Source organism: Acinetobacter sp. ANC_7634 (assembly GCF_056779875.1).
This window is the reverse complement of record NZ_JBWYIT010000012.1, coordinates 1-57,671: the sequence shown is the minus strand read 5'-3', so window position 1 is coordinate 57,671 and position 57,671 is coordinate 1. Positions and strand designations below refer to the sequence as shown.

The following is a 57,671-nucleotide window of genomic DNA, read 5'->3' as shown; positions in this document are numbered from 1 at the left end:
TTTTACGGTTTACTTTTTGAGACCAGTCTTGTGGACGAGCAGCAAAAGTTTTACCACCGCCAACCCAGATTGGGCTACGAATAGAACCAGCACGAGCGCGACCAGTACCTTTTTGACGGAATGGTTTTTTACCACCGCCAGAAACGTCTGCACGTGATTTCTGAGCTTTTGAACCTTGACGACCACCAGCTAAATAAGCCGTAACAACTTGGTGTACAAGAGCTTCATTGAATTCACGACCGAACGCAACTTCTGATAATTCAACAGCAGAGCCGGAAACAGTATTTAAATTCACGTTATTTCCCCTCAAGCCTTGATAGTAGGACGAACAGTTACGTCACCACCGGTAGCACCAGGAACCGCGCCTTTAACTACAAGAACTGAACGCTCTGTATCGATAGCAACGATTTCAAGACCCTGTGTAGTTACGCGCTCAGCACCTAAATGGCCAGCCATTTTTTTGCCTTTGAATACGCGACCAGGAGTCTGGTTTTGACCTGTAGAACCTAGAACACGGTGAGAAACAGAGTTACCGTGAGTAGCGTCTTGAGTACGGAAGTTCCAACGCTTAACACCACCTTGGAAACCTTTACCTTTAGACTGACCAGTTACGTCAACGATTTGACCCACTGTGAACAAATCTACACCGATAGTTCCGCCAACTTCACGACCTTCAAGATCAGCTTCTGTAACACGGAACTCTTGAACTAAACGACCAGCAGCAACACCCGCTTTAGCGAAGTGACCTTTCTGAGCATTAGTAACGCGAGATTCGCGACGTTCACCAGTAGTGATTTGAATCGCTTGATAACCATCAGTTTCAAGCGTTTTGATTTGAGTGATGCGGTTAGGATCAACCTCAATCACTGTAACAGGTACAGAAACACCAGCATCTGTAAAGATACGTGTCATACCGCACTTGCGACCGACTAAACCAATAGCCATGTGCATAAACCTCTAAAAAAGCGGCTTAATTAACTTAGAGTGTTAATTAACCGAAAGCCTTAACCCAATGCGATCTGAACGTCTACACCAGCTGCAAGATCTAATTTCATCAATGCATCTACAGTTTTGTCTGTAGGTTGAACGATGTCGATCAAACGCTTGTAAGTGCGGATTTCATACTGATCACGCGCGTCTTTGTTAACGTGCGGTGAAGTTAGAACGTTAAAACGCTCGATGCGAGTTGGCATCGGGATTGGACCACAAACTTGTGCGCCAGTACGTTTTGCTGTTTCTACGATCTCTTGAGAAGATTGATCAATTAAACGGTGATCAAAAGACTTCAAACGGATACGGATTCTCTGGTTAGACATACCAGTAAACTCCAAGCCAAATATATAAAGAATCACCCATGACGCATCTCCCCCTGTCCGAAAACAAGGCAAGTGTCAGAGGCAGTGAAAATCACTAAGGTCGTGATCGATGCCACGACTGTAACGATCTAAACAACAATCAACGTTGTTTAGCCCTTAATATCAAAGGGTCGCCCATTATAACGATTGTTTAACTGTTAAGCAAACCTATTTATCATTTTTTCTCAATTTACGGTTAAGCGTTGGCGGCTTTCTTTTGTACACCCTGCCCGAACCCCAATACATAATTAATTGCATCGATCAGCAATTCATTCCCTTTTTGGAACCTCGTTTTTTTTGTTTGTTTTAAGGTATCTAAAGATTGTACATAAGCGCCGGAAAATACCTTCTCATGCTCTTCATTCTCAATATACATTTGTAAAACTTTCGGCGTTATTTCTGGATGAAACTGAAAACCCAGCACATTCTTTCCAATTTGGTACATTTGATTTGCACACACATTATTTTCAGCCAATCTGACGCCTCCTTTAGGAATCTCAAAAGTCTCACTGTGCCATTGCATTATTTCCAATTCTTTAGGTATTTCAAAGTAATCTGATAAACCATGTTGAGTTCTGAAGACTTTAGTCCAACCTAACTCTTGTTGTTCATTTAAACGTACACTTGCTCCCAAAGCATTGGCTATAAGCTGACCTCCGAGACACAAACCAATTGCAGGCTTGCCTAGTGATAAATATCGACGGATCCATCTTTTTTCTATTTTTAGCCATGGATAATTTGCCTCATCATTTACACTCATTGCTCCACCCATGATGATTAGTAAATCAATATCTTCAATTGCTGGTAACGCCTCGATTTCTAATGCCATCTCAACAGGTAATGCAAAAAACTCCGTAGCACTAATTTGAGCTCCAATTGATTTTAAATATTCATAACAACTTCCGAACCCTTCACCAGCAATATGCTGAAAGTAATGCACTTTTAATGGCTTCATTTTCCAACCCGAACTTTTCTTATATTGCACTAGCAGTTGCAAAAATGAAGCCAACCTATAGGTTGTTAAATAATTTTACACAAAGCACAGCTATGCAGTTTTTTAGTAGTATGTTTTGTTAGTTATAAAATGACGGTTTATACAGGTAAATTGTGAAAATAAATACGCAAACTCAACTCATACATAGCCCTAGAAAAGCACCTCAACTTTTAAATAGTATTCAACCCCCTATTTATCGTGCATCAACGATCATTTTTGAAAATACCGATGCTCTTTTCAATCGCCATTGGACCGATGCTTATGACTATAGTTACGGAACGCATGGCACCCCCACTACGTTTACGCTAGGCGACAATATTGCACAATTAGAAGGCGGAGAATACTGCCTCCTTGCACCAAGCGGACTCTCTGCAATCAACTTGGTGAATTCTTGTTTTTTAGCACATGGTGATGAAGTTTGGGTCGCGGACAATATTTACGGTCCAAATATGGAGCATTTGCGAAACCTAGAATCACGTTATGGTATTGCCGTTAAGGTCTATAACCCAATTGATGTTGAGAGCTTTAAACCAAGTGGTAAAGCTAAGTTAATTTGGTTAGAAGCTGCAGGATCTGTAACACTCGAATTTCCAGATTTAACGAATCTGGTCAAAAAAGCTCAAACGCATAAGATCCTTACCGCACTTGATAATACTTGGGGAGCGGGTCTAGCTTTTAATGCTTTTGATTTTGGTACAGAACACTTAGCAGTCGATATCACCGTCCATGCACTCACCAAATATCCAAGCGGTGGTGGTGACATTCTCATGGGGAGTGTCGTTACAAAAACCAAGGATTTATACCACAAGCTATTTCGTATGCATGCAATTCAAGGGATTTCAATATCAGGCGATGATACTGCACAGATTCAGCGCAGCCTATCTTCAATGGAACTCCGTTATACGCACCAATCTAAATCAGCGCTAACTTTATTGAGCTGGCTTCAAAAGCAAAATGAGTTTGCACAAGTGTTACACCCTGCCAATCCAAAATCTGCAGGTCATACTTTTTGGAAGGAAGTTTGCATATCAGAATTAAGTGCAGGTTTAATCAGTGTAATTTTTGATAAAAAATATAATCTTCAAGATATACGCCATTTTTGTGATGCTCTCCACCTGTTTAAATTAGGTTTTAGCTGGGGTGGCCCAGTGAGTTTAGTAATGCTCTATCAAATTGATCAAATGCGTGAGCTTGCACATCCACATTTACAAGAAGGAATATTGGTTCGTTTTTGTATAGGACTGGAACATCCTCACGATTTGATAGAAGATATTCAACAAGCACTCAAAATAATGCAACAACAAAAGATCGAATAAAAAGGAATAATTATGGGCACACCAATTGTCATCGCAAAAAAAACCTCAGATACATCCCAAGAGATTGTTTTACATTCGCAACTGGCAAACCGACATGGCTTGATTGCCGGCGCAACAGGAACAGGCAAAACAGTCACTTTAAAGGTCTTGGCAGAGAGCTTTTCTCGTATTGGTGTGCCGGTATTTTTAGCCGATGCAAAAGGTGATGTCTCTAGCCTTGCCAAAGCAGGTGAAAATAATTCAAAATTTGATGAACGCATCAAGAGCCTCAATATTGAATCAATCCCATTTAGCGCATCACCTGTGGTTTTTTGGGATTTATTTGGCGAACAAGGTCATCCGATTCGGACTACAGTATCAGAAATTGGTCCATTGCTTTTAGCCCGAATGCTGAATTTGAATGACACCCAAGAAGGTGTGCTTTCTGCGATTTTCCGCATCGCGGATGATCAAGGTTTATTACTGATCGACTTTAAAGACCTCAAGGCGATGATCACTTATGTGACTGAGCATGCAGCTGACTTTAAAGCAGAATACGGCAATCTTTCTCCTGCCAGCTTGGGTGCAATCCAACGTAATTTGCTAGCACTGGCCGATCAAGGCGGTGATCAATTTTTTGGTGAGCCTGCATTAGACCTCATGGATTTTATCCAAACCGATGCACAAGGACACGGCAATATTAATTTGCTCGCTGCCGACAAATTAATGAACACACCAAAGCTTTATGCGACTTTCTTACTGTGGATGCTTTCCGAACTGTTTGAACAATTACCTGAAGTCGGTGATATGGATAAACCGAAATTGGTATTTTTCTTCGATGAAGCTCATTTACTGTTTGACAATGCCAGCCCTGCTTTGCAAGAAAAGATCGAACAAGTGGTACGCTTAATCCGCTCTAAGGGAGTAGGTATTTATTTTGTAACCCAAAATCCGCTCGATTTACCTGAAAGTGTTTTAGGACAACTGGGCAACCGTGTTCAACATGCACTTCGTGCCTTCACACCAAAAGATCAAAAAGCAGTAAAAACTGCAGCTGATACTTTTAGACCCAATCCTGCATTCAAAGTACAGGATGCCATTACGGAGTTGGCAGTTGGTGAAGCGCTAATTAGCTGTCTAGATGAGAAAGGCACGCCACAAATGGTTGAACGCGGCTGGGTCATGCCCCCATATTCATCTTTCACACCTATCACGCTTGAAGAGCGCAAGACGCTCATGACAAACAGTGTGGTTGCAGGTGTTTATGAGCAAGTACTTGATCGAGAAAGTGCTTTTGAAATACTGCAAAACAAAGTCGTTCAGCGTCAACAACAAGCCGAACAAGAAGCGTTAGCAAAACAACAAGCTAAGGAACAAGAGGCCTACGCGAAGCAAATTGCTAAAGAGCAAGAAGCTTTCGCAAAACAGCAAGCCAAAGAACAAGAACGCCTTGCCCGTGAACAACTAAAAGAAGCAGAACGTGCAGCCAAACAACGCGAAAAACTCACCCAAGATATTGTCGGTACGTTTGCTAAAAGTGCTGCACGAAGCCTCGGCGGAAGTACTGGGCAAAAAATCGTACGCGGTCTACTGGGCTCATTATTTGGAAAAAAATAGCCCTCCCTTTACTCATCATTTTTAACTTCATTATGGGATATTTTAATATCCCATAATTATTTTAAGGTTTTCTATGCAAGTCATATTGCAGCTCGACCCTAAAAGATGTATTTTAAATATATCTTTTAATAAAGCCAAAGTTGAAGCTCATGACGCCACAACATATTGAACTTGTAAAAGCGACTGTTCCCGTTCTGCGTGAGAATGGTGTTGCCCTTACGACCTATTTCTATAATCGCATGCTGAACAACAACCCCGAGTTAAAAAATACATTTAACATGGATCATCAAAGTACTGGTCGTCAGCCACGTGCTTTAGCTGCTGCTGTTTTGGCATATGCTGAAAATATTGAAAATCCTACAGTTTTGGCAAAAGCGATTGAGCGAATTACCACTAAACACGTAAGTTTAGACATTCAAGCGGATCAATACTCGATTGTGGGTGAAAACCTTCTGCATTCAATCAGCGAAGTATTAGATGTGCCAATGGACTCTGATCTGATTGCTGCTTGGAAAGCCGCGTATATGCAATTGGCAGACATTTTAATTGGTGTTGAAAAATCAAAATATGAAGCTTTGACTGCACAAAATGGCGGTTGGGCTGGCTGGCGTGAATTTAAAATTACAGCGATTGAAGCTGAAGCTAACACCAAAACCTTCAGTTTAGCTGCCAAAGACGGTCACACCATTGCGACGGCTGAAGCAGGTGAATATATTTCGGTGCGAGTCCAAGTACCGGGGCAAGAGATGCGCCAACCACAACAATTTAGCTTTGATGCTGCACAAGCTGACCAGTATCAAATCACAGTAAAAGCAGTAGATAAAGCAACTGAATATTCTGTGGCAAATATCTTATTAAACCACTATCAAGTAGGTGATGTGGTTGAGGTATCTGCACCACTAAAAAATTAATTCATCTAAATCTTTAACCGAAATAAGATTTTAAGAGATCATTGAAAGCTCCGTTCACAGGGCTTTCAATGTTAAGATGGAAATAAGCTATCTTTTATGATGATCTATGCAACTGAATAAATTTACCGACTATGCGCTGCGTATATTGATGTATGTCGCACAACCTCGCGACTTGCCTTATACCATTGCAGAACTGGCAAACCAATTGCAGGTCTCAGAAAACCATGCCATGAAAATCGTTCACTTTATGGCAAAACAAAATTGGCTAATGACCAGTCGAGGCAAAGGTGGCGGTATACGTCTAGCCCCTCAAACTCTGAATATCTCATTAGGGACTTTAGTGAGAACACTTCAAGGCGATCAGCAAATTGTAGAGTGTCATAACCCGCCATGCGTATTAAGAAGTGACTGTGGCTTGAAAGGCATTTTAGATCATGCAGTCCAACAGTTTTATCAGCATTTAGATCAATTTAAACTGAAGGATGTTATACCCACCTCAGGTATAAAATTCAATTCAGATTCACCCATTCCTTTCATTCAAGTTACACCATAGATTGACTCAATTCGATTGAGTATTCGCTTGCATGCGCGACTTCCTTTATAATAGCTGATTGTAAATTGAGTTATTGAAGTTGAGCTATGCATCACAGCAGAGGAAAGTCGAAAAACAGTAAGGCGTCAAATGCCCCAAAGCAAAAGATCAGCTATGAGAAAAAAGCCGATCCAGCGATTACTGAATATTCGGTTCAAGCGCTCAACTGGTTGCGCAAAGCCGAATTCTTAATGAGTGCACCAAAACTGAATTTATGTGTCGATGACACAGGTTATGAGATTGCTTTTGCAGGTCGTTCGAATGCTGGTAAATCGAGTGCGATTAATGCATTAACCAATCAAAAACAACTTGCACGTGCGTCTAAAAAACCTGGTCGCACACAAATGATTAACTTTTTTAGCATGGGCAATGCCGAACAAAGATTAGTTGACCTTCCTGGATATGGCTATGCTGCTGTACCTGAAAGCATGAAAATCGTTTGGCAAAAAGAGCTTGAAAACTACCTCATTCATCGTGAAAGTTTACAAGGGCTTGTATTGTTAATGGACATACGACACCCTTTACAACATTTCGATGTCATGATGTTAGAATGGGCTTATTCACGTAAATTATTTGTCCATGTTTTATTAACAAAATCAGATAAGTTAAATCGTGGTCCAGCTTCCAAAGCATTGCAAGAAGTCAAAGCTCAATTAAAGAAAATGAAGCTTAACTTCTCTATCCAATTGTTCTCATCCCTCAATAAGCAAGGTCTTGAAGAACTCGCAAGCGTTATTGCTGGTCGTTTAAATTTTACGCTTGAACAACCTAACGGATTTGATCTAAGTGCAATTCCTGAAGTAAGTGAATCAGACATCGATGAAGATTTTGATCATGATATTCAACAAGATGATGAATCACCAAGCGAAACAACCGAACTAGAATCCAACAAAGCCGAATAGTATCTACCCTACTGAATGGTTAAATCATTACATTCACTAATTGATACATCAATGTCCTCAAATGCTAAGGTTATTTGAGGGCATTTTTTTATACTGAAAAATGATAATCACAACAAAAATTCAGGAAAGTGTGATGAAATTATTGTCTCGATTAAGAAATAGTAAGATTGGATCTTCTATTGAGTATCACATCAAACCTCGTAAAGTTAAATTTGAGTGGGCGGATACACCAGTAGATTGGGTTCCAAATCAGCCTTTCGTTAGTTATTTTATCAATGAAATTAACAATATCTTACCAGCAGGCGAATTTTGGTTTTGTCGTCTGTACAACAAAGTATTACCCAAAATTACTGATGAAAAACTTGCAGAAGATGTGAAAGCTTTTATTCGCCAAGAAGCGATGCACGCTCAAGCACATAATTCAGCAAATAAAGAATATCTCAGCGCACGTCATATCGATATTCAACGTAACCTCGATATCATGGACTTTCTTTTTGGAAAACTTTTAGCGGATAAACCTTTAGGTCTAAACGTCCCAAAAGCCTTAGATCATCAGTGGGATTTATTTAGATTAGGTATTATTGCTACTGTTGAACATATGACTTGTGTCCTCGGCAAATATGCCTTGTACAACAAAAAATGGGGAGAATTGGGTGCTGATGCCAATATGCTCGATCTCGTAAAATGGCATGGTGCTGAGGAAATTGAACACCGTACCGTTGCATTTGACTTATATCGTCATCTTGGCGGTGGTTATATTTCTCGCTATTATCAAAGTGTAGTTGTGATTGCTGCTGTATTAGGTTTATGGGTTGATGGTGCTGCTCATATTATGGGTCAAGACCCTCGCTTTAAATCAATTAAACCAGCTGTTTACAAACCTTGGATTTGGCGTGAATGGGCACGAATTGCCCAAAAAGACAATGGTTTACTTCCTCACCCATTCTGGCTTGTTTCTCAACAACTCGGCTATTTAATGCCTTGGTATGACCCTGTTCATGAAGCAAAAACTGAAGATGCGATCAACTATCTAAATCATTCACCAGCAGCGGAACGTGCAGCACTGAAAGTTGCATAATGTATTCAATAAAAAAGCAGGGTGATCCCTGCTTTTTTTATATCTGATCTAATCTTTTAAGCTGTATTTTTTTCAATAGGTTCATGATCAGGATTCGTGTAACGATCTACAACAACACTAATCATCATATCCCCCTGCACATTCACCACTGTTCTAACGGTATCTAACAAACGGTCAATCGGCAATAATATCGCGATTGCTTCTGCCGGGAGTCCAACTGATTGTAAAACCATAATCATGGTAACCATACCTGCGCTAGGTATACCTGGTGCCCCTAAAGATGCAATCATTGCTGTCGCACACACAATCAATTGTTGTCCTAACGTTAAGTCAAGCCCCATTAAATTCGCAATAAACAGCGCCGCCGCAGCCTCATATAATGCCGTCCCATCCATATTCAACTGTGTCCCGAGAGGGATCACAAATCCTGCAGTCTGGGGTCTTACTCCTAAATTTTCCTGAGCACACTTCATTGATAGCGGCATGGTTGCGGAACTTGAGCTGGTAGCAAACGCCGTAATCAAGGCTGCTCGTGTTCCCTTAAAAAATGTAATTGGATTCATTCTCCCGAAAATCCAGAGCAACAAAGGCAAAACAACAAGACCATGAAAGATGGTCGTTCCCGTGACTACTGCTGCGAATTCTGCTAATCGACTCAGAACGGATAGGTCCTCCGTCGCGATTAACTTTGCCAGTAACGCAAAAATCCCTATTGGTGCGAGCTTCATCACCCAACCAATCATCAACATCATGATTTCAAAAAATTGCTGACTCAACGCTTTCACTGTTTTAAATTTTTCACCACCTTTAACGAGAGCCACCCCAATTAAAAGTGCAAAAACGACAACGGCTAACACATTACCTTCAGCAAATGCTTTAAACGGGTTTATTAGTGTATTTTGGATAAAGTTGGTAAAAAAACTCGAGGGCGTCAAAGTATCAGGCGTCTGATGCTGATTCATGGTCTCTTGAAAAATGGTGATGTCTACACCCTTCCCGACCTCGAAAAGATGCGCACACGCAAGCCCCAAAATCAGTGCCAAAGTTGTGGTTGTGACACAACAAGCGAGGGTAATTTTCCAAGTTCTACCAAGTTGGCCACCAGTCTGTAGATTGGAAACTCCGACAACAATAGAACTAAAAATGAGAGGAATCAGTAATAGTTTCAGTAGGCCGATAAAGATACTACTGGCAATCCCTAAGGCATATAAACTTCCGTTAAAAAATGCTGTATCAGGGAATACATTTAACAAGAAGCCAAAAGCCACACCTAAAATTGCAGCAATTAAAATTTGCGTATTTAGACTCATGTCATGTGCTTTTCATTTTGATTTATTAGTCGCACTATGCCATGAGCGCCCTCAAGAATCGATCATTTTTTCTTGTTAGCTTTGCAACCGAAACGAATAATTTATAAATACAAATATGAAGTAAAAAGCCAAATCTGAAGATTTGGCTTGAAGCATGGATCAATTATCTTATTGCGTTTCAATTTCACGAATTCGAATTAGACCTTCTTGCACTGTACTACAGACCAATTGTCCATTTTGCCACATTCGTCCAAAGTTCAATCCTCTAGAACTTGCACTAATCGTTGCCTCCATGTCATAGAGCATCCAATCATCTACACGAAATGGTTTATGAAAGTACATGGTATGATCAATGCTGGCACATTGTAAACTCGGTGAAATATAACTGAGTCCGTGTGGTCGTAGTGCAGTTGTCATCAAAGTAAAGTCTGAATAAAAAGCAGCGATCGCCTGATGTAATGCATTTTCATCTACATCATCAGCCAAACGATCGTGTGTACGAATATAGTGCGCGTAAGACGGCGCTTCAGGTTGTGGTTGGAATGGATTGACTGGCATTACAGGCTTAATTTCAACATGACGATCACGCATAAAGCTGGCACGCACATTCTCTGGTACGAAATCGACAATCATTTTCTTGAGTTCAGCTTCAGATTTTAGCCCATCTACTGGCGGGTATTCTGGTTCAGCAACTTGATAATTGAGACCCTCTTCTTGGTCTGCAAAAGATACCATACACATGAATATCGTCTTGCCATGTTGAATCGCACGAACTTGGCGACTCACGAAACTACGCCCATCTCGGATTCGATCTACTTCATAAATAATGGGTGCATTAACATCTCCACCAAATAAGAAATATGCATGCAATGAATGTGCAGGGCGATCAGTTGTATATGAAGCAGCACGTAAAGCTTGACCTAGAACTTGTCCACCAAAGACGCGTTTGCCAACCAAATTTTGGCTTTTGCCTCTAAAAATGTTTTCTTCAAGTCGTTCTAGCGTGAGTAAATCTACGAGTTCTTGCGTGAGCTGATTCATATCGGACCTATATATTTCATTGCTACGACATTAAATTGGTCCTGTTGAATTTAAACAGATTTTCCAATTTAATGACTCAATCTCTATCTTGCCATAATTTCCGAGTAAACAACTAAACTTTGCTTGACTATATTGTCATAAAACAAATTTGATATTTTGGCTAAAAATACGATTATTAACGAAAATTCATCCAAATTCTGTGCATTTTGTTAGAAAATGACATATTGTTTTGATCACAGATTTAAGAAAATAATTGCCTTCATTCGCGTCATGCGAAATTCGTCTTTGGCTAGGAGTATGTATGTCCAAGAATGGCTTTGGTCAAATGTATCGTCGACTTTCCAGTAAGTTGCTTGACCTCGTAGTAACACCGCATGTTCTTGGAGAGGTTCCTACTGAAACCCAACCTTCAACACCACCCACTGAAAATAACACGACTCACAAAAAAGTGGTGTGCTATGTATTACAAAATTACTCGCGTAGTAATGCGTTAGTGGTTGACGGCGAAACTCGTCGATTAAATCTCGCGCCAGCACTTGACCCACTCATGATCGGGGACCATAAAGAGAAAGCTGCTGTATTATTTTTACAACATCAAGATGAAACAAACTTACTTAATCCGCCACCCCATGCATTTCCACCTCGTCTCCTCAGATTGATCGAGATATTGGATAAGCACCCAGATACTGACATTGAACTTGTACCAGTGACTGTATTGTGGGGCCGCTCACCGGACAAAGAAGATTCATTATTTAAATTGCTATTTACGGACACTTGGGCAACACCAAGTACTGTTAAACAACTGATGAATATTGGTTTACATGGTCGCCAATCTTTTCTTGAATTCCATGAACCAAAATCACTGCGCGAATTGGTAGATTACGCACGTGTAACACATCCAAACTTGTCTCCTGCAACATATATCGTCAATCAACTCAATGATTATCTAGATCGTCAGCGTGAAGTTGTATTAGGTCCAGATTTGTCAGATCGTCGAAACGTGATGCAATCATTGATTAAATCTCAAGATGTTCAGGACGGAATTCGCAAAGAAAGTATTCGCTCTAAAATCAGTTTGATTGAAGCTGAGCGCCGTGCGATCGGCTACGTGAATGAAATTGCATCAGACTATTCTCATGCAACCGTACGTTTTGCAGAACAAGCCCTGACGCGTCTTTGGACTCAACTCTATGACGGCGTAGAAGTACATAATTTCAATACAGTTCGTGAATTAGCGAAAGACTACGAAATTATTTATACACCTTGTCATCGTAGCCATATTGACTACCTATTACTCTCTTATGTGATTTATAAGCGTGGGATGATGGTACCGTACATTGCTGCAGGTGATAACCTGAATATGCCATTCGTTGGTCAGCTTTTACGTGGTGGCGGTGCATTTTTTATACGTCGAACCTTCCGTGGAAATGCGTTATACACCACTGTATTCAAAGAATATCTATACAGTATCCTATCGCGCAACACGCCATTAGAATACTTTATTGAAGGTGGACGTTCACGTACTGGACGTTTATTACCGCCGAAAACAGGTATGTTGGCAATGACTGTGCATAGTCATTTGCGTGGTCGTGCTAAACCTATTGTATTTGTCCCGACCTATTTTGGTTATGAACGCCTGATGGAAGGTGCAACTTACGTCGGTGAAATGAATGGTAAGCCTAAAGAGGCCGAATCTATCTTTGGTATTTTACAAACCTTAAGAAAGATTGAACGCATCTTCGGTAAAGTACACGTAAACTTTGGTGAACCCGTCTTCCTTGATGAGATTTTGAAACAGCATGGTGCTGAAAATATCAAAATTGAGAAGAATGATGACCCGATTCCTCAAGAAGTTTCTGATGCAGTCAACACCTCAGCAAATGCAATTCTTGAAAATATTAACCGTGCTGCTGTTATCAACCCAGTTTCGTTATTGTCACTTATTCTTTTATCGACTTCCAAGCACACGCTTGATGAAGAGATTTGCATTAAACAGTTAGATACCTATCGAAATCTTCTAACAGCTTTACCTTATGATCATCGAGTTCAAATCACACCACTGTCTGGTAAAGAAATCATTGCTTATGGTTTAAAACTCAAGTTGATTAAGCGTGTAAAACATGTCCTTGGCGACATCATTGCGATTGAAGATGGTCAAGCAGTATTACTGACATATTTCCGCAATAATATTTTGCATGCTTATGTCTTGCCATCACTGATTGCTGCGATGGTCGAGCACAATGGTAAAATTTCACAGGGCGATTTGATTAATGTCATTCGTACACTTTATCCATTCTTGAAAGCTGAACTTTTCCTTAAGTGGAATACGGATGAGCTTAAAGAACAGATCTGTAACTATGTTCAAGGTCTGGTAGAAGCACAGTTGATTACGATTGATGAACATGGAAATTTATGTAGCCCTGCACCTAACTCTGAACAACACAATCAGTTAGTCGTGCTTGCTGCTCCAGTGAAGCAAAGTATTGAACGCTACTACATGACACTTGCCCTAATTACTCAACGTGGCTCTGGAAATATTACGACCAAGCAGGTCGAAGATTTAAGCCATCTATTAGGTCAGCGTTTATCTGTACTTTATGAGTTCAACTCACCTGAATTCTTTGATAAAGCGCTCTTCCAAAGTTTTATCAAAGTTCTGACTCAACAAGGCTATATCAGTAATAACGAAGAAGGCGCAATAGTCTTTGATGCACAATTCAAAGAGGTTGCTCAATATGCCAACTTGGTACTAGATGATGTAACCTTACAAATGTTGCAACATATCACTTCATTTAACGATGAAGAGCTCAAAGAAGCTTTGGATGCAGTTGCTGATCAACAAGCCAAAAAACGCTTAAAACGCAAGAAAAAATAGTATCTAAAACCCTCCCCAGCGAGGGTTTTTTTATGCCTAAATGAATTCTCGATAATCCTTAAAAAATTGATTATGTTTCAATTTAAAACCAGTGCTTAACATTCGAGAGGCATAAATTTTCTTTCCATGCTGTGCCTCACTCAATAATTTTAATGGAGGGATGTTTAACTGCTTTTGGAACCACAGAATAATTTCATGTAATGGAATGGGTTGATTATTACTACAAATATAAGTTTTTTCTGGATGTTCCACGTGAAGTAAATGGACAAGAAAACCCGCTAAATCTTCGATATGAATTCGATTCGACCAATGCACATTGGGATAGGTCATTGTATTTTGAGCAAGCTGCATCATTCTCTTCACGGATACGCCATAAATACCAGTGGGTCTCACAATAATACATTGCTGTGGGAAGGCTTCTTGCCAAAGTTTCTCCATTGTGGCTAACACTAATGCTTTCTCATCTTTCGGATTGATCTCTGTTTGGTCATCAATCTCCTCCCCTTGATCTTGTCCGTAAACGCGTGTTGATGAGACAACAATAATCTTTTGGATAGGATGCAGTGCCAGCTGATTTCTCATATGTGGAATCGCATCTATGAAAGCTGCTTTATACCCGTTTAGTGATGGATCTTTGGGTGCAATCAACACGTATACTGCATCAATAGGCGACAATGTCGATAAATCAAGTTGGTGTATATCTTGTTGAAGATGCATAGCACCTGCTTGATCTTTCCTGCTTAAACTGACTGTGGTAATTTGATGTCCTTGTTGAAATAATTGTTTAGCAACATGTTGCGATGTTTTACCATAACCGATAAATAGAATATGCATGTAAGACCTATTCTCTAGTGTTATAAATTTAATTTAAGCAAAGTTGAGGGGACATGACTGCAGTCCATCAGTTGCAAGGTGTAGGAAACGCCGCTGCCGCTTTACTCGAAAAATTAAATATCTGGAATACGGATGATCTTTTGTTTCATCTGCCTCGAGATTATGAAGATCGCAGTACTATTGTGCCCATGAATCAACTTCAAGTAGGTCGAAGCTATTTACTTGAAGGCACTGTCGCATCAATGGATATGCCGCCTGGTAAACGCAAATCCATGGCAATATTATTACAAGATGATTTTGGAAAAGTCACTTTACGTTTTTATCATATTTATAAAGCATTGATGGATCGCGCAAAGCCTGGAAATCGCTTAAGAGTGTTTGGTGAAGTCCGAGTAGGCGCTCGTGGCCTAGAAATGTATCACCCAGAAATTCAATTGATTACGGATCATACACCACTTCCAAAAACGCAGCTAACAGCAATTTACCCATCAACGGAAGGACTCACTCAACCTAAACTGCGTGAATATATTAAACAAGCTTTAGCACAACATGCCCATGATTTACCAGAACTGATTCCTGCAAAATTTACCAATGGGTATGCTTTAAAAGAAGCACTAGAATATATTCATCACCCTCCCACCGATGCCAATATGTTGCAACTGGCTGAAGGACAGCATCCTGCGCAGCAACGTCTCATCTTTGAAGAATTAGTCAGTCATCAAATTAGTTTGTTGACTCGTCGTGCATACATTCAACAGATCTCCGCACCTGCATTTTCAGCCAGTCGAACATTTGCCAAACAACTTCTCTCCACACTTCCCTTTGAAATGACGAATGCTCAAAAACGTGTTTCAAATGAAATTGTGAAAGATCTTAAACAAAACAAACCGATGCTCAGACTGGTGCAAGGTGATGTAGGCGCAGGCAAAACCCTAGTAGCAGGCATTGCGGCATGTCATCCACTCGAAGAGGGATGGCAAGTTGCTCTTATGGCACCGACTGAAATCCTCGCAGAACAACATTATTTAAATTTTAAAAAATGGTTCGAACCACTCAGCATCCAAGTTTCTTGGTTATCAGGCAAACAAAAAGGGAAAGCACGTGCTGCTGCAGAACAGCAGATTAGAGAAGGCTCTGCCCAATTGGTCGTCGGCACTCATGCACTATTTCAGGATAACGTCCAGTTTCATAAATTGGGTCTTGTCATCATTGATGAACAGCATCGGTTTGGAGTTGACCAGCGTCTAGCATTACGAAATAAAGGGGCACAGGATACGACACCACATCAGTTAGTAATGACCGCCACCCCTATCCCACGTACGTTAGCAATGTCAGCGTACGGAGATTTAGATACTTCTGTGATTGATGAGTTACCCCCAGGGCGTACCCCAATCCAAACAGTCACTATTCCACTCGATCGTCGTGAAGAGGTCCTGCAGCGTATTGCGACAAACTGCGCTGAAGGTAAGCAGGCTTATTGGGTCTGTACATTAGTGGAACAATCAGAGACGTTAGATGCCCAAGCTGCTGAAGCGAATTATCAGGAGATTAAAGAACGCTTTCCGCACCTCAATATTGGTTTGGTTCATGGCAAAATGAAAGCTGATGAAAAACAAGCTGTCATGCAACAGTTCAAAGACAATCAATTACAACTGCTGATCGCAACAACTGTGATCGAAGTTGGAGTGGATGTACCAAATGCATCCATCATGGTCATTGAAAATGCGGAGCGACTGGGTCTATCTCAACTACATCAATTAAGGGGGCGTGTGGGTCGAGGTGCTAAAGCAAGTTTTTGCGCATTATTATATAAAAGTCCTTTATCGCAGAATGGACAAGAGCGTTTACGCATTATGCGTGAAACCAATGATGGCTTTTTAATAGCAGAAAAAGATTTGGAAATCCGCGGCCCAGGCGAACTGTTAGGAACGAAACAGACTGGAGATATGGGCTTTCGCGTGGCTAAATTGGAACGGGATGACCATCTGTTAACTCAAGCGCACTATGTCGCGACTCAAATTTTAAAAGAGTACCCACATCAAGCGGATGCTCTTCTTAAACGATGGTTACCAGAAGCGCCTAGATATGCGTATGTTTAATATGTTCCTTAATCAACGAGCTCAGTTATAATCATAGGTACTCACAATAAAAATAACTTGAGCCATGATGCTGAGCCCTATTCATAACCTCTATCACACATTATTATCACGACGCGCTTGCCAATTATGCGGATTCTCTCCAACTCAAACCCACAGACTATGTGATGACTGTTGGACAATGCTTCCATGGAAAAGCCCTTCACTCATTCATCGACATGAAAGAAATATTTATGCTTGTTTCGACTATAGCTTTCCTATAGATCGCATTATTCACTTATTCAAATATGAACAACAACTTCATTATCAAACTTTTCTAGCACACACATTGCTAGAACTTAAACTGAAACGTTTTCAAGCGATTGTACCTATGCCTATTTCAAACGAGCGCTTGAAAGAGCGTGGTTATAATCAAATGATGGTCATCGGAAAAATTCTTTCCAAAAAACTGCAAATACCCATTTGGCAGCCAATTGAACGTTCAGCACAACACTCACAGAAAGGCTTAACACGTGTAGAAAGAATCGAGGATATTCAATCTCAATTCAAACCAATACGTTCAGAAAAAGGAAAGTTTAGAAATATCCTGATTATTGACGATGTCGTGACCACAGGGAGTTCAGTCAATGCGTTGGCCAATGCACTAGAAAAGCTCGGCTGTCAGAACGTTCAGATCGCATGCATTGCAGCCGCAGAATATTGACACAGTCACTTTAAGTTTTAATTGGCATTAAAATGCTGCCTACACCAAGGAATCACGATTTCTCGAGTTAACGGTGCTAAAGGCGTAGCATCATCATCTAAATCGATCCATTTCATTTCAGCAATTTCTGCATGAATATGAGGCTCTTGTTTAAGCTGAACTCGATAGAGATAACTAATCAACTGATGATCCGCTTCATTTGCAGCTTTGGTTTCAAAACGACCTATATATTGATCTATTACTGCCTCAGCGCCAATTTCTTCTTTAATTTCTCGCAGAATCGTGTCCTCAGAAGGCTCATTCTCCTCTAACTTCCCACCAACTTGCATGAAAAACTGGGTATTCTTTTTTCGAACCAACAACAACTGCTGATCGTCATTGGAAATAATCGCTGCTGCGACAGTAATGATTTTGCTCATGTATCTAGTTTCACCAAATCTTCTCGATCTTGGACACCCCATTTCGGTAGTGGTGCCTGATAAGACTCGAATTTTGACACAATATCCTCGATTGAAGTTGAATTGATTAATGCATTGGTAAAGCGAGCTCGAGTAAACTCTTGATCTGTCGTATGTTGAATGAATTGTAATAAACCATCATAAAACCCGTTGATGTTTAAAAATGCGCAGGGTTTAAGATGAATACCGAGTTGCGCCCATGTCCATTGTTCAAAAATTTCTTCAATTGTTCCTGCACCACCCGGTAAGGCAATAAAACCATCCGACAAATCTGCCATCAGCGTTTTACGCTCATGCATACTGGTAACAACGTGAAGTTCAGTCAAATTTGGATGTGCTAATTCACGATCCACCAATCCTTGTGGAATCACGCCAATGACCTTTCCACCAGCCTCTAATGCACTATCCGCAACAATACCCATTAATCCTGAACGACCGCCACCATACACCAAGGTCTTGCCTTGTTGCGCTAAATATTTCCCTGTTTTCTTTGCTGCATCAGCATAAACAGGATCGGAACCTAATGTTGAACCACAAAATATTGCAATAGAATTCATTTAAAATTAGCCTTAAGTTTTTATAACAACAATTAAAATGATATGTTCTGTGTTTTTTAACCCAATTAATGATGGAATTGGTTTTTTTTCATGGCATCCTTGTCTAAAATACACCCATCGTTCACACACAAACTGCGCAAGGGAGAAAAGATAAAATGCTTGAAGCCTTTTATGCCACAGAGCGCGGTAGTCTAGAAGATGCAACGATCAATGGTGGGTTTGATTTACACCCTGAATTGGTTTGGATCGATTTAATTGCACCCTCTCAAGATGAGCAAGAATGGGTTTTAGATGCCTATAAACAAAATCTTCCAACACTAAAATCATTAGAAGATATTTCTTCATCTGCACGATTCTACCGTGATGATGATGGCATTTTACATATCAGTACGTATTTTTTAACGAAAAATAAAAACTACCAAGTCGATGGTGACCCTGAAGAGTCATCCAATATGCTAGGAACGGTTCAAACCGTTGCATTTATTTTACATAAAGATCGACTATTTACTTTACGTGGTGAAAAGCTCGTTGCTTTCCGTGCCTTTCGAGCACGTGCTCGCCGTAATGATTACGACATTGACTATAAAGATCCGACTTGGATACTTTTGGGTTTACTCGAAGCTAAACTCGATGAGCTTGCGGATATCTTAGAAGATATCCACAAGGATTTAGAACTCTACTCTACAGAAGTATTGAATGTTCGCCACCGTGAACAAATTCTTGATCTCGATGATATGATTACCCGTCTTGCTCAAAAAGAAGATATGTTGGGTAAAGCACAACTCTGTTTGATTGACTTACGCCGCGTTCTGACCTTCTTAGCCAGACCTCGTGCCTTAGGCAGTCATATTTATGATGCTGATATTCGAGAACTCAGTGAGGATGTTCGCTCATTAGTAGAACATGATGCATTCTTGTTCCAAAAGGTTCGATTCCTATTGGATACCACTTCGGGTTTCATTAATACTGAACAGAATGATACGATTCGTCGATTCTCGATTTTACCTAGTATGCTTGCTCCCCCGATGTTGGTGGCCAGTATTTATGGTATGAATACTGATGTACTGCCCTTTGCTCAAGGAACGACGAGCTTTGTTGTTGTCAGTCTGATTATCCTAGTGTTTCTATTTGGACCACTCATTTATTTTAGATGGAAAAAATGGATTTGAGCGCTTTGATGTCGCGTTTTTTAAACAACGTATGAAGTACCTTCTGTTGAGTAAATTACTATTTTAAAGCGATAAAAAAGCACCCTAAGGTGCTTTTTTATTTTTCAATCAAATCAATTTTAAATCATTTTCTAAATGGCAAGATTGAATGATTTTCATCATTTTTTCTGGCACAGATTTAAACTGTAAACTCGATGTTCCAGGTGCTTGACGCAATAAACGCACTAAAACAGCTAGCGCCAGAGTACTACCATGTTCAAGACCTGATAAATTTACAGTAAGTGGAAACTGCTTTGCCTGCTGAATCAACATTAAACCTTGTTGATAATACTGTTCAGCATTGTCGAAACTAATTTTTCCAGAAACCATAATTTCTTGATCTTTGAGTGAAATCACAATTGTTCTCTGTTATTTTTTCTCAACTGCAGCTTCAGCATCAGGCTTGAAGTTTGCAATTGCTTTATTGATATCGCCACCATTACGCTTCACAGTAGCAGCAAACTGATTACGGAATTGCAAACCTAAGTCAATTCCAGAAACGTTGATATTGCGAATCTTCCACTGATCACCTTTATCAGCCAATTGGAACGATACAGGGATCTTCTCACCCTTGTTAATAAAATCAATCGTTACAACAGGGTTTTTAGTGTTAGATGCTTTATACGGACGAATTGTATATGTCTGATTAGAAAACTTAGAGAAAGCACTGCCATAGTTTTCAATCAATGTTTCACGGAAGTTCTTCTCAAACTGTGCGCGTTGAGCAGCATTACTATATTGATTCGTCGCATAAGTTCCCATCACGATACGAGTAAATGATTGCGAATCAATATATGGATCTAAATTTTGACGAACAATTGCGCGTACCGCAGCAGGATTATTTTGTAAATTAGCTTGGTCTGCTTTTAAACGTGAAATTAAGCCATCAGCTACTTTTTTGATAAATGCAGGAGGAGTCTCCGTAGGTGCAGCAAATGCTGTACTCGCAATCATCGTCGATAAAACGCTAACAGTCAGTGTTTGCTTGACGAACGTATTCATTTATTTTTCCTCTATTTAATCATTCAACAAAAGAAGCAGTTTCATCTGTGAATTCTACAGTTTCTGCATCTGATGAACCATTTGAATCTTTTTTCGCAGCTGAATCACCAGCACCACCAGTCACAAATTTAGACACTAAGTCTTCAATTTCCATTGTGCTTTGTGTGTTGCCAATTTGATCACCACGTTTTAAATAATTTAAACCACCACCTGGAACAATTTTGAGATACTTCTCGCCCAGTAAGCCATTTGTCGCTACCATAATGTAAGCATCTTCATCAATATTGGTGATGGAGTTCATGTTAGCGATCAGTTGCTTTTCCATTTCTTTTTGTTGCGATGGCGTCGCAGCTTCATAGTCACTGCTATAACGCAACTCTTCTAAAGCACCTTCTTGCACAGTTTTAAGTTGTTCATCATTGAAAGATGTCAGCTCACCATCTAAATTAATTTTCACTGTTGCAAGACGTGTTAACGGATCTAATGTGATTGACTCAACTTCACCAACTTTTACACCGCTCAGTGCAACTTTAGCACGTGGTTTAATACCATTCACATTATCAAAAGTTGCGGTCATGCTATAACTGTCTTTTAAATTTGTCCCAGCTAAGCCACTTACTTTCATTGCCAAGAAAAATAATGCACAACCAAATAGAATCACGAATATTCCAACTGCGAGCTCACTCGTACGTGATTTCATTACACACCTCCAAACATGACCGCAGTCAAAACAAAATCAAATCCTAAAACACATAGTGATGAATACACTACCGTTCTTGTTGTTGCTGTCGCAATGCCTTCTGATGTAGGCTCGCATGAATACCCCTGATATACGGCAATCCACGTACAGATTAAAGCAAATACAAAGCTTTTGATGATCGTGCCATTAAAGACATCTTTATAAAATTGAACGGCACTTTCCATACCGCTCCAATACGAACCTTCATCAGCACCTAAAAAATCCACACCGACCATTTTTCCGCCCATGATCCCCACAGCAGCAAAAATTACGGCAAGCATAGGCAAACTAAATATACCCGCCCATAAACGTGGTGAAATAATGCGTTTAAGTGGATCAACACCGATCATTTCCATACTAGACAATTGCTCAGTCGCTTTCATCAAACCAATTTCGGCGGTTAAAGCAGATCCTGCACGCCCCGCAAAAAGAAGTGCAGCAACCACTGGCGCAAGTTCACGCAACAAGGTCAACGAAACTGCTGCACCAAGCATCGCTTCACTGCCGAAAGTGACCAAAATGCTATACATCTGTAAACCCAAGACTGCACCTATAAACAGCCCTGACACCACAATGATAAGCAATGATAATACGCCAACACGGTACATTTGATAGATAAAGAGTTTGACTCCAATCCAAGTCGGCATCGAAAATAAAATTTGAACTAGCATAATGGCTGCAACGCCAATACCTTGAACACGTTCTATAACGCGTCTGCCTAGTGAGGCTATCGCATTCATGTACGCACCTCATCACTTAAATATGCTTGATGACTAAATTGATAATCCACAGGACCTTCGACCGAACCTGTTAAGAATTGACGAACGAAAGGCGAACTATGATTCTTTAGCTGATCAGGTGTCCCCTCGCCTTGTACTTTACCTTCCGCAACCACATAAATGTAATCTGCGATCGATAATGTTTCAGCAACATCGTGAGACACGATAATGGTCGTTAGGTCTAACGCTTCTCGTAAAGAACGAATCAATCGGGTTAAAACCCCCATTACGATGGGATCCTGACCAGCAAATGGTTCATCGTACATAATCAAATCTGGATCTAGTGCAATTGCACGAGCTAACGCCACACGGCGATTCATCCCCCCTGAAAGCTCAGAAGGCATCATTTGCTCAGCGCCACGTAATCCCACAGATTCGAGTTTTAAAGCGACCAGTTCTGCAATCAAATGTTCAGGCAATTGAGTATGGGCGCGGATAGGGAAAGCTACATTTTCATAGACAGTCATATCAGTGAAAAGCGCACCACTCTGAAAGAGCATCCCCATACGAGCACGAGCTTTAAACAATTCCTGACGACTCATTTGGCTAATATTTTTACCATCCAACAAGACCTCGCCTGCATCAGGTACAAGTTGCCCCCCAATGAGTCTAAGAAGCGTGGTTTTCCCCGTCCCTGAAGGCCCCATAATGGCAGTAATTTGACCCTTACGAATCTTTAAATTGACTTGGTCGTAAATAACACGATCACCACGATTAAAGCTTAAATTTTTTACTTCGATCAACGCTTGCTCATCGATTTGTATTTGATTATTCATAGCTGAGCGTGTTCCTACAATTTTTCAGCTTGCATACTATACTCTGAAATAACTGAATTTAAATGTTATTTATAAAATACAAGGTTAAGAGGACATTGTAGCATTATTGATCATTTTTATTAATTTTGCTTATAGAAAGATGTGTTTTATTTATGAAACAATGATTTGAAATTATTATTTTTTATAAATTTATAATGTGATACTAAAAAAGTAATAGGCAAGATTAAGTAATACCAATAAAAAGAACACGTACATCATGATTGCACCAACATTCATTTGCTTCGTCTCAATCATTATAATCTTATTATTCATATTTTACATTTACCATAAATAATGTGAAATTATTCACTTTTATTCTAACAGATTTTTTGATATGAGCAATAAAAAACCAGCCCGAAGGCTGGTTTATTTAGCTATACCGATTAGTCGTTAAATTTACGACGTGGGCGATCGCTATTGAATTCACGCTTTGGGCGGTCATCACCAAATGTACGTTTTGGACGATCAAAACCACCTTCACGACGTGCTGGACGGTCACCGAAATCACGTTTTGGACGGTCACCAAAACTGTTTTCACGAGGTTTATAATCTACACGGTTACCACGATTGTCATCGTTAGAACGAGGGCGATCACCGAAATCACGCTTTGGACGATCATCAAATGAACGTTGCGGACGGTCACCGAAATCGCGACGTGGACGATCTTCGCCATTAAACTCACGACGTGGACGGTCATTGTTAAACTCGCGACGTGGACGATCTTCACCATTGAATTCACGACGTGGACGATCGTTGTTGAACTCGCGACGCGGACGATCTTCGGCATTAAATTCACGACGTGGACGATCGTTGTTAAACTCGCGACGTGGACGATCCTCACCATTGAATTCACGACGTGGACGATCTTCACCAAACGAACGGCGTTCGCCATCACGGTTACCTTCGCGACGTTTGAAGTTTGATTCACCTTCAAAACGACGACCACCACCGAAACCACCACGGCCACGGCCTTCACCACCACGGCCACGACCGCGACCAGCGCCATCACGACTACCGCGTGCTGGAGGTGGAGATGGCTCAAGACCTTCAATTTCAGAAACTTCTAGACGTGCATCTAAGTAGTCTTCTAAAGCACGAATTTTACCACGTTCACGGTAAGTCGCTAATGTGATTGCTTTACCAGTACGACCTGCACGACCTGTACGACCAATACGGTGTACATAATCTTCGTTCTTCATTGGAAGACCAAAGTTAATCACGTGTGAAATTGTTGGTACATCTAGACCACGTGCTGCAACATCAGTTGCAACTAAAATTTTTGCGCGACCTTCACGGATGCTGCGCAAACGACGGTTACGTACAGTCTGTGGCATTGCACCATGAAGTGCTACAACTGAAAGACCAGCTTCAGACAGTTCTTCTGCAAGCATATCTGTATCTTCTTGTGTAGAAGCAAATACAACAGCTTGATCAAGATCTTCTTCATTTAACCAATGTGTTAAAAGCTTTTTCTTGTGCTCAAAACCATCAGTCCAATGTAGAGTCTGAGTGATGTCAGTATTCGTCGTGTGACCAGTTTCAATCGCAATACGTTCTGGCTCATTCATCATACGTTCTGCCAACGTAATAATACGTGGTGCGAACGTCGCAGAGAACATTAATGTTTGATCACGGTTACCCGCTAAATCACTGATCGCCTCTAAATCTTCAGAGAAACCAAGATCAAGCATACGGTCTGCTTCATCTACGATTAATGATTTAACTTTGTCCAATTTGATTTGACGACGGTTTACTAGATCAAGTAAACGACCTGGAGTCGCCACAACAACTTGTGCACCTTTTAATTGTTGGATTTGTTTACCAAAAGGCATACCACCCATAATCGCAGCAATACGAACACCTTTCATGTGACGTACAAATGCAATCGCATCTTGGCTCACCTGTTGAGCCAATTCACGTGTAGGGCAAAGTACTAAAATTGTAGGTGCAGTTACAGCACGCATACGCTCTTTGAAAGAAAGCAACGTATCTTCACTACCCGCTAAAGCGTGAAGTGTAGGTAATAAGAATGCAGCAGTTTTACCAGAACCTGTTTGGCTTGATACTAAAAGATCTTTACCATCTAAAGCAGCAGGAATTGATTGTTCCTGAACAGGAGTAGGCGATGTAAAGCCTAATGCTTGTAATGCTTGTTGAAGTGATTCGTGTAGTGGAAAATCAGCAAAAGTTTTGCTCATAGAGTTTTTCACCCGAAAATTGGGTGCTCCATTAAATAAAGTCTGATGGACATCGGCAAAAAGCGGTACAGCAATAATCGCTGAAAATATAGAATCAGCGGCGATCCGAGAACGACGATGCGTATAACGCACACATGATTACAGCCTGAACCTGAAGGAATCGCTTTTAGCGATTGGGTGGGGCGCGAAATAATGTCCTCTCTTTGGACCGGACGCGCATACACAATATAGAAGAGAAATGTTCAGGTAATGAACGAAATTTAGTGCGTGCGCGGAGTATAACAGATTTTTTTATAATGTCATTAAGTTTAATTGCTTTTTGGTGCATTCAAGTACAAATATTCAGATTTATCATGTTTTGGACATAAAAAAGCTCCCAGTTAGGGAGCTTTCATAAATTTGATCTGCTTATTTAGCAGCAGCACCCCAAGCTGGGACAACTGCTTGCATCAATGGTTTCAATAATTTCATAGAACAAGCCAAGACTTGACCATTTTCCATTGAATTTGAACCACCGCGCGCATCAACTACTGTACCACCAGCTTCTTTTACAATTAGTTCACCCGCTGCAATATCCCATGGTTTCAAACCAAGTTCGAAATAACCATCGTAACGACCAGCAGCAACATAAGCTAAGTCGAGTGCTGCTGAACCTAAACGGCGGAATTGAGCACCTTGCTCAGATACTGCCAACAAAGAATCGAAGTGATTTTTTGCATAAGAAACTACTTCGCCATCGCGTTTAGCACGATATGCATGACCAACAGCCAAGAATGTACGATCTAAACTATCTTTTACATTCACACGAATACGACGTTGGTTCATCATTGCACCGCGACCGCGACTCGCAGAGAACAATTCATCTTTGATTGGGTCATACACAACACCGTGTTGAGTCACGCCTTTGTGTTGAACTGCAATAGAAATACAGAAGTGTGGGACACCGTTAATGAAGTTTAAAGTACCATCTAAAGGATCGATCACCCAACACCAATCAGCATCGTGACCTTTACCTTCTTGCATACCAAACTCTTCACCAAGGAAGCTGTGATTTTTATAGCTTTTGCGCAAGATATCGATCGTCAATTCTTCAACATAGCGATCAACGCGAGTCACAGGACCTTCGATACCTTTTTCTTCAACTTGCAGATCAAGTTTATGACGATTCTGATGCGCTTTTAAAAGCTCTTGACCAACTGTTTGAGCCGCACGCGCAGCCATCACCACCATAGGTTCCATTGAACACCCACTACAAATTTGAAGATACTGATAAAGAATAATGCATAAAAGCGCCGACATTTTATCAAATATCGGCGCTTTTAGGTAAAAAATGTTTCTAAAATTTTATGACTTGTATTTAAACCACCTGTACAAGCTTTAACCAAGCTTGTTGAATTGAAGATTGGATACCTTCTGCATCCAATCCACAATCTTTAAGCATCTCACCATGACTGGCTTGTGCTAAGAATTGATCAGGTAAGCCTAAGTTCAAAACTGGCTTGAGAATGTGTTCGGCCATTATAAATTCATTCACAGCACTTCCAGCACCACCCATGACTGCATGCTCTTCAACCGTTACAAAAAGTTGGGTTTGATCTGCATATTGTCGAATGATTTGACCATCTAGGGGTTTAACAAAACGCATATTCAAAACGCGTACTGCAACATCCAATTGATCAACTAAAAGCTGAGCAGCATTTTCTGCAACACTCACGCGGCTACCGAAAGCTAAAATAGTAATCACTTCTTCGGCTTTTACATTCAGCTCTAAAGTTAACTCAGCTTTACCAATTTCAAGCGCTGTCAGTTCTTTTTGAATTTCAACACCTAAACCATTTCCACGTGGATAACGTACTGCAGCAGGACCCGGGTGCAAATAAGCGGTATGTAGCATTTGACGGCATTCATTTTCATCTTTTGGTGCCATAATCACGATATTCGGAACTGTACGCATAAATGCGTAATCATATGCACCAGCATGAGTTGGTCCATCCTCACCTACTAAACCTGCACGATCGATACCAAATGTGACATCAAGGTTTTGCAATGCCACATCATGTATGAGCTGATCATAACCACGCTGTAAGAAGGTTGAATAAATTGCCACTACTGGTTTTAAACCTTCACATGCCATACCTGCAGCTAAAGTCACTGCATGTTGTTCTGCAATTGCCACATCAAAATAACGATCAGGATATTGTTTGGCGAATTGCACCATACCTGAACCTTCACACATGGCAGGTGTAATGGCTAACAACTTATCATCTAACTGGGCTTCATCGCACAACCACTGCCCAAAAACATCAGAATATTTGGGTGCTTTTGTTGAAGCTGGTGCAGCATTTAATTTAGCAATTGCGTGATATTTTATTTGATTTGCTTCAGCAGGTGCGAAGCCCTTACCCTTCTTGGTATAGATATGAATTAAGCGCGGCCCCTTACGTTTTTTTAAGGCACTAAATACATTAACAAGTTCATCGACGTTATGACCATCGAATGGACCAAAATAGTCAAATCCAATCGCTTTAAATAAGTTATCTGCAGCCTCTGTAGCAGCACAATGTAAGCGTGAAGTGTAGTCCCACTCAGGATAATCCCGAATAAATGGATTACCCTGCTCATCAATGTGTACAGATTGCCCTTTTTCCCAAATCGCAGCCAAATGTTTTGCAAAACCACCCGTGCTACATGAAATCGACATATCATTATCGTTCAGTACCACCATGAGATCAGCATTATGTGCAACAGCATCATTCATGGCTTCGAATGCCATCCCTGCTGTCATTGCACCATCACCGATAATTGCAACCACTTCACAAGGATCTTTTTGATAACGACGAGCTAAAGCCATTCCCAAACCCGCTGAAATAGCAGTTGATGAGTGGCCCACACCAAAAGTATCAAACTCAGACTCTTCACGAGCGGGGAACGCCGCTAAGCCATTTTTTGCACGAATTGTTGTTAGTTGCTCACGACGTCCAGTCAAAGCTTTATGTGGATATGCTTGATGACCCACATCCCAAATAAGACGATCATGTGGTGTATTGAAACAATAATGCAAAGCAACAGTTAATTCGATTACACCCAGATTGGCACCGAAATGCCCACCACTTTGTCCAGCAGCATACAAAATAAATTGACGTAGCTCGTCCGACACTTGACTCAATTGTTCTTTGGCTAGTTGACGCAATTGCATTGGATGATCAATCGCATCCAACAAAGGCGTAACAGGACGTTGACTAGGTATTTCGGTATACAACATATGTGGCAATGCCTTCTAAAGCCTGGCAAATCCTAAGCTAGGTAAATGGGTTAGCTCGATTCTTCTTATTGATCGAGAAATCGAAAAAAAACACCTTAAATCAACCACATTTATATTGGTCCAGTGTTAAGCTTTCGCTAAACGGGCGTTGTTAGGTAGCTAGATTATCCTGAATATCGATGCTACTTATCAACTATTATCTTGTGCTTTGCAAAAAAAAGGAAATCTTCTGTGTAAATTTGCACAATGATACTCAACTATGGTCTGATCATTCAGCTATACTTTAGCCAAATTATGAACATGTAATGGAAGTCGCTGTGCCTATAGAGTTTGTTGCCACATCTAAATTACCCACTGCCTTTGGTGATTTTAAAATCACTGTTTTTCAAGATCCTAAAACAGGTGAAGAACACGTAGCATTGTCAAAAGGATTAGATACAGCACCCACCTCTCCTGTCTTGGTACGAATCCATTCCGAATGTTTAACAGGTGATGCTTTTGCTTCATTAAAATGTGATTGTGGCCCACAACTTCAAGCAACTCAAAAACTGATTAACGAAGCAGGACAAGGCGTAATTTTATATTTACGTCAAGAAGGTCGTGGTATTGGTTTAACCAATAAAATTCGTGCTTATGCCTTGCAAGATCAAGGACATGACACAGTGGATGCCAACCTGATGCTCAACTTACCCGCTGATGCGCGTAAATACGATATGTGCAGTATCATGCTGGATCACTTACAAGTGAAAAAAGTCAAACTGGTTACGAATAATCCTCTCAAAATTAAAGCTTTAACTGATTTAGGAATTGATGTGGTTGATCGTGTCCCGTTAACGGTCGGTTTGAATAAATTCAATGAAGAATACTTAAAAACCAAACATGAGCGCATGTCACATATGTATCAAAAGGATGATTTTTAACTACAGCATAATTTAATCGTTGTAAAAAAATACCCCGATGCTTAGGGGTATTTTTTCACTTAGACTCAATCTAATTTGTGAAGATGACTATATCGTCATAGAAAATATCCGATTTTCAGGTTTGTTTCTTTTTAACCTTAAATCGAAAGCCATACAGATATTTCGTACAAATGGTTTTCCAGCTTCCGTTACCTTCAATCCATATTCACTCATCTTCACAAGATGGTCATTTTGCATTTCAGCTAAATCTTCTAAAACTTGTGTTCGCTGTGCAAAATCCATGTCACCTTGCCAATTCGTCTCAAAGTGGCACATGAGATTTAAAATGTGTTTTCTGATTTTCAAATCTTCTTCTGTTAAAAGATGACCTTTAAAAACTGGAATTTCATTTTGTTCTAATCGAGCATAATAATTTTCAAGCGTCTTTTCATTTTGGGCAAAACCTTGCCAACAATCGCCAATAGCTGACATCCCTAAGCCAATCATCACTTCTGTTTTTGAAACGGTATATCCCATAAAATTACGATGTAACTGTTGGGCTTGAAATACCTGATACATATCATCATGCTCAAGCGCAAAATGATCCATTCCTATTTCATGATATCCAGCAGACAATAATTTTTGTTTTCCTTGCTCATAACACTGTCTTTTCTCTTCATCGCGCGGAACATCATGGTCTTTAAAACCACGTTGCCCATTGCCTTTGATCCATGGTACATGCGCATAACTGTAAAAGGCTAAACGATCTGGCTTAATTTGAATGGTTTGATCAATTGTGTTTAAAACATCATCTAAATATTGAAAGGGCAGCCCGTAGACCAAATCATGCGAAATAGAGGTATAACCAATTTCACGCGCCCATTCTGTAACCTGCTTTACGTGTTCAAAAGGTTGAATTCGGTGGATCGCTTTCTGCACGGTTTCATTATAATCCTGCACGCCAAAGCTAACGCGTCTAAAACCCAATTCAAACAGCGTCTTTAAATGATCGTAAGAAGTATTATTAGGATGTCCTTCAAAACTAAATTGATGATCTTCAGCTACTTGTGATAGCGCTAAAAGCCCATCAATCAACTGTTTAAGATGCTGAGGAGAAAAAAATGTAGGTGTCCCCCCCCCTAGATGTATCTCTTTAATCAAAGGACGCTCTACAAATAACTCACAATACAATTTCCATTCTTTTAACAAAGCCAAAATATAGGGCTGTTCCATTTCATGTTTTTTAGTGATTTTTTTATGACATCCACAAAAAGTACATAAGGACTCGCAAAAAGGTAAGTGAATGTAAAGGCTAATACCATGTTGGCTATTCGAGTGATCAAAACGTATTTTTAGTTTTTGCTGCCATAGTACTTGATCAAAAGTCGACTGCTCCCAATACGGAACTGTGGGATAGCTCGTATATCGAGGACCTGGAACATTATATTTTTGCACCAGTGAAATAACGTTTTCGAACATATCCCCACCTTTAAAATCACCACATATTAAAAGCTTAACTGCTTTCAGTCGTCCTATTTTGAGGAGCTTATTCTTTTAATTCAACCTAGTATCCTGGTCAGGATTCATAAGCAAATTCAAATCACAAAGTACGTTTACCCTGACTAAACTTAAATCTCGATCTGCTATATCGATAAAATCACCTTAATCTTTCATACAATTTATGTTTTGATGTAGCTAGTTTTTCATTGCCCAAGAGGCTTGGTATGTCACACCCGACTTCTGCAGATATTCAACGTGTTCGTGAATTTTTACTCGACTTACAAACTCGAATTTGTGCTGCGCTTGAACAACAAGAACAACAAGGTGGCGGTAATGCCCAATTTGAGATCGATGATTGGGAACGTCCCGAAGGTGGTGGTGGCAGATCACGCGTATTGCAAGATGGTACAGTGATCGAAAAAGGTGGTGTGATGTTCTCGCACATCAATATCTCAAAGTTACCAGCATCTGCTACCGAACGGCACCCACATATAGCTGGCGCACAAGCACAAGCCATGGGGGTTTCTTTAGTGATCCATCCTAGAAATCCAAATGTGCCGACCTCACATGCCAACGTAAGACTATTTGTCGCAGAAAAAGAAGGACAAGATCCTATTTGGTGGTTTGGCGGCGGTTTTGATTTAACGCCATTTTATCCGAATGATGAAGATGTTAAATCATGGCATCAAACTGCGCACGATCTTTGTGCACCTTTTGGCGATCATGTCTACCAAGATCATAAAAAATGGTGTGATGATTATTTTTATTTGAAGCATCGTGATGAACAACGTGGTGTCGGTGGGTTATTTTTTGATGACTTAAATCAGTGGGATTTCGAAACTTGTTTTAAATACATGCAAGCTGTAGGCAATGGATATCTCAATGCGATTCTACCAATCTTCCAACGTAATCAAGATAAACCCTATAGTGAAGCTCAACGCGATTTCCAATTGTATCGTCGTGGGCGCTATGTGGAATATAACTTAGTTTACGATCGAGGGACGTTATTTGGATTACAAACTGGCGGTCGAATTGAGTCTATTTTAGTAAGTCTTCCTCCATTAACGGGTTGGAAATACAGACCTGAATGGGATGAAGGCTCTGCTGAAAAAAAATTAACCGACTACTATTTAAAACCGAGAGATTGGCTCGCTGAACTGCATTAAATGTAAATCACTCGCCCTGTTAAAACAGGGCTTTTTTGTTGAGCAATATATTCATCCCATTGTCTAACGAAATTGAATAATTCCATTACATTCACTTAGAAAAAAAGGCACAATAGATAAAATTGATTAAATTTTGTCACACTTCTGACACAGCTCTTAAGTTTAATTTAAGCAAAGTACTGTACAATCAATTTTTACTTGTATTACTCATGGAAGTTTTTACTTCTGCATAAGGAATCGATATGCAACACAACTCTATTCGCGCACGTGTTGTCGTATTTTGGACACTGGTTATTGCTCTTTTGAGTGCAATCAGTACCACTATATTTTCAGAAACACTATTCAATGATAGCTTTGGTTTTAGCTTGATGGTGTTTGCAGCTGTTGGTCTACTGCTCAACATTGCGCATATTTTACTTCATACCCTATTTGAAATTTGTAACCCAAGTCATTAATACACTTCATTGAATATGTTCATATTGGGAACTTTCTGCATTTGACGTATATTGTTTGCCACTTCTTCATCAGGAATTAGAGCAATGCGCAAACAATTTGCCGTAATTGGAAATCCCATTGAACAATCTCGATCTCCAGAGCTTCATCATGCGTTCGCACAAAAGACTGGGGTGATCCTTGAATATAGCAAACGCCTTGCTCCTCTCGATGGTTTTACACAGAGTATCAATGAATTTTTTAAGGCTGGTGGTATTGGTCTGAATGTCACGGTGCCGTTTAAAGAACAAGCTTTTGCACAATGTGATGTACTCACTGAACGTGCCAAAATTGCAAAAGCAGTAAATACACTATGGATGAAAGATGGTGTATTGCATGGCGACAATACCGATGGCCAAGGACTTGTTGCAGCCATTCAACATTTAAATTGGCCTCTTGAGCAAGCAAGCGTGCTTATTTTAGGCGCAGGTGGTGCAACACGTGGCGTGATTTATCCACTGCATAAAGCTGGTGTAAATAAAATCATGATTGCTAATCGAACGGTTGCTCGCGCAGAGCAATTGATTCAGGACTTACAACCTGCTGTCCCAGATCTAGAGCTAAACGCTTGTGGTCTTGATCACATAGCAGGTGAATTTGATATTGTTATTAATGCTACCTCGGCAAGCTTATCTGGCGATGCAATCAATCTACCCCAACAGTTAAAATTCAAATATGCCTATGAAATGGCCTATGGCAAACCTTCCACTTTCCTTGATCAAGCGAAACAGCGTGGAATTCCGACTGCAGAAGGATTTGGAATGCTCGTTGGACAAGCGATTGAATCTTTCGCGATTTGGAATGGTGTGCGTCCAGAATTAAAAGATTTTATTTAGTTTTTGCACACGTTTAGTGCCTTGTGAACAGTGCAATTTTTTAAATTGCACTTTTTTCTCTCTATAATATCGATTAAATCTCTTCGAATTGATTTTAGTGACATATTTTTAGTGCATATTCAAATTGAATAAATTCAAATTAAACATATGGTCATCCACACAAAAAAACCAACCTAAGCTTATGTATTAATAATATTATTTTTTCTAATAAACTCCTACTACAACAAATTAATTCAGTTTATATTCATTCAAGAGCCTAAACACTAATTCGCAATTCTGACATTTATTTCCGTGACTTACATCAATGTTTTTTTAGTGTTGTAGGTCAATAATCGGATCATCTAAAAAGTATTTTCTCTATTCAAATTAGGAAAAGTTCAATGCCTGCATATAAAGCGCCCGTACGTGATATTCGTTTCTTAATGAACGAAGTTTTTGATTATCCTGCGCACTATAAAACTCTAAGCAACGGCGAAGCTGCTGACTCTGATACTGTCGATATGATTATCGAAGGTGCTGCAGATTTCTGTGAAAATGTATTATCTCCACTTAATCAGCCTGGAGATGAAGAAGGCTGTCATTTTAAAGATGGCGAAGTCAAAACGCCTAAAGGTTTCAAAGAAGCTTACGAGCAGTTTGTACAAGGTGGCTGGCAAGGTCTTTCGTATCCTGAAGAGTTTGGTGGTCAAGCACTGCCTATGTCGCTGAACCTGATCAAATCAGAAATGATGGGTACAGCAAACTGGTCTTTCACGATGTATCCGGGCTTAAGTATGGGTTGTATGAATACCATCATGCAATTTGGTACTGAAGAACAGAAAAACACCTACATGCCTCACCTCACTGCTGGTACATGGTCAGGCACAATGTGTTTAACTGAACCACAATGTGGTACAGACTTGGGTCAAGTTAAAACTAAAGCTGAGCCTAAAGGTGACGGTACTTATGCTATCACAGGTACTAAAATCTTTATTTCTGCGGGTGAACACGATTTAACTGAAAATATCATTCATATTGTGTTGGCACGTCTTCCAGACTCTCCAGCTGGTACACGTGGTATTTCTTTATTCATTGTTCCAAAATTCATCCCAACTGCTGATGGTGGTGTAGGCGAACGCAATCCTGTGACTTGCGGTTCTATTGAACACAAAATGGGGATCAGAGCATCTGCTACTGCCGTACTGAACTTTGATGCTGCAACGGGTTATCTGATTGGTGAAGTCAACAAAGGCTTACACGCAATGTTTACCTTCATGAATACGGCGCGTATCGGAACTGCTGTTCAAGGTTTAGCACATGCAGAACTTGCATTCCAAGGTGCATTACCTTATGCAAAAGAACGTATGTCAATGCGCGCACTCTCAGGTAAAAAAGAGCCTGAAAAAGTAGCTGACTCAATTATCCATCATGCTGATGTTCGCCGTATGCTTTTGACTCAAAAAGCGATTGCTGAAGGTGGCCGTGCAATGATCTATCATGCTGCACAACTTGCTGACAAAATGACTGATGCTTTAGCTCAAGGTGATCAAGCGAAGTTTGATGATTACGATGATAAACTAGGTTTCTACACACCAATTTTGAAAGGCTTCTTAACTGAGTTAGGCTTAGAAGCAGCAAACCACGGTATGCAAGTCTTTGGTGGCCATGGTTATATCAAAGAACATGGTATGGAGCAGATCGTTCGTGACGCGCGTATTTCAACGCTTTACGAAGGTACAACTGGTGTTCAAGCACTAGACTTAATCGGTCGTAAAGTACTGTTATCTTCTAAAGGTAAAGTCGTTCGTGACTATACAGCTGAAATCTTAAAATTCTGTGGCCAGCACGCACGCAATAAATACATGCGCCGTTTTGCTTGGGACTTAACTAAGATTTGTGCACAATGGAACGCATTAACTGTACGTATTATGCTTGCTGCACGCAAAGATCGCGACATCGTTTCAAGTGCTTCTGTGGATTACTTAATGTTCTCTGGTTATGCAATGATGGCATATTACTGGGCTCAACAAGCGGCAGTGGCATCAGCGAAGTTGGCATCAGGTGATGGTCAAGAAACTCCAGAATTCTACAAAGCGAAAATCAAAGTTGCAGATTTCTACTTTGAGCGTTTACTTCCTCGTGCTCAAGGTCATGCTGAATCTATGGTTAACCCTTCGAAAACTTTAATGTCTTTAGAAGCTGAACACTTCAGTTTTGATTACTAAGATTTCATAGAAAAAAGACCGCCAAGGCGGTCTTTTTTTATTGATCGAATAAACTATCTTACTTTAAGAATACGAAATTACATTTAGAGCAAGAATACAACAGTGGTATCTTGATCAAGCGATATAAATATTCCAAACGAGCTTTTATCAATTTACAAAAAGGAAAATAATATGCATAAGACCTTGATCTCCCTCTCTTTACTCATTGCAGTCTTTTTCGCTACAAATAGCTTCGCTGAATCGGATATTAAACATCACCAAAAAACCACGACGTATTCAACAAAGAATTTGAATTACTCGACGAGTGGATCTGCTGAGGTCATTATTCATCGCCCTGTGAGTGAAGTCTTCAATATTTTAACCAATGTGAATCTCTGGCCAAAAATTAATTTGGGTGCAACTCAAGCCATCGAGCCTAAGAATATTCGCGTTCAAAAAGGTACGACTTTTAAAGAGTTTATTAGCAGCCCGATTCCAGGCATAAAAGATTGGAGTAATGAATGGCATGTGATTGAGTTTGAGAAAGATAAGAAGTTTGTTATCGCAACCATAGAGCAATTTGCTCAAGTCCCAATCCATTCAAAAATTACCTATGAATTTGATCGTATCAACGCCAATAGCACAGAATTTGAACGAAAAATTGAAGTAACTTTAGATGATAAATTTATTCAAGGCGCGACAAAACAAGAAGTTGAAGCCCTATATCGTTTTATTGGTTCTCAGTGGGAAATGGCCAATCATTTAAAAAAGTATGTTGAAGATCAACGCTCAAATTAAGGAATAAAAAAGCACCTGATTGAACAACCAATCAGGTGTTGTAAATTAATGCATATATTTTAATGCTCACGGTACTCTTTAATCTCTATTGGCTTATCTTTCACGAGTTCAACTGTTCCCTCATTCAAACCATTGAAATTTTTAAAATGAATTGAAACACAATCTCTATTTGCAAGTTTTACACCACTTGCAGCAACCGCGCTCTTCAAGTGATAAACCGCATCCGAGTTATCCCTGAGTTCTGCCGTCTGAAAATTGTCTTTTGTTTTTAGCTCTAATGTTAAATCCATTGGTCCAGTAAAATGGATCACCTGTTCACCTTCAGCACGAGCAACTTGATCAACTGGCGCTGAAGCTTCAGCATTTAAATGCGCTGGTCTCTCTTGTTCTGACATTTGCTCACTATTTTTGTTTTTTATCAGCACAACCAACGAATGCCAATCCCAAGATTGAAGCCACTAGAACTAATTTCATTTTTATTACCTATCTTGATGAAAACCATTAAAAAAATCATCATTATTTTCACAGTAAAAAAGCGAAATAAATGTGGATTTAACAGTTTCGCTGTTAAAAATTACATTGGAGTTTAACTATAGAACTTACAGAAACTCCTCAAGCAATGAGTTCAAATATAAATGTCCTTGAGCAGTGCATGACAAACGGTTTGGATCATCTACCATTAATTTTCTGTCAATCAATGATTGAACTTGATCTTGGATTGATTGCAAAGATAAACCTGTACGAGCTTCATAATGTGAAGTTGGTACACCTTGATTAAGTCGAAGTGCATTCATCATAAATTCGAATGGCATTTCATCAGCTTCAATTTTCTTAAAATGCAAATGCTCTGCAGGGACTTTCGCTAGATAATCTTTCGGTAATCGTGTTTTTTGGTAACGATATACACCATCACTTAGCGTCACTTTAGCATGCGCACCAGCCCCAATCGCTAAGTAATCGCCAAATTGCCAATAATTTAAATTATGTGCTGAGGGTTTTTCTTTACGCCAAGCCGACACTTCGTAGTTAGTAAAATCATTTTCGATTAAATAGGCCTCACCCTGTACCTGAATTTCTTCTAATACATCATCGACAGGCAATATAGGTTGAGTTCGAAAAAATACGGTATTGGGCTCAATGGTTAACTGATACCACGAGATATGTGTAGCACCGTGCTCCACGGCAAGTTTTAAGTCAAGTAATGCTTGTTCAAGCGTTTGTTCAGGTAAGCCGTGCATTAAATCGACATTAATTCGCTTAAAGCCTGCATCTTTCGCCAAACCAATTGCTGAAATTGCATCTTGGTTGGAATGAATACGCCCCAGTTTTTGAAGATGATTCGAGTTAAAGCTTTGGACACCTAAAGACAACCGATTGATCCCCGCCTTTAAATAATCTGCAAATGGATCATGTTCTACCGTTCCCGGGTTGGCTTCTAAGGTAATTTCACAATCATCCTCAAACGGAATCAAAGCGCTTAGCTGAGCAAATAGCCATTGATACCCTTGAGCAGAAATGAGAGAAGGAGTACCTCCACCTATGAACACGCTATGAATTTGACGACCCTGAGCAAAATTTATCTGTGTTTTGAAATCCTCAACCAATGCTTGTAAATATTCTTTCTCCAACGTCATGGACAATGCCCCATTGGGTACTGCATGCGAATTAAAGTCGCAATATGGACATTTACGCACACACCACGGCATATGAATATAAAGTGACAATGGAATATCTTGTGGATTCAAAGTAGCCAAACGTACAGCTCAAAACTTAAAAAACTTATTTTAACATGACTACACCATAACGCTCAGAACTGATTCAGTTTTTACTTTACACTCAATATAAAACAAGGACGTGGGTGCATTTATGTTTAAAGTCGCGAGCCAATTTTTATTCTTTATCCCTTTAGCGCTAGGGATCGGAATCGCAATGACCTTCCAAACTGCGATTAACACACAATTACGTGAATATTTATATTCTCCATTACAAGCTGCACTTTTATCATTTTTGATTGGTACAATAGTTCTCGCAATACTGGTTTTTTTTCAACAGACTGAAAAACCACAATTGAGCGAAATTGTACAAATTCCTTGGCATCTTTGGCTTGGCGGTTTTTTAGGTGTTTATGCCATCAGTATTAGTATTTATTCCGCACCTAAATTAGGTTTCTTAACCTTATCGGCATTAATTATTTTTGGACAGATTGTTATGTCCATGATAGTCGACCATTTTGGAATTTTAGGTACAGAAAAAATTGCCATTAATTGGCAGCGCATTTTGGGTGGCGTGGTGATTTTTATAGGTGTGCTTCTCACTTTACAACGCTAAACCTTCATTCTAAGCACATAAAAACGATGAGTAATTTTTGTGTCTAATGTGACTGCAACTTCCAACATCAGTTATGAATTAAAAAAACTATTTCATCTCATGATCCCAATCTTGATTACGCAATTTTCGCAAGCAGGATTAGGACTGATTGATACTATTATGGCAGGACATTTATCTGCATTAGACTTAGCGGCAATTGCTGTCGGGGTAGGTCTTTGGATTCCTGTCATGTTGCTATTTAGCGGTATTATGATTGCAACAACGCCGTTGGTTGCTGAAGCAAACGGTGCGAGGACTCCAGAGAAAATTGCCACTATTACACGACAAGCATTATGGGTTGCTTTAGTTCTCGGGATTATTGCTGGTCTAGTCTTACAGATTCTCCCCTATACGCTTCCTCTTCTTGGCGTTCCAGAGTCACTTCACCATAAAGCTGGCCTATTTTTACATGCGATTGGATTCGGTATGCCAGCGGTCACCATGTTTGCTGCACTAAGAGGATACTCTGAGGCGATTGGTAATCCACGCCCAGTGACTGTGATCAGTTTAATGGCCTTAGTCGTACTTATTCCGCTTAATTTTGTGTTTATGTATGGTCTAGGTCCAATTCCTGCATTGGGAAGTGCTGGATGTGGATTTGCAACGGCAATTCTACAGTGGCTGATGCTGATCACGTTGGCATTGTATATCTTGAATAATCAGGCATATCAAAAAACCCAACCCTTTAGTCATTTTGAAAAAATTGATCGCTACTGGTTAAAACGCATCCTTGCTTTAGGTTTCCCAATTGGATTGGCTATCTTCTTTGAAGTCAGTATTTTCAGTACTGCAGCAATTGTATTGAGTCCATTGGGTGAAATTACGGTAGCAGCGCATCAGATCGCCATCTCCATTACGTCACAATTATTTATGATCCCGATGTCTCTCGCGATCGCACTTACCATCCGAGTGGGAACATATTATGGTGAAAAGGATTACCAATCTATGCGTAAAGTCCAATGGTTGGGTTTAGCAACAAGTACTGTACTGGCAGTAATGACCATGGTTTTATTGTGGGTCTTCCGCCATCAAATTGTCGCGTTATATACCTCTGATGTATTGGTGACTCAAATTGCGGTTTACTTGGTTCTATTCGCTGTTGCTTACCAACTGATGGACGCTTGGCAAATCAGTGCTGCAGGATGTCTAAGAGGCATGCAAGATACGAAGGGTCCTATGTGGATTACTATGCTTGCCTATTGGGTGATTGCATTCCCTGTAGGCGTATATCTCTCTAGATTTACCAACATTGGCCCTGCGGGTGTATGGATTGGATTGATCGTGGGGTTAAGTATTGCCTGTGTACTCTTACTCGGACGTTTATATATGAATAATCAGCGACTTGAGCGTAGTCAATCATCATGAACAATAAATCCCGAATGCTCGGGATTTATTTTTTTATGCCAATCATTTACTTACAACTCATTAACAATTTCAAATATGCATCTTTTGATTTGTCGCCTATGATCAAATCAGAAGATGAAAATAATGAATCGAGGTTCTCAACTCATGGCAAACAAAGCGAGCTCTCCCGGCCGTCGTTTCATGAAACTCGCAGGTATGACTGCAAGTATTGCTACTAAAACCGTGTCCAACTCTATCCGCACCTTTAATGCAGATGATGATAAAAAAAACGAAGCACGCAGTAAGCTCTTTCAAGACATTGGTGTTCAAATTGCAGACACCCTTGGGGAAATGAAAGGTGCTGTAATGAAAGTTGGTCAAATTGCATCACAATACAAAGATATTTTCCCGCCTGAAGTCGCAAAGGCTATTGCTAAATTACAACGTCAAGCCCCTGCGATGCCCTTCCAGCAAATCAAGCAACAAGTTGAAAAAGAACTTGGTCAGCCACTGTTAGATGTTTTTAAAACATTTGATGAACAACCTTTTGCAGCAGCTTCGATTGGGCAAGTTCATAAAGCAACCTTAAAAAATGGCCAAGAAGTCGTTGTAAAAGTACAGTACCCAGGCGTAGATGAAGCATGCGAAAGCGATTTAAAACAAGTCCGCTTGGCTTTACGTTTGATGGGTGTATTAAAAGTCGATAAAAAATTACAAGATCGATTATTTGCAGAAATTCAAGACAGCTTACACGAAGAGCTCAACTATGAAATTGAAGCGCAAAATTTAGAGGTATTTAGAACCTTCCATCAAGCATTGGATTCTAAAATTATTATCCCACAAGTTTTCAAAGATTATTCCAGCAGACGAGTTCTTACATTGAGCTTAGAAGCAGGTGACAATATTGAAACCGCAAGCACTTGGCCGCTTGAAACACGTAACGAAATTGGTCGTCGACTAATTCAGGCTCTTGGCCATCAGATTTTCTATCTAAAACGCTTTCATTGTGATCCGCATCCTGGCAATTTTGCTTTCCGCTCAGATGGTAGTGTCATCATCTATGATTTTGGTGGTGTTAAAACCTTATCTGCTGAACTGGTGGATCGATTTAAAAAATTAGTTCGCGCTGGTCGTGCTGAAAATATCCAAGAGATTGAACAACATCTATTCGCGTTGGATGCTCTTGCTGAAACAGGAAAATTCCCTGAGGAACTTTACAAACAATGGTTAGAAGTGTTGCTCAGACCCCTTACCACTCAATACAATTTTGCTGAAAACTCATCTCATCATGATGGCGTCATTTTAGTGAAAAAATCACTTAAGTATTGGGATACATTTAAGCCCTCTCCAGACACATTAATGGTCAATCGTACGATTTCTGGACACTATTGGAATCTGATTAACTTAAAGGTCGATGACAATCTCAATGATTTGTTTGAAACGCTCGTTCCGATTTGAAAAAACTAACAAGACCTTACAATCCTCATTATTGTTATGTTATATTATAACATTATATAAATAATTCGGAGTGTTTTCATGCGTCCCAATATTCATCCTGAATACCATGAAGTACTGTTTCATGATACCAACGCAGATCAGTATTTCATCATCGGTAGTACGATTCAGTCAAAGCAAACAAAAGAATATCAAGGGAAAACTTACCCCTATGTCACGCTAGATATTTCAAGTGCTTCGCACCCTTTCTATACTGGTGAGGTCCGTCAGGCCAATAATGAAGGTCGTGTGGCAAGTTTCAATAAGCGTTTCGGTCGCTTTAAACGTAAATAAAAAAATTTTCGACTCTCACTATTTTAAAGCCTAAATTTACTCCTCCAATTTAGGCTTTTTTTTATTCTTATCGTTATTTATTGGTTAAATAAAATTGAGTAAAGAAAAAACTCAAAACCAATCCCAAGAGTCCAATCATGATACTACTCACAACATACATCAGTGCCAAATTGTATTGCCCAGATTTTATCAATTGAAAAGTTTCCAAGCCAAAACTTGAGAATGTGGTAAAACCACCTAATATGCCAACCATAAAAAATAGGCGAGCCTCATGTTGTAATACAGGATATTGTAAACTGAATGCAAAAAATCCCCCTGCTAGAACACAGCCCAAGATATTCACAATCCAAGTTGCCCATGGAAATTGATCTGCATTTTGCATGAACCACATACTGGTCATATATCGAAGTGTTGCACCAATCGCTCCACCACATGCTACCCATAACCAACTCATATTATGTCCGTTCTCGTGTATTGATCATATTTTTACCTTAAAAAGTAACGAATTATTGTCTTGGATTCACGCGTTTTTTCGTTAAGATGTAGCAAATTTAAACGTGTAAGGACTCAAATATGGCTCAAGCATTATTGGAACAATTAAAAAATGGCGAAGCAAAATTTGCCGACGTAATTTCATTTATTGAAGCAGGTTATACACATACGCCAACCGCATTTAGTAATGGTCAACAATATAATGCCAGTAATGAAAATCAAGGGAGTGCTAAAGTTTTTTCCTTTGCCAAATTAAATGGTCTTTCTCAAGAACAAACATTACAGCTTTTTGCAGAACACTACGCTTCTGTTCTGGCGACACCTGAAGCATCAGATCATCAAAATATCCGTCAATTCATGATTCATGGATGGGATGGCATTAAATTTGAAGGAAATGCACTCACTGCGAAATAATCATAAATAAAGACTAGCGCTTGGCTAGTCTTTTTCAACAGTTTTATTTAGGTATTCAATTACACCTAATCCTGCTGCTCGACCTGTTGCAAAACATGCTGTAAGTAAATAACCACCTGTCGGGGCATCCCAATCCAACATCTCTCCACAGCAGAAAACAATTGGATTACTTTTCAACTGTAACTGTTTAGTCAAGGCAATTTCCCGTACACCACCTGCGCAGCTAATGGCTTCTTCAATGGGTCTAAAACCATCTAGTTTGATAGATAAATGTTTAATATGCTGAGCCATTTTCTCTGCAATCGCCCAATCATGCTTTGGGGTCAATTCACGTAATAAATTTGACTTTGCAGTGTCTAATCCCAATTTTCGCCAAATATTATTAATACTTTGCTTCTTAGCATTCTTAAGTTTAGAGATGATTTCATGCTCAGATAATTCTGGCAGTAAATCTAAATTTAAAACCATGGAATCTTGATATTGCAATTGTGTTCGAAGTGCCCGACCATGCTTATAGACCAACCCACTCTCCAAACCATAATGGGTGATCACGATATCCCCCTTAGCTTTGGGCTGATGATCCACCCAAGCTTCAACTCGTTTGAGTGGCGAGCCAAATATAGGTTCCATATACGAAGACCAAGCTCTGACTACACCAGCATTACTCGGGGAAAAGGCTTTTAACTCTTCTTTAGCCAACCATGACTGCCAAGCCCCATCACTACCCAACTGCGCCCATGACACAGCGCCACACGCCAATACAATCGCATCAAATTGCTCAGTTCGTATTGAATTGGATTGAGTATCAAAAACTGTCAGTTCATTTTGATTAAGCGCGGTAATTTGATGCCGATAATGAAAATTGACCTTGGTATCTACTAAACTTTTTAACCAAGCACGCAGTAATGGAGCTGCTTTCATTTCATTGGGAAATATACGACCAGAGCTTCCAACATAGGATTCAATCCCAAGGTTTTTCATCCAATTTCGAATCCAACGCGCATCCCATTTTTTTACCCAAGGTGCAAGCCATTCGGCATGATCATAACGACCAATAAATTGATCGATAGGTTCGGCATGAGAAATATTTAAACCTGTTTTACCTGCCATCAAAAATTTACGTGCAGCTGAAGGCTTTTGTTCAAAAATATGAACTTCAAATGCAGGATGAGCAGATAAAACTTCAGCAGCCATTAAACCTGCTGGACCTGCGCCTACGATTGCGATTCGCTTTGAATATTCCAAATTCATAGATTATTCGTTTGTTGATTTTCAGAAGAGATCGGCATTTGCCCTTGCAGAGGCATAAAGTGATCGAAGCGAGTTTGGTACGCTTCAGGTTTTTGAATAATCAACTGCTGGCATAATTCACCACGCTCTAGATACTTTACTTCAAAATGCGTTCTTGCCGAAGTTGAAGAGATTCGTTCTTTAACATAAGAAAGGTTCCAAACATTAAGCAGTTGTTGCTCTGCCTCGTCAATATATTCAGGAATATTGCTGGCTAAAGTGATCGTACCATTCGGTTGCAATCGAGACAGTAAAAATTCAAAAAAAGGCATATTCAACCAACGTTGCGCTGGATTATGAGGTTCAGGATTCGGATATAAAATAAAAAAATCTTCAACTTGCTGTGGAAATAGCGCATGTACGATCCAAGGGATTGCATCTGCATGTACAGGTCGCAAATTGGTTTGTCCCTCTAGTTGATGCTGTTTTTGCATCGCTAGAAATTTTTCTCTAGTTCGTTCAATCGCGATTAGTTGTCTTTGCGGATTTTGTTGCGCAAACAATAAAGCATGTTTACCTTTACCCGCCCCAATCTCAACACATAGTGGTTCAGATAGAATCGGTAGAAAGTCGCGTGGCGCATGCATACGCTGTGCTTGAAATTGACGAATCGGCATAATCAGATCAAACTTATGAAAACGCGACAAGTCTAGCAACTCTAGATGCTTTTGCCTATTTTAGCTGTTTTATTTTACTAGGATTGATTTATGCCAAAAACATTTCCGTGCCCACGCTGTGGACAGCCTAGTCAATGGACTGGCAATGAATTTCGTCCATTTTGTTCTGAACGATGCAAACTTATCGATTTAGGGGCTTGGGCAAATGATGAATATCGCCTTCCGACACAGGATTCTCCTCAAGCTGATCAAGGGGAATATCATGAATAATGCCAACTTTGCTCAATATTAAAAGAATAATTCAATTATATTTACACAAACAAAAAATTAGCTTTTTTAAGAAAACTCAATAAATGTGATTTTATTTAAGTTTGTGTTGTGATATTGTGATAACAATCACATTAAAACAACAATTCTACTTTCATAAATACATGAGACTTTATAAATTCACATTCACACTCAGTATAATTTTAACTTGCCTAGGCCTCCTTTTTGCAGGTCTAGGCATTTATCAACATGATTTCGTCTTGATTTTAATCTCTGCACTATTTGTGTTAGCCGCTGCCCTTCTCTTTTGGGAATTGAATGACATCAATCGAGATCACTTTTTTCGTTTTTAATTAACCAGCTTTACCTGCCACAAACGGGTTAAACTTTTTCTCATAGCCAATGGTACTGATTGGACCATGCCCTGAAATAAACTGTGTTTCATCTGGCAAACTAAAACATTCTCTCTCAATGGAATCTAGCAACTGTTGATGATTTCCCTTGGGAAAATCTGTTCGACCAATTGAACCCTTGAAAAGAACATCGCCAGTCCATAACAAGCCATAGTTAGCATTATAGAACATGACGTGGCCAGGCGTATGACCGGGAGCGAATCGAACCTCAAAGGATTCATCCCCTAATTTTAAAGTTTCACCACCTTCAAGCCACTGATCAACCACAACAGGTTCAGGTATCGGAAACCCATATCGTGCTGAAACTTCCTGAATCATATCTAACCAAAATGCATCTTCTTTATGAGGACCAATTACTGGAATACCCCACTCTCTCGCCAATGCTCCGACCGCACCAGCATGATCAAGATGACCATGAGTTAACCATAGCTCCTTCACTGTTAAGTCTAACTCTTGCACAACTTGCATAATTTTTTCAGGCTCACCACCTGCATCAATTAACACAGCTTCTTTGGTCTCTTGATCCCAAACCAATGAACAATTTTGCTGAAATGCTGTCACAGGAATAATTTTAACTTGAAGCATAGGAACCTTTAAATTTACGCAGAATGTTGGAGGGTAATCTTGAGTGCATCCAGTTGAGCTTCTACTAAATCGACCAACAAATCAATATGTGCTGCATCAGTGTTTAACGCTGGAATATAGGCATAGTCTTTCCCGCCCGCTGTTTTAAAGGTTTCGGCATTTTCCACAGCCAACTCTTCTAAAGTCTCTAAGCAATCTGCTGAAAAAGCAGGGCTGAGAACATGGACAGATTGAACTCCTTGTTGTCCCCACTCAGTCAGCAACGCATCTGTATATGGCTTGACCCACTCTTGTTTACCGAATCGTGATTGGAAGCTGATAGCCCATTCATCGTCACGTAATCCCAGAGCCTCTGCGACTTTTTTCGCTGTAACCCTACAACGGTCGGCATATGGATCACCTTTATCTGCATAAGGCTGAGGAATCCCATGGAAAGACATTAATAATTTTTCCGCTTTACCGTGTTGCGCCTGAAAAACCTGAACACTGTTTGCCAAAGCCTGAATAAATTTTGGATGTTGATAATAATCGCGTATTAAACTTAAGCCAGGTAAATTTCTCTGCGTTAAAACCCATTTCGCCAATGCATCATACAAAGGTGCTGTAGATGTCGCTGAATATTGAGGAAAAAGTGGAAATAAAATGACGTGATCTTGCGGTGTCTGAGTAAGTTTTTTTAGAACCTCATGAATACTAGGATGACCATAAGTCATCGCAGGAACGACCTGAACATCAAAATCTGGATAATCTTGAATAACTTTTTGACGGATTAAATCTGTTTGCTTCAACAGAATTTCACGCATAGGGGAATCTCCATTCCACACCTGCGCATATGCTTCAGAAACATGCTTTGGTCGAAATGGTAAAACAAAACAATGTAAGATAATTTTCCACAAAAACGATGGAATCTCAATCACACGCTGATCAGATAAAAACTGTTTTAGAAAAGTTCGTACCGCAGGCACTGTAGGGGCATCTGGTGTTCCCAAGTTGGCAATAATTACGGTGATTTTCGGCTTTAACTCAGACATCTGATCCACATCAATTCACTGTTTAATTAAGAAATACTTTATCAGAGTCTAAGTAAATTCGGCGTGATTTTATGATTGCTTTTTAAAATGTGAATGAAAGAGAAAAACTATCATATGAACTTGATCTATTTATTCATGCATTTCCATAACATCCGCTGACGATCATCTCGTCCTACAGGAACGATCCATTCATTATTACGCATTTGTTGCTTGATGGTATGCAATGCACGTACATTAATCTGTGCTCTAGATACCATATGTGCCTTAGGAAGTTGCAATTGAGCATCGACCAGCCCCGTATCAGTCAAATACTGATTCAACACTTTAGAATAAAAATCTTCTGGTGTTGCTTGGGAAAATTGAGACTTAAGAACAGTATAAATTTCATGCCATCGCATGGATCGTATACAAATAATTTCTTTAAAATGACTATCAACATAAGCATGCATACGATAATCAAAACTGAATTGATCATCCCATTCTATTTTAGGCAAAGATAGAAAAGGATCGACTTCAGATTTGGCTTGTTCCATTTTTGTTTGTGCCAGCTGAGCTCTTAATCGATCAATCTCATCTTGTTTTGCTTGAATGCTTTGTGGTCTTACCCAACCCAAAACAGGGTAACGTTCAAGCATTTGAGGCATATGAGACCTGAGTGCTAGCTCTAATTCACGAGCACTTTTAAAAAATACGACCTGATCAACTTCTTTAATGATCTGTTCACGGAAATTTTGAAAGCGCTGTTGAAGATCCACTTCATGCTCTCGTAAATGCTCCTCACGCGATTCTGGCTGTTCATGCATAAATACAATAATGGGCTTTTGCTTAGTCACGGCATAGATATATTCCAAGTGCATGTAACTAATACCAGAGACAGATTGCTCACCATACTGGCTTCCTAAAAGCAGAAGTACATAATCACAATCATCAATTTGACGGCGTGCAAAAGCGGTTGTTACAGGTGTTCTTTGTTCTAAACCCCATGAAAAAAAACCCATACCGATCAGCGTTTGAGACACAACCATACGCTCTGGCTGCATCTCTTTACCAGAAGTTGTAATAAACACTTGGTAACGCTTATCTAGCATGCCTTAATCCAATCCTGCATCTAGGTAAAAATGCCCTATTCATAAGGCTTAAAATGTATAGCTTGATATTGATCATTCTTCTTCGAATGTATCAGTTAAATTTTCAATTGACCATAGTATTTCATGCCCGATCATATTTTGAAGTACAGGCTGAAGTTCAAGCGCATTTCCGCCACTGACGACACAACGCAACTGCACTGATTTGTCATATGGTTGAGTAGCATTGAATTTATTTTTGATAAGGACTCTTGCTGTTTGGCGTGCAACAGCAAATCCAGAATCAACCAAAGTCAGTCGCTCTGTATAAAGATGCTCAATTGCTGATTTTAAAAATGGATAATGCGTACAACCCAACACCAAATAATCGGCTTGATCTTGCATGACGGGATCAAGTATCCGTTGTAATGTTGCAATACAGGCTTGCGAATTTTGTTGCCCTGCTTCCACGAAAGGAACCAAATCCAAACTGGTGACTTGATGAACTTTAACACCTAAAGGATCTGCAAAATTCTGCATTACATCCTTGATTAACTGGCCTCTAAAAGTCGCTGGAGTCGCCAATACAGCCACCACTTTAGACTGTGTCTGTAACACTGCAGGTTTTAACGCAGGAACCAACCCAATGATCGGAAATCGCTCACCATAATGTGTCCTTAAGTAATCCAGACTAAAAGCTGATGCCGTATTACACGCAACAACCGCAACTTTACATCCTTGACGATACAACCACTCAATTGCATGTGCTGTGAGCTGACGAATATCTTGATCTTCGCGCGGACCATAAGGGACATGAGCTGTATCTGCATAGTAAAGGATATGCTCATTGGGTAAATATTTTGCTATTTCCAATGCAACTGATAAACCACCAATCCCCGAGTCGAAAATCCCAATAGGGGCATGTTCAAGTGCATGAGGCATAGGCTCATTAGAGCTCGGTTGGGGTAAAATTGCAGACATCTCAACGACTACTTTTATAATGCTTAAATGAATGGGCTAAGCTTAAACCTCAAGTCCCTAATTGCAATAGCAGATTACCACTTTTTAAATTCAAAACTGATTCACCTTGCTCATTTTCGCTCAACTCCCCCATTTCAACTAAATGAAAAAAAGTTGATCGTTGTATCAATGCGTTGATGCCGAAACGCACATGCACGTAAGGACGCATCTCTCCTTGAAAATCACGCATAAAGATTGGATGATCTTGATCCACAATAATGAGATCTTGAGTGGTCGTTGTTAGCTGTAGATAAGAAAGCCCTTGAATCTCGACTTGATCTACCTGATTGACCAATAAAGGTTCATCTTCGACTTCAATTTCGATTTGCTCAACGGGTGTTTTTAAGTAAAATTTGTTGTCTTCTTTCCACAGTACTGTCGAGAATAGGTCAATGAGGCTTTGTCTTTTAATCAATTGACCTTCGTGCCACCATTCACCATTCGCTTTTACTTTCAAATCCATTGAGCCACAATGCTTTGGGTTCCATTGTTCAAGAGGTGGGATTGACCTTTTGTGACTTGACTGTGCATCTTTTAGATATTGTACGATATTGATTAAGTTTTTATCATCAGGTACAAGTGAATCAGGCTGTGCTGTTATAGAATCATTTTGTTTTACCATGGTTTATGCCCTGCTGACGGAAAATAAAGCGACTCAGCCAATTGGCTTGATCAAGGTTTGAACCTATACTAGCGCAAAATATATAAAAGGTACGAGAGCAAAATTGTACCTGCAACTAAGAACACTCATGGCAGCACCGTCGGAATTATCGGTTGCCACCCTTTACTTTATGAGGAGTCCTTTATGGAACACATCGAACGTGAATCGATGGAGTTTGACGTTGTAATCGTTGGAGCGGGCCCTGCGGGTCTTTCAGCTGCGATCAAAATCCGTCAACTTGCAATTGAAAACAACCTCAACGATTTATCTGTATGTGTCGTTGAAAAAGGCTCTGAAGTAGGTGCGCATATTCTTTCTGGTGCTGTGCTTGAACCACGCGCTATTAATGAATTGTTCCCAAATTGGAAAGAAGAAGGTGCGCCTTTAAACGTACCTGTTACAGAAGATGAAACGTACTTCCTTCTTTCAGATCAAAAATCTCAAAAAATGCCTCATGCTTTTGTGCCTAAAACAATGCACAACGACGGTAACTATGTCATCTCTCTTGGTAACGTCGTACGCTGGTTAGGACAAAAAGCTGAAGAGCTTGAAGTATCCATTTTCCCGGGCTTCGCAGCAGCGGAAATTCTGTATCATGCTGATGGTACTGTAAAAGGTATCCAAACAGGTGATATGGGTATTGGTAAAGATGGTGAGCCAACACATAACTTTACCCCAGGCTATGAGCTCCATGCGAAATACACGTTATTCGCTGAAGGCTGCCGTGGTCATTTAGGTAAACGCCTAATCGCTCAATTCGGCTTAGATAAAGACGCTGATCCTCAACATTACGGTATCGGTATTAAAGAACTTTGGGAAATCGATCCAGCGAAGCACAAACCAGGCAAAGTCATGCACGGTGCGGGTTGGCCTTTAACTGAAACTGGTTCATCTGGTGGTTGGTGGTTATATCACGCTGAAAATAACCAAGTATCATTGGGTATGATTGTCGACTTATCTTACCAAAACCCTCATATGTATCCATTCATGGAAATGCAACGTTGGAAAACACATCCATTAATTAAAGATGTATTGGAAGGCGGTAAACGTATTTCTTACGGTGCACGTGCAGTGGTTAAAGGTGGTTTTAACTCTCTTCCTAAATTTACCTTCCCAGGTGGAAGCTTAATTGGTGATGATGCTGGCTTCTTGAACTTTGCAAAAATTAAAGGTTCACACACTGCTATGAAATCAGGCATGTTATGTGGTGAAGCTGTATTTGAAGCAATTAAAGCTGGTGTAGAAAAAGGCGGCGACCTTGCAATTGCTCGTGTGACAGAAGGCGAAGATTTCTTTGCTAAAGAGTTAACGTCATATACAGAGAAATTTAACAACAGTTGGTTAAAAGAAGAGTTATATAATGCTCGTAACTTTGGCCCTGCAATGCATAAGTTTGGTACATTCTTCGGTGGTGCATTCAACTTTATCGATCAAAATGTATTTAAAGTTCCGTTCACTTTACGTGATTTGACACCTGACTACAGTGCTTTAAAAACTGTTGATGCAGTGAACTTCAAACCAAACTATCCAAAACCAGATGGTAAGCTTACATTTGACCGTTTATCTTCAGTGTTTGTTTCAAATACAGTACACGAAGAAAACCAGCCAGCGCATTTAAAATTAACTGATCCATCAATTCCAGTAAACGTTAACCTTCCTCAATGGGATGAGCCTGCTCAGCGCTACTGTCCTGCTGGCGTATACGAAATCATGGAAAATGATGATGGTTCTAAGCGTTTCCAAATTAATGCTGCGAACTGTGTTCACTGTAAGACTTGTGATATTAAAGATCCGTCACAAAACATTACTTGGGTTGTACCTGAGGGTGCGGGTGGTCCGAACTATCCGAATATGTAATCTCGTTTGAGATCAAAAAACCCGCGTAAGCGGGTTTTTTATTAAACTTCGATAAATACGAAAGTTTCCCCTTGAGCGATATAGTTTTATTCTTCACCATCAAAATACCAATATACTTGACCCCAGTCTTGTTCTGAAAGCATTGGTAAAATGTCACCTTTATTAAAGTGCAGACGTTGATTTGGCTGAGCAGGTGTCGTCCAAAAACCAGTTTTAGAACATTTTTCACCGCCTCGTACTTTAATTTTTTCTACCGAATCTTGTGCTTGTACTTTTTCTGATTGTGCTTTAGCAAAATCGACTAAATCTTTCGGATAAAATTGATGCTCTCGATAAATGGTGTCATCAATATCTAATAGCCATGTCACAGCTGCGGCTTCCCATGACCAATAACCATAATAAAGGAAACCGTCATCAATATCAGCCCGAGGATGCTGGTCATGGTATGGTTCACGACGACTGGCTTCATACCAATCTTCTAAGTATTGCAACATCATGGCTGGACGCTTTGCTGCATCAGCATCAAAACTTTAATGAGCTTACGATAGGGCAAATGACGACGTGCATCATTCGGTGGTGTGCCTCGATCTGTTACAAATGGAGCAATCAATCGCTCGATTAAACCATCTTTTTCTTGTCCTTCAGGCGTTGCTTCTGTGTAGTCGATAATCTGCATAATCCGATTCATTTGATCTGCATAGCCTGTCAGTAAACCAAAGCATATCAATCGTAAAGCAATATCCCAATAATCTTCTGTTCCCAAAGCGATATGCCAAACATAACGTCCTTCTGCTTCTGTACTTTGATGGTACTGAGCATGAATATCTGCATATTCTTCCATCCAGTTTAAAATGTATGGATATAGTTCTTGAATAAAGCGTATACCACCACCTGCAGAATATTGTAAAGATATTAAATTTAAAACATCTAGTAACCTTTGATGACCTGCCGCCATTTTTTTACTAGCTTTACTACCTGTTTTATATTTTTGAAAACCATCAGTTACTGAATAAATACCATTAAGAAACGTATCAAACCTTCGGCTATACATTTCATGTTGTAATAAATTATCTCTGTAATTTTTATTAATCAGTATTTTTTGCTTAAACTACTCTTCCCAATTAATATCTATATCATTTACTTGACTATTCAATCTTCTTACTCTGGTAAAATATCATTCGGTAAAACAAATTCTAATTTTATTCCATGTGCAGTCACTGTTCGTGTGCATTTGGGTTTATTTAAACCTTTTACATTTTTCATGATGATCAAATTTATCGCCTGTAATTATGACTAGGCTTTATCATAAAAAAATAAGCCACCCTATAAGGATGGCTAAATCTTGCGATATTCTAAGTTTATTTTTCACCATCAAAATACCAATATACTTCACCCCAATCTTGTTCAGAAAGCGTTGGTAAAATCTCACCTTTACTAAAGTGCTGACGCTGATTTGGCTGGGCAGGAGTCGTCCAAAAACCTGTTTTCGTGGATTGCTCTCCACCTTTGATTTTAATTTTTTCTATAGTGGTTTCTGCTGAAACCGATTCAGCTTGCGATCTAGCAAAATCGACTAAATCTTTCGGATAAAATTGATGCTCTCGATAAGTTGAATCGTCAATATCTAATAGCCATGTCACAGCTGCAGCTTCCCATGACCAATAACCAAAATAACTGATGCCTGATCTAATATCAGGTTGTGGATGTTGATCATGATAAGGTTCACGACGACTGGCTTCATACCAATCTTCTAAGTATTGCAACATCATTGCTGGACGCTTTTCTGCATCAGCATCAAAAACTTTAATGAGCTTACGATAAGGCAAATGACGACGTGCATCGTTCGGTGGTATGCCTCGATCTGTTACAAATGGAGCAATCAATCGCTCGATTAAGCCATCTTTTTCTTGTCCTTCAGGTGTTGCTTCTGTGTATTCGATAATCGTCATAATTCGACTCATTTGATCTGCATACCCTGTCAGTAAACCAAAGCATATCAGTCGTAAAGCAATATACCAATAATCTTCAGTTCCTAAAGAAATATGCCAGACATAACGTCCACCTGCATCTGGGCTTAAATTATAAAGATGACTCGTTTCAGCATACTCTTCTGTCCAATGAAGAATATATGGGTAAAGTTCCGTTAAAAAATTTAAATCTCCACCCGCGGAATATTGTAAAGATATTAAGTTTAAAGCATCTTGTAAGCGTTGATGACCAGCTGCGATATATCCGCCAAATTTAGAATCATTTTTATACTTATTGAAACCGTCTGTAACGGAATATATACCATTCACTAAAATGTCAAATCGTTTATGATACATTTCTTGTTCAAGCAAATTATCTCTAAACAAACTTGTGTCTTTTACCTCTAAACTTAACCATTTTTGCCAATCTATTTCTTGATCACCTACTTGTGTTGACATTCTTTTATCTCTCCAACATCTCGTTTGGTAAAACAAATTCTAATTTTATACCGTGTGCGGTTACTGTCAGTGTACACTTTAGCTAATTTAGGCCTTTACATTTCTCATAATGGTTGAAGTTATTTTTTTCTTTGGACTTATGATATTAAGAATGGGCAATAATATTATCCATATAAAAATAATGCCCCGAAGGGCATTTTTAATTCTATTCTTCACCATCATAATACCAATATACTTCACCCCAATCTTGCTCAGAAAGCGTTGGTAAAATCTCACCTTTACTAAAGTGCTGACGCTGATTTGGCTGGGCAGGAGTCGTCCAATAACCTGTTTTTGGACATTTATCACCACCTTTGATTTTAATTTTTTCTATCGAATCTTGTGCTTGTACTTTTTCTGATTGTGCTTTAGCAAAATCAACTAAATCTTTCGGATAAAATTGATGCTCTCGATAAGTTGAATCGTCAATATCTAATAGCCATGTTACTGCTGCTGCTTCCCATGACCAATAACCATAATAACTTCTACCAGATCTTAAGTCGGTTTCTGGGTGCTGTTCAAAGTATGGTTCACGACGACTGGCTTCATACCAATCTTCTAAGTATTGCAACATCATTGCTGGACGTTTTTCAGGTGCAGCATCAAAAACTTTAATGAGCTTACGATAAGGCAAATGACGACGTGCATCGTTCGGTGGTATGCCTCGATCTGTTACAAATGGAGCAATCAATCGCTCGATTAAACCATCTTTTTCCTGCCCTTCAGGCGTTGCTTCCACATAATCGATAATTGGCATAATTCGCTTCATTTGATCTGCATAGCCAGCAAGTAAGCCGAAGCAAATTAAACGTAAAGCAATATACCAATAATCTTCTGTTCCTAAAGAAATATGCCAAACATAACGGCCACCTGCATCAGGGCTTAAATTATAAAGATGACTCGTTTCAGCATATTCTTCTGTCCAATGAAGAAGATATGGATAAAGTTCTTTTATAAAATTTAAATCCCCGCCTGCTGAATATTGTAAAGATATCAAGTTCAGAGCATCTTTCAATCTTTGATGACCAGATGCTATATATCCACCAAATTTAGAATCATTTTTATAATGGCTAAATCCATCAACAACTGTATATAACCCATTAACAAACGTATCAAATCTCTTGTGATACATTTCTTGCTCAAGCAACTTATCTCTAAATAAACTTGTATCTTTTACTTCTAAACTCAACCATTTTTGCCAATCTATTTCTTGATCATCTACTCGTGTTGACATTCTTTTATCTCTCCAACATCTCGTTTGGTAAAACAAATTCTAATTTAATACCGTGTGCAGTTACTGTCCGTGTACACTTAGGTTTATTTAAGCCTTTACATTTTTCATGATGATCGAATTTATCACCAGTAATAGTGACCAAACTTCGATCATATGGACATCGAATTGCGATGGTTTTACCTAGTTTTCTTTCTGTGGATGGTTTGAATTTAACTCGTCGCCAATCTTCTATTTTATCCAATAAATTGTCATGTTTTGATACTATTTTGGCTGAATCTATTTTACTAGCAATCCATAAATGCGACATCTGCACACCATCACTCACAGTCGTCCCCACTGAACGCTTAACCTTATCATCTTGGTCTGATGCCATATAAACATCGAGACCCATTTTCAATGCCATCATGGCTGCTTTAGGTGTCATCAGTGATCGATGGCTTAGTGCATTGGTGGCTTTACTGTCTGTTACACGATACTTATGAGCTAGTCGAGCACTATGCCAAACGTGATCGATACCGTTATGACCCGTATCGTGATATTCGTACAGCACACCATTATTGTTAATTTTAGAGCGACTTTTCATGCGTTTTACATAGTAGTAATCTGTTATATGTTCACCACCAGAACCAAGTTCTTGATTCGACCTTCTTTTTCGCTGTAATTGTTGACGTCGCGTTGAAGTATTTTGACGACCTGGGCTTACATTATTTCCTCCAGTATTTCTTGGTACATTGCCATTTTGCTGAGTGCGTGGGGCTGGATTTTGATTTGGTCTACTGGTTGTTGTTGGTGTTCGAGTCGTAATTGGAGCTCTAGCTGTAGTGTTAGGATAAGGAGTTGCTAGTGCCTTTTTATGGGCTGCTTGCATTTCTTTCATAACCATATCAATTTTTTGATTGGCAACTTTCTTCATTTGCTGAAGCTGAGTTACTAATGTTTTTAACTTAGCATTGCCGAGAACAGCTCGTGTCATCCAACTATCAAAAACGCCAATTAAACCATCAATAATTTTATTACTAGTTGTTTGCAACTCTCTTGTGTATGTATTCCAATTTAAGGTTCTAAACCATTTATCTACATCACCACGTAATGTTTTGCTTGGTATTGCATCCAAAATAGCTCCCATAGCTTTACCTGAACGCAATTGTTTAAAAACAATTTTTAATCCATCACCAGCAATTGGAACAAATGCAACAAGATTAAATACCAAATCAAACCAATTCTCTTTATTATCTGGCTTTTCTGATATTTTAACGACTGAGACAATCACATTCCCGACATCAACGCCTTGACCAACAAAGGGTATACAACCTATCACAACTGCAACAATAATTTGAGCGGGACTGGAGCCACTACCATCAAGTACACCTTTAATCCATTGAGCCGCCGATTCTTCCCCTTTAGCTGTTACTCTTACAGCTTGCGTTGAACCCTTGGCTACGGCAGTATTCATTGTTTATCTCCTAGGTCTAATCTAGAAGTAGAATCATCTGTAAGTAAAATTTCTTCTAAATCATCTGCTATTGCATCATCTACATTATTTTGTTGTGGTATTAATTGTTCTTCATAATCGCTTACATGATCATCGTATTCGATATTATTCGACATGAGCATGTCTTCAATTTCATCAGGGAAATATTCATCTAATAATGCATCTAACTCTTGTTGGTTGTATTGCTCAATAAGTTGTTCAGCTTCACTAACACTCATCACTTTTTGATCTTTAAAAGGATTATCAATTTTTTCTCTATCTGGTTTCGCCTCAACACTACTAAAGCCATAGTAGACTTTAGGTTGAGTTTTATCACTAGGAATAGTGACTTTGGCATAACCTTCGGCATCTAATACACCTTCTTGGGCAGAACCATCAGCAAAAATCAGTTTAAATGGAGCTTGTGCAACAGGTTTTAAGTCATCATAAATGTATTTTAATTCCACTTTATTAGGTAATAATTTAAAGGTAGGTAAAGCTGGAAATTTTGCTGATACATTCTTTCCATTCACAAACTGATGCTGCCCTGCCTTAACCTCAAACTTACTTGCAGTCGTAGGAAATACCCCTGAAGCATTTATTTTTAGCTGTGAACCGCCTGCGGTCAGTACGATTTCTTTCGCACTCGTGATGTCGACATTTGCCTCCGTGGAAATAATCTGCACACCCTTTCTAGCAATCAGATCAGCACCATCCCCTTGAGCTTGAATCTCGATCTTCCCTTTCCCTGCATACAGTCGTGCTCCTTCTTGCGCTGCAAATAAGCTGATCTTTT

The 57,671-nt window shown here is 39.6% G+C and carries 55 protein-coding genes and 3 pseudogenes (1 of these 58 running past the window's edge); 23 read left to right on the top strand and 35 right to left on the bottom strand.

The window, feature by feature from the left end; genetic code table 11:
- From rplD to AC1M9A_RS12210, 4 genes are all read right to left on the bottom strand, one after another.
- Positions 1–295, bottom strand: the beginning of a protein-coding gene (gene rplD, locus AC1M9A_RS12225; RefSeq protein ID WP_035265093.1) for a 50S ribosomal protein L4. The gene continues 308 nt to the left of window position 1, outside the view; 295 of the gene's 603 nt are visible here — the first part of the coding sequence; its start codon is at positions 293–295; its stop codon lies off the left edge, out of view.
- Between the two features lie 11 nt (positions 296–306).
- The gene (gene rplC, locus AC1M9A_RS12220; protein ID WP_035265091.1) at positions 307–945 is read right to left on the bottom strand and encodes a 50S ribosomal protein L3; all 639 of its coding nucleotides are present in this window, start codon (positions 943–945) and stop codon (positions 307–309) included.
- Between the two features lie 59 nt (positions 946–1,004).
- Complete coding sequence (gene rpsJ, locus AC1M9A_RS12215; protein ID WP_004725677.1) at positions 1,005–1,316, bottom strand: 30S ribosomal protein S10; 312 nt, start codon at positions 1,314–1,316, stop codon at positions 1,005–1,007.
- Positions 1,317–1,551: 235 nt separating this feature from the next.
- Positions 1,552–2,310 carry a type 1 glutamine amidotransferase gene (locus AC1M9A_RS12210; protein ID WP_179999267.1) on the bottom strand — a complete coding sequence of 253 codons (759 nt, stop codon included), beginning with the start codon at positions 2,308–2,310 and terminating at the stop codon, positions 1,552–1,554.
- 152 nt (positions 2,311–2,462) lie between these two features.
- Between AC1M9A_RS12210 and AC1M9A_RS12205 the strand changes: the two genes are divergently transcribed.
- The 6 genes from AC1M9A_RS12205 to AC1M9A_RS12180 all read left to right on the top strand — a co-directional run bounded on the left by AC1M9A_RS12205 (position 2,463) and on the right by AC1M9A_RS12180 (position 8,744).
- Positions 2,463–3,665, top strand: a complete 1,203-nt coding sequence (locus AC1M9A_RS12205; protein ID WP_481610317.1) for a PLP-dependent transferase — start codon at positions 2,463–2,465, stop codon at positions 3,663–3,665.
- Positions 3,666–3,677: 12 nt separating this feature from the next.
- Positions 3,678–5,261 (top strand): helicase HerA-like domain-containing protein, encoded by a 1,584-nt coding sequence (locus AC1M9A_RS12200; protein ID WP_481610316.1) that lies wholly within the window; start codon positions 3,678–3,680, stop codon positions 5,259–5,261.
- Positions 5,262–5,410: 149 nt separating this feature from the next.
- On the top strand, positions 5,411–6,172 hold the full coding sequence (locus AC1M9A_RS12195) for a globin domain-containing protein (protein ID WP_481610315.1): 762 nt from the start codon (positions 5,411–5,413) through the stop codon (positions 6,170–6,172).
- Between the two features lie 106 nt (positions 6,173–6,278).
- Complete coding sequence (locus AC1M9A_RS12190; RefSeq protein WP_035265081.1) at positions 6,279–6,725, top strand: RrF2 family transcriptional regulator; 447 nt, start codon at positions 6,279–6,281, stop codon at positions 6,723–6,725.
- 86 nt (positions 6,726–6,811) lie between these two features.
- Positions 6,812–7,666, top strand: a complete 855-nt coding sequence (gene yihA / locus AC1M9A_RS12185) for a ribosome biogenesis GTP-binding protein YihA/YsxC (protein ID WP_180028257.1) — start codon at positions 6,812–6,814, stop codon at positions 7,664–7,666.
- Between the two features lie 133 nt (positions 7,667–7,799).
- Entirely contained in the window at positions 7,800–8,744 is a 945-nt protein-coding gene (locus AC1M9A_RS12180) for a metal-dependent hydrolase (protein ID WP_481610314.1), read from the top strand.
- Positions 8,745–8,800: 56 nt separating this feature from the next.
- Here the strand turns inward: AC1M9A_RS12180 and AC1M9A_RS12175 are convergent, their stop codons facing one another.
- Together AC1M9A_RS12175 and AC1M9A_RS12170 are read right to left on the bottom strand one after the other, a co-directional pair.
- The gene (locus tag AC1M9A_RS12175) at positions 8,801–10,054 is read right to left on the bottom strand and encodes a dicarboxylate/amino acid:cation symporter (RefSeq protein ID WP_481610313.1); all 1,254 of its coding nucleotides are present in this window, start codon (positions 10,052–10,054) and stop codon (positions 8,801–8,803) included.
- Positions 10,055–10,222: 168 nt separating this feature from the next.
- Positions 10,223–11,095: an acyl-CoA thioesterase gene (locus AC1M9A_RS12170; RefSeq protein ID WP_035265059.1), complete on the bottom strand. Its 873-nt coding sequence runs from the start codon at positions 11,093–11,095 to the stop codon at positions 10,223–10,225.
- 301 nt (positions 11,096–11,396) lie between these two features.
- On the opposite strand from AC1M9A_RS12170, the gene plsB reads away from it, so the two are divergent.
- Complete coding sequence (plsB, locus tag AC1M9A_RS12165) at positions 11,397–13,970, top strand: glycerol-3-phosphate 1-O-acyltransferase PlsB (RefSeq protein ID WP_481610312.1); 2,574 nt, start codon at positions 11,397–11,399, stop codon at positions 13,968–13,970.
- Positions 13,971–14,006: 36 nt separating this feature from the next.
- Here plsB and AC1M9A_RS12160 read toward each other — a convergent pair whose 3' ends face one another.
- On the bottom strand, positions 14,007–14,804 hold the full coding sequence (locus AC1M9A_RS12160; RefSeq protein ID WP_179999254.1) for an NAD-dependent epimerase/dehydratase family protein: 798 nt from the start codon (positions 14,802–14,804) through the stop codon (positions 14,007–14,009).
- 53 nt (positions 14,805–14,857) lie between these two features.
- On the opposite strand from AC1M9A_RS12160, the gene recG reads away from it, so the two are divergent.
- Both recG and AC1M9A_RS12150 read left to right on the top strand, forming a co-directional pair.
- Positions 14,858–16,903 carry an ATP-dependent DNA helicase RecG gene (recG, locus tag AC1M9A_RS12155; RefSeq protein WP_481610311.1) on the top strand — a complete coding sequence of 682 codons (2,046 nt, stop codon included), beginning with the start codon at positions 14,858–14,860 and terminating at the stop codon, positions 16,901–16,903.
- 67 nt (positions 16,904–16,970) lie between these two features.
- Positions 16,971–17,603 (top strand): ComF family protein, encoded by a 633-nt coding sequence (locus AC1M9A_RS12150; RefSeq protein WP_481586779.1) that lies wholly within the window; start codon positions 16,971–16,973, stop codon positions 17,601–17,603.
- A gap of 17 nt (positions 17,604–17,620) precedes the next feature.
- Here the strand turns inward: AC1M9A_RS12150 and AC1M9A_RS12145 are convergent, their stop codons facing one another.
- Together AC1M9A_RS12145 and AC1M9A_RS12140 are read right to left on the bottom strand one after the other, a co-directional pair.
- The gene (locus AC1M9A_RS12145; RefSeq protein WP_481610310.1) at positions 17,621–18,022 is read right to left on the bottom strand and encodes an NUDIX hydrolase; all 402 of its coding nucleotides are present in this window, start codon (positions 18,020–18,022) and stop codon (positions 17,621–17,623) included.
- The gene (locus AC1M9A_RS12140; RefSeq protein ID WP_481610309.1) at positions 18,019–18,618 is read right to left on the bottom strand and encodes an LOG family protein; all 600 of its coding nucleotides are present in this window, start codon (positions 18,616–18,618) and stop codon (positions 18,019–18,021) included. Before AC1M9A_RS12140 ends, AC1M9A_RS12145 begins: the two co-directional genes overlap by 4 nt.
- A 155-nt stretch (positions 18,619–18,773) precedes the next feature.
- On the opposite strand from AC1M9A_RS12140, the gene AC1M9A_RS12135 reads away from it, so the two are divergent.
- On the top strand, positions 18,774–19,787 hold the full coding sequence (locus AC1M9A_RS12135; protein WP_035265042.1) for a CorA family divalent cation transporter: 1,014 nt from the start codon (positions 18,774–18,776) through the stop codon (positions 19,785–19,787).
- Positions 19,788–19,895: 108 nt separating this feature from the next.
- Here AC1M9A_RS12135 and AC1M9A_RS12130 read toward each other — a convergent pair whose 3' ends face one another.
- The 8 genes from AC1M9A_RS12130 to dxs all read right to left on the bottom strand — a co-directional run bounded on the left by AC1M9A_RS12130 (position 19,896) and on the right by dxs (position 28,621).
- Positions 19,896–20,156 carry an STAS domain-containing protein gene (locus AC1M9A_RS12130; protein ID WP_218945337.1) on the bottom strand — a complete coding sequence of 87 codons (261 nt, stop codon included), beginning with the start codon at positions 20,154–20,156 and terminating at the stop codon, positions 19,896–19,898.
- A gap of 39 nt (positions 20,157–20,195) precedes the next feature.
- On the bottom strand, positions 20,196–20,828 hold the full coding sequence (locus AC1M9A_RS12125) for an MlaC/ttg2D family ABC transporter substrate-binding protein (protein ID WP_481610308.1): 633 nt from the start codon (positions 20,826–20,828) through the stop codon (positions 20,196–20,198).
- A gap of 19 nt (positions 20,829–20,847) precedes the next feature.
- Positions 20,848–21,528 (bottom strand): outer membrane lipid asymmetry maintenance protein MlaD, encoded by a 681-nt coding sequence (gene mlaD, locus AC1M9A_RS12120; protein WP_180028249.1) that lies wholly within the window; start codon positions 21,526–21,528, stop codon positions 20,848–20,850.
- Positions 21,528–22,307 carry a lipid asymmetry maintenance ABC transporter permease subunit MlaE gene (gene mlaE / locus AC1M9A_RS12115; RefSeq protein WP_035265034.1) on the bottom strand — a complete coding sequence of 260 codons (780 nt, stop codon included), beginning with the start codon at positions 22,305–22,307 and terminating at the stop codon, positions 21,528–21,530. The genes mlaD and mlaE overlap by 1 nt, the downstream gene beginning before the upstream one ends.
- Positions 22,304–23,122 (bottom strand): ABC transporter ATP-binding protein, encoded by an 819-nt coding sequence (locus AC1M9A_RS12110; RefSeq protein ID WP_035265033.1) that lies wholly within the window; start codon positions 23,120–23,122, stop codon positions 22,304–22,306. Before AC1M9A_RS12110 ends, mlaE begins: the two co-directional genes overlap by 4 nt.
- Before the next feature lie 422 nt (positions 23,123–23,544).
- On the bottom strand, positions 23,545–25,359 hold the full coding sequence (locus AC1M9A_RS12105; RefSeq protein WP_481592072.1) for a DEAD/DEAH box helicase: 1,815 nt from the start codon (positions 25,357–25,359) through the stop codon (positions 23,545–23,547).
- Between the two features lie 408 nt (positions 25,360–25,767).
- Complete coding sequence (locus AC1M9A_RS12100; protein ID WP_035265030.1) at positions 25,768–26,598, bottom strand: inositol monophosphatase family protein; 831 nt, start codon at positions 26,596–26,598, stop codon at positions 25,768–25,770.
- A 118-nt stretch (positions 26,599–26,716) separates the two neighbouring features.
- On the bottom strand, positions 26,717–28,621 hold the full coding sequence (gene dxs / locus AC1M9A_RS12095; RefSeq protein WP_481610307.1) for a 1-deoxy-D-xylulose-5-phosphate synthase: 1,905 nt from the start codon (positions 28,619–28,621) through the stop codon (positions 26,717–26,719).
- Positions 28,622–28,938: 317 nt separating this feature from the next.
- Between dxs and ribA the strand changes: the two genes are divergently transcribed.
- Positions 28,939–29,541: a GTP cyclohydrolase II gene (ribA, locus tag AC1M9A_RS12090; protein WP_180028265.1), complete on the top strand. Its 603-nt coding sequence runs from the start codon at positions 28,939–28,941 to the stop codon at positions 29,539–29,541.
- An 87-nt stretch (positions 29,542–29,628) separates the two neighbouring features.
- Here ribA and hemN read toward each other — a convergent pair whose 3' ends face one another.
- Positions 29,629–30,999: an oxygen-independent coproporphyrinogen III oxidase gene (hemN, locus tag AC1M9A_RS12085; protein ID WP_481610306.1), complete on the bottom strand. Its 1,371-nt coding sequence runs from the start codon at positions 30,997–30,999 to the stop codon at positions 29,629–29,631.
- Positions 31,000–31,244: 245 nt separating this feature from the next.
- Here hemN and hemF point away from each other — a divergent pair, with 245 nt between their 5' ends.
- The 5 genes from hemF to AC1M9A_RS12060 all read left to right on the top strand — a co-directional run bounded on the left by hemF (position 31,245) and on the right by AC1M9A_RS12060 (position 36,495).
- Positions 31,245–32,186: an oxygen-dependent coproporphyrinogen oxidase gene (gene hemF / locus AC1M9A_RS12080; RefSeq protein WP_035265021.1), complete on the top strand. Its 942-nt coding sequence runs from the start codon at positions 31,245–31,247 to the stop codon at positions 32,184–32,186.
- 242 nt (positions 32,187–32,428) lie between these two features.
- Positions 32,429–32,641 (top strand): hypothetical protein, encoded by a 213-nt coding sequence (locus AC1M9A_RS12075; protein WP_481610305.1) that lies wholly within the window; start codon positions 32,429–32,431, stop codon positions 32,639–32,641.
- 84 nt (positions 32,642–32,725) lie between these two features.
- On the top strand, positions 32,726–33,514 hold the full coding sequence (aroE, locus tag AC1M9A_RS12070) for a shikimate dehydrogenase (RefSeq protein WP_481610304.1): 789 nt from the start codon (positions 32,726–32,728) through the stop codon (positions 33,512–33,514).
- A 380-nt stretch (positions 33,515–33,894) separates the two neighbouring features.
- The gene (locus AC1M9A_RS12065) at positions 33,895–35,718 is read left to right on the top strand and encodes an acyl-CoA dehydrogenase C-terminal domain-containing protein (protein ID WP_481597859.1); all 1,824 of its coding nucleotides are present in this window, start codon (positions 33,895–33,897) and stop codon (positions 35,716–35,718) included.
- 171 nt (positions 35,719–35,889) lie between these two features.
- Positions 35,890–36,495 (top strand): SRPBCC family protein, encoded by a 606-nt coding sequence (locus AC1M9A_RS12060; RefSeq protein WP_481610303.1) that lies wholly within the window; start codon positions 35,890–35,892, stop codon positions 36,493–36,495.
- A 59-nt stretch (positions 36,496–36,554) separates the two neighbouring features.
- Here AC1M9A_RS12060 and AC1M9A_RS12055 read toward each other — a convergent pair whose 3' ends face one another.
- Positions 36,555–36,890, bottom strand: coding sequence for a hypothetical protein (locus AC1M9A_RS12055; protein ID WP_481610302.1), 336 nt, complete (start codon positions 36,888–36,890; stop codon positions 36,555–36,557).
- 204 nt (positions 36,891–37,094) lie between these two features.
- Positions 37,095–38,249 (bottom strand): radical SAM family heme chaperone HemW, encoded by a 1,155-nt coding sequence (gene hemW / locus AC1M9A_RS12050; RefSeq protein WP_481610301.1) that lies wholly within the window; start codon positions 38,247–38,249, stop codon positions 37,095–37,097.
- A 112-nt stretch (positions 38,250–38,361) separates the two neighbouring features.
- On the opposite strand from hemW, the gene AC1M9A_RS12045 reads away from it, so the two are divergent.
- From AC1M9A_RS12045 to AC1M9A_RS12030, 4 genes are all read left to right on the top strand, one after another.
- Positions 38,362–38,823 carry a DMT family transporter gene (locus tag AC1M9A_RS12045; RefSeq protein ID WP_035264998.1) on the top strand — a complete coding sequence of 154 codons (462 nt, stop codon included), beginning with the start codon at positions 38,362–38,364 and terminating at the stop codon, positions 38,821–38,823.
- A gap of 99 nt (positions 38,824–38,922) precedes the next feature.
- Positions 38,923–40,227, top strand: a complete 1,305-nt coding sequence (locus AC1M9A_RS12040; protein ID WP_481610329.1) for an MATE family efflux transporter — start codon at positions 38,923–38,925, stop codon at positions 40,225–40,227.
- 144 nt (positions 40,228–40,371) lie between these two features.
- Complete coding sequence (locus tag AC1M9A_RS12035; protein ID WP_481608175.1) at positions 40,372–41,664, top strand: ABC1 kinase family protein; 1,293 nt, start codon at positions 40,372–40,374, stop codon at positions 41,662–41,664.
- Positions 41,665–41,742: 78 nt separating this feature from the next.
- On the top strand, positions 41,743–41,994 hold the full coding sequence (locus AC1M9A_RS12030; protein WP_035264993.1) for a type B 50S ribosomal protein L31: 252 nt from the start codon (positions 41,743–41,745) through the stop codon (positions 41,992–41,994).
- 73 nt (positions 41,995–42,067) lie between these two features.
- Here the strand turns inward: AC1M9A_RS12030 and crcB are convergent, their stop codons facing one another.
- Positions 42,068–42,448, bottom strand: a complete 381-nt coding sequence (crcB, locus tag AC1M9A_RS12025; protein WP_481608150.1) for a fluoride efflux transporter CrcB — start codon at positions 42,446–42,448, stop codon at positions 42,068–42,070.
- Positions 42,449–42,567: 119 nt separating this feature from the next.
- Here crcB and AC1M9A_RS12020 point away from each other — a divergent pair, with 119 nt between their 5' ends.
- Positions 42,568–42,900, top strand: a complete 333-nt coding sequence (locus AC1M9A_RS12020; protein WP_035264987.1) for a HopJ type III effector protein — start codon at positions 42,568–42,570, stop codon at positions 42,898–42,900.
- 24 nt (positions 42,901–42,924) lie between these two features.
- Here the strand turns inward: AC1M9A_RS12020 and AC1M9A_RS12015 are convergent, their stop codons facing one another.
- Both AC1M9A_RS12015 and AC1M9A_RS12010 read right to left on the bottom strand, forming a co-directional pair.
- Entirely contained in the window at positions 42,925–44,151 is a 1,227-nt protein-coding gene (locus AC1M9A_RS12015; protein WP_481596526.1) for a TIGR03862 family flavoprotein, read from the bottom strand.
- Entirely contained in the window at positions 44,148–44,813 is a 666-nt protein-coding gene (locus AC1M9A_RS12010) for a class I SAM-dependent methyltransferase (RefSeq protein WP_481610328.1), read from the bottom strand. Before AC1M9A_RS12010 ends, AC1M9A_RS12015 begins: the two co-directional genes overlap by 4 nt.
- Before the next feature lie 84 nt (positions 44,814–44,897).
- On the opposite strand from AC1M9A_RS12010, the gene AC1M9A_RS12005 reads away from it, so the two are divergent.
- Positions 44,898–45,077 carry a DNA gyrase inhibitor YacG gene (locus tag AC1M9A_RS12005; RefSeq protein ID WP_035264978.1) on the top strand — a complete coding sequence of 60 codons (180 nt, stop codon included), beginning with the start codon at positions 44,898–44,900 and terminating at the stop codon, positions 45,075–45,077.
- Between the two features lie 350 nt (positions 45,078–45,427).
- Here the strand turns inward: AC1M9A_RS12005 and AC1M9A_RS12000 are convergent, their stop codons facing one another.
- From AC1M9A_RS12000 to AC1M9A_RS11980, 5 genes are all read right to left on the bottom strand, one after another.
- Positions 45,428–46,072 carry an MBL fold metallo-hydrolase gene (locus AC1M9A_RS12000; protein ID WP_092768141.1) on the bottom strand — a complete coding sequence of 215 codons (645 nt, stop codon included), beginning with the start codon at positions 46,070–46,072 and terminating at the stop codon, positions 45,428–45,430.
- A 14-nt stretch (positions 46,073–46,086) separates the two neighbouring features.
- On the bottom strand, positions 46,087–47,103 hold the full coding sequence (gene hemH / locus AC1M9A_RS11995) for a ferrochelatase (RefSeq protein WP_481610300.1): 1,017 nt from the start codon (positions 47,101–47,103) through the stop codon (positions 46,087–46,089).
- 125 nt (positions 47,104–47,228) lie between these two features.
- A complete protein-coding gene (locus AC1M9A_RS11990; protein ID WP_481610299.1) occupies positions 47,229–48,191 on the bottom strand; it encodes a DUF4062 domain-containing protein in 963 nt (320 codons plus the stop codon).
- A gap of 72 nt (positions 48,192–48,263) precedes the next feature.
- Positions 48,264–49,148: a glutamate racemase gene (gene murI / locus AC1M9A_RS11985; RefSeq protein WP_481592062.1), complete on the bottom strand. Its 885-nt coding sequence runs from the start codon at positions 49,146–49,148 to the stop codon at positions 48,264–48,266.
- Positions 49,149–49,197: 49 nt separating this feature from the next.
- On the bottom strand, positions 49,198–49,809 hold the full coding sequence (locus AC1M9A_RS11980) for a DUF1285 domain-containing protein (protein WP_035264966.1): 612 nt from the start codon (positions 49,807–49,809) through the stop codon (positions 49,198–49,200).
- A 183-nt stretch (positions 49,810–49,992) separates the two neighbouring features.
- On the opposite strand from AC1M9A_RS11980, the gene AC1M9A_RS11975 reads away from it, so the two are divergent.
- Positions 49,993–51,705, top strand: a complete 1,713-nt coding sequence (locus tag AC1M9A_RS11975; protein ID WP_481592064.1) for an electron transfer flavoprotein-ubiquinone oxidoreductase — start codon at positions 49,993–49,995, stop codon at positions 51,703–51,705.
- An 86-nt stretch (positions 51,706–51,791) separates the two neighbouring features.
- Here the strand turns inward: AC1M9A_RS11975 and AC1M9A_RS11970 are convergent.
- From AC1M9A_RS11970 to AC1M9A_RS11940, 7 genes and pseudogenes are all read right to left on the bottom strand, one after another.
- Positions 51,792–52,801, bottom strand: a pseudogene (locus AC1M9A_RS11970) (PoNe immunity protein domain-containing protein).
- 62 nt (positions 52,802–52,863) lie between these two features.
- A pseudogene (locus tag AC1M9A_RS11965) lies at positions 52,864–53,005 on the bottom strand (hypothetical protein); the annotation flags it as partial.
- 58 nt (positions 53,006–53,063) lie between these two features.
- On the bottom strand, positions 53,064–54,131 hold the full coding sequence (locus tag AC1M9A_RS11960) for a PoNe immunity protein domain-containing protein (protein WP_481610298.1): 1,068 nt from the start codon (positions 54,129–54,131) through the stop codon (positions 53,064–53,066).
- 4 nt (positions 54,132–54,135) lie between these two features.
- A pseudogene (locus tag AC1M9A_RS11955) lies at positions 54,136–54,243 on the bottom strand (hypothetical protein); the annotation flags it as partial.
- Positions 54,244–54,336: 93 nt separating this feature from the next.
- Positions 54,337–55,404: a PoNe immunity protein domain-containing protein gene (locus AC1M9A_RS11950; protein WP_481610297.1), complete on the bottom strand. Its 1,068-nt coding sequence runs from the start codon at positions 55,402–55,404 to the stop codon at positions 54,337–54,339.
- A gap of 4 nt (positions 55,405–55,408) precedes the next feature.
- Positions 55,409–56,857 carry a hypothetical protein gene (locus AC1M9A_RS11945; RefSeq protein ID WP_481610296.1) on the bottom strand — a complete coding sequence of 483 codons (1,449 nt, stop codon included), beginning with the start codon at positions 56,855–56,857 and terminating at the stop codon, positions 55,409–55,411.
- Positions 56,854–57,671, bottom strand: an 818-nt coding sequence (locus AC1M9A_RS11940; protein ID WP_481610295.1) for a DUF2345 domain-containing protein, incomplete at its 5' end; no start/stop codon positions are given. The genes AC1M9A_RS11945 and AC1M9A_RS11940, both read right to left, overlap by 4 nt.

Coding starts and splice junctions, on each gene's coding strand:
- hemN (WP_481610306.1), bottom strand. CDS start 30,999: ATGTTCGAAAACGTTATTTCACTGGTGCAAAAATATAATGTTCCAGGT.
- AC1M9A_RS12130 (WP_218945337.1), bottom strand. CDS start 20,156: ATGGTTTCTGGAAAAATTAGTTTCGACAATGCTGAACAGTATTATCAA.
- AC1M9A_RS12190 (WP_035265081.1), top strand. CDS start 6,279: ATGCAACTGAATAAATTTACCGACTATGCGCTGCGTATATTGATGTAT.
- AC1M9A_RS12055 (WP_481610302.1), bottom strand. CDS start 36,890: ATGTCAGAACAAGAGAGACCAGCGCATTTAAATGCTGAAGCTTCAGCG.
- AC1M9A_RS11960 (WP_481610298.1), bottom strand. CDS start 54,131: ATGTCAACACAAGTAGGTGATCAAGAAATAGATTGGCAAAAATGGTTA.
- AC1M9A_RS12045 (WP_035264998.1), top strand. CDS start 38,362: ATGTTTAAAGTCGCGAGCCAATTTTTATTCTTTATCCCTTTAGCGCTA.
- AC1M9A_RS12145 (WP_481610310.1), bottom strand. CDS start 18,022: ATGAGCAAAATCATTACTGTCGCAGCAGCGATTATTTCCAATGACGAT.
- AC1M9A_RS12135 (WP_035265042.1), top strand. CDS start 18,774: ATGCTTGAAGCCTTTTATGCCACAGAGCGCGGTAGTCTAGAAGATGCA.
- AC1M9A_RS11980 (WP_035264966.1), bottom strand. CDS start 49,809: ATGGTAAAACAAAATGATTCTATAACAGCACAGCCTGATTCACTTGTA.
- AC1M9A_RS12065 (WP_481597859.1), top strand. CDS start 33,895: ATGCCTGCATATAAAGCGCCCGTACGTGATATTCGTTTCTTAATGAAC.
- AC1M9A_RS12175 (WP_481610313.1), bottom strand. CDS start 10,054: ATGAGTCTAAATACGCAAATTTTAATTGCTGCAATTTTAGGTGTGGCT.
- AC1M9A_RS12210 (WP_179999267.1), bottom strand. CDS start 2,310: ATGAAGCCATTAAAAGTGCATTACTTTCAGCATATTGCTGGTGAAGGG.
- AC1M9A_RS12140 (WP_481610309.1), bottom strand. CDS start 18,618: ATGAATTCTATTGCAATATTTTGTGGTTCAACATTAGGTTCCGATCCT.
- AC1M9A_RS12110 (WP_035265033.1), bottom strand. CDS start 23,122: ATGAATAATCAAATACAAATCGATGAGCAAGCGTTGATCGAAGTAAAA.
- AC1M9A_RS12075 (WP_481610305.1), top strand. CDS start 32,429: ATGCAACACAACTCTATTCGCGCACGTGTTGTCGTATTTTGGACACTG.
- dxs (WP_481610307.1), bottom strand. CDS start 28,621: ATGTTGTATACCGAAATACCTAGTCAACGTCCTGTTACGCCTTTGTTG.
- aroE (WP_481610304.1), top strand. CDS start 32,726: ATGCGCAAACAATTTGCCGTAATTGGAAATCCCATTGAACAATCTCGA.
- AC1M9A_RS12150 (WP_481586779.1), top strand. CDS start 16,971: ATGCTGAGCCCTATTCATAACCTCTATCACACATTATTATCACGACGC.
- AC1M9A_RS12020 (WP_035264987.1), top strand. CDS start 42,568: ATGGCTCAAGCATTATTGGAACAATTAAAAAATGGCGAAGCAAAATTT.
- mlaD (WP_180028249.1), bottom strand. CDS start 21,528: ATGAAATCACGTACGAGTGAGCTCGCAGTTGGAATATTCGTGATTCTA.
- AC1M9A_RS12125 (WP_481610308.1), bottom strand. CDS start 20,828: ATGAATACGTTCGTCAAGCAAACACTGACTGTTAGCGTTTTATCGACG.
- yihA (WP_180028257.1), top strand. CDS start 6,812: ATGCATCACAGCAGAGGAAAGTCGAAAAACAGTAAGGCGTCAAATGCC.
- AC1M9A_RS12160 (WP_179999254.1), bottom strand. CDS start 14,804: ATGCATATTCTATTTATCGGTTATGGTAAAACATCGCAACATGTTGCT.
- AC1M9A_RS12005 (WP_035264978.1), top strand. CDS start 44,898: ATGCCAAAAACATTTCCGTGCCCACGCTGTGGACAGCCTAGTCAATGG.
- AC1M9A_RS12000 (WP_092768141.1), bottom strand. CDS start 46,072: ATGCTTCAAGTTAAAATTATTCCTGTGACAGCATTTCAGCAAAATTGT.
- AC1M9A_RS12060 (WP_481610303.1), top strand. CDS start 35,890: ATGCATAAGACCTTGATCTCCCTCTCTTTACTCATTGCAGTCTTTTTC.
- AC1M9A_RS12030 (WP_035264993.1), top strand. CDS start 41,743: ATGCGTCCCAATATTCATCCTGAATACCATGAAGTACTGTTTCATGAT.
- recG (WP_481610311.1), top strand. CDS start 14,858: ATGACTGCAGTCCATCAGTTGCAAGGTGTAGGAAACGCCGCTGCCGCT.
- AC1M9A_RS11990 (WP_481610299.1), bottom strand. CDS start 48,191: ATGCTAGATAAGCGTTACCAAGTGTTTATTACAACTTCTGGTAAAGAG.
- plsB (WP_481610312.1), top strand. CDS start 11,397: ATGTCCAAGAATGGCTTTGGTCAAATGTATCGTCGACTTTCCAGTAAG.
- rpsJ (WP_004725677.1), bottom strand. CDS start 1,316: ATGTCTAACCAGAGAATCCGTATCCGTTTGAAGTCTTTTGATCACCGT.
- hemH (WP_481610300.1), bottom strand. CDS start 47,103: ATGTCTGAGTTAAAGCCGAAAATCACCGTAATTATTGCCAACTTGGGA.
- mlaE (WP_035265034.1), bottom strand. CDS start 22,307: ATGAATGCGATAGCCTCACTAGGCAGACGCGTTATAGAACGTGTTCAA.
- AC1M9A_RS11945 (WP_481610296.1), bottom strand. CDS start 56,857: ATGAATACTGCCGTAGCCAAGGGTTCAACGCAAGCTGTAAGAGTAACA.
- AC1M9A_RS12040 (WP_481610329.1), top strand. CDS start 38,923: ATGATCCCAATCTTGATTACGCAATTTTCGCAAGCAGGATTAGGACTG.
- AC1M9A_RS12170 (WP_035265059.1), bottom strand. CDS start 11,095: ATGAATCAGCTCACGCAAGAACTCGTAGATTTACTCACGCTAGAACGA.
- AC1M9A_RS12035 (WP_481608175.1), top strand. CDS start 40,372: ATGGCAAACAAAGCGAGCTCTCCCGGCCGTCGTTTCATGAAACTCGCA.
- AC1M9A_RS12100 (WP_035265030.1), bottom strand. CDS start 26,598: ATGGAACCTATGGTGGTGATGGCTGCGCGTGCGGCTCAAACAGTTGGT.
- AC1M9A_RS12015 (WP_481596526.1), bottom strand. CDS start 44,151: ATGAATTTGGAATATTCAAAGCGAATCGCAATCGTAGGCGCAGGTCCA.
- AC1M9A_RS11950 (WP_481610297.1), bottom strand. CDS start 55,404: ATGTCAACACGAGTAGATGATCAAGAAATAGATTGGCAAAAATGGTTG.
- AC1M9A_RS12200 (WP_481610316.1), top strand. CDS start 3,678: ATGGGCACACCAATTGTCATCGCAAAAAAAACCTCAGATACATCCCAA.
- crcB (WP_481608150.1), bottom strand. CDS start 42,448: ATGAGTTGGTTATGGGTAGCATGTGGTGGAGCGATTGGTGCAACACTT.
- AC1M9A_RS12195 (WP_481610315.1), top strand. CDS start 5,411: ATGACGCCACAACATATTGAACTTGTAAAAGCGACTGTTCCCGTTCTG.
- AC1M9A_RS12105 (WP_481592072.1), bottom strand. CDS start 25,359: ATGAGCAAAACTTTTGCTGATTTTCCACTACACGAATCACTTCAACAA.
- AC1M9A_RS12180 (WP_481610314.1), top strand. CDS start 7,800: ATGAAATTATTGTCTCGATTAAGAAATAGTAAGATTGGATCTTCTATT.
- AC1M9A_RS11975 (WP_481592064.1), top strand. CDS start 49,993: ATGGAACACATCGAACGTGAATCGATGGAGTTTGACGTTGTAATCGTT.
- hemF (WP_035265021.1), top strand. CDS start 31,245: ATGTCACACCCGACTTCTGCAGATATTCAACGTGTTCGTGAATTTTTA.
- murI (WP_481592062.1), bottom strand. CDS start 49,148: ATGTCTGCAATTTTACCCCAACCGAGCTCTAATGAGCCTATGCCTCAT.
- rplC (WP_035265091.1), bottom strand. CDS start 945: ATGGCTATTGGTTTAGTCGGTCGCAAGTGCGGTATGACACGTATCTTT.